Source organism: Streptomyces sp. NPDC001832 (assembly GCF_040297265.1).
Classification (GTDB): domain Bacteria; phylum Actinomycetota; class Actinomycetes; order Streptomycetales; family Streptomycetaceae; genus Streptomyces.
The window spans coordinates 55,966-111,679 of record NZ_JBEOYU010000002.1 but is presented as its reverse complement, the minus strand read 5'-3'; the positions used below and the strand labels follow the sequence as shown (position 1 = coordinate 111,679).

Sequence of the window (55,714 nt, the reverse complement as noted above, 5' to 3'; positions counted from 1 at the left end):
ACTGGTCCACGACCCGCAGCTGGTCCTGCTCGACGAGCCGACCAACGGCCTCGACCCGGTCGGCCGCGACGAGATGCTCGGGCTGATCCGCCGCGTATACACGGATTTCGGCATCTCGGTCCTGGTCACCTCGCACCTCCTGGGCGAGCTGGAACGCACCTGCGACCATGTCGTCGTCATCGACGGCGGCACACTTCTGCGCTCCAGCTCCACCAGCGACTTCACGCAGACCACCACGACCCTCGCGGTCGAGGTGACCGACAGCGATACCCACCCGGACGGAACCGACGCGCTGCGTCAGGTCCTTACCCGGGCCGGCGTCAAGCTCGTGGGTCACGACGGTCTCGACGGGCAGGGGCTGCCCGGCGCGGGCCACATCCTGCTGGTCGAGGCGACCGGCGAGGAGACGTACGACATCGTGCGCGACAGCGTTGCCGGGCTCGGGCTCGGTCTCGTACGGATGGAGCAACGTCGCCACCACATCGCCGAGGTCTTCCGTGCCCAAGAGGCACCGCAGCACGCGGACGTGGCGCAGACCGTGTCCGCGGTCGTCGGGGTCGTACAGCAGAAGGGGAACGGTCGTGATGAGCACTGAGACCGGGGCCGTGAGCGGGAGCGAGACCTCCCGGATCCACAACATCGGGTACCGCTCCTACGACGGCACGCGGCTGGGCCGCAGCTACGCGCGGCGCTCGCTCTACTCGCAGTCCCTGCGGGGTTCCTTCGGACTGGGGCGTTCCGCGAAGTCCAAGGTGCTGCCGATGCTGCTGTTCGGCGTGATGTGCATGATCGCGGCGATCATCGTCGCCGTCGCCATCGCCGCCCCCGGGGCCACGGCTCTGCCGATCAAGTACACGGCGTTCGCGATCTATCTGCAGGCCGTCATCGGCCTCTTCCTCGCCGCGCAGGCACCGCAGTCGGTCTCCCGTGACCTGCGCTTCAAGAGCATGCCGCTGTACTTCTCGCGGCCGATCGAGCGCGTCGACTATGTCGTCGCGAAACTCGCGGCCATGGCTTCCGCGCTCTTCATTCTCACCGGGGCGCCGCTCGTCATCCTCTATGCGGGCGCACTGCTCGGGAAGTTCGACTTCGCCGAGCAGACCAAGGGGTTCGGACAGGGGCTGGTGTCGGTGGCGCTGCTTTCCGTGCTCTTCGCCGGACTGGGCCTGGTGATGGCCGCGCTGACACCGCGCCGCGGTTTCGGTGTTGCCGCGGTGATCGCCGTACTGACCATCTCCTACGGCGCGGTCTCCACGGTCCAGGCCGTTGCCTGGCAGACGGGCTCGGCGGGGGCCATCGAGTGGCTGGGGCTGTTCTCCCCCATCACGCTGATCGGCGGTGTACAGACCGCGTTCCTCGGAGCCGATTCGGCTTTCCCTTCAGGGGAAGGCCCGGGGGCAGCGGCCGGCGTGGTCTATCTGATCTTTGTTCTCGCGCTCGTCGCCGGCTCGTACGCCGTGCTGATGCGCCGCTACCGGAGGGCCGGGCTGTGACCACCATCGAGATCGACCACACCTCGCGCTGGTTCGGCAATGTGGTCGCCGTCAACGACGTGAGCATGACGGTGGGCCCAGGGGTCACCGGGCTGCTCGGCCCCAATGGCGCGGGAAAGTCCACGCTGATCAACATGATGGCCGGCTTCCTCGCTCCGTCGACCGGCACGGTCACGCTCGACGGCCAGCCGATCTGGCGCAATGAAGCGGTGTACAAGGAGATCGGGATCGTGCCGGAACGGGAAGGGATGTACGACTTCCTGACCGGCCGCGAATTCGTCGTCGCCAATGCGGAACTGCAGGGACTCGGCGATGCGGCGGCGCAGAAGGCGCTGGCCACGGTCGAGATGGAGTACGCGCAGGACCGCAAGATCTCGACGTACAGCAAGGGCATGCGCCAGCGCGTGAAGATGGCGTCCGCCCTGGTTCACGAACCGTCGGTGCTGCTGCTCGACGAGCCGTTCAACGGGATGGACCCACGTCAGCGGATGCAGCTGATGGTGCTGCTGCGGCGGATGGGGACGGAGGGCCGGACCGTGCTCTTCTCCTCCCACATCCTCGAAGAGGTCGAACAACTCGCCTCGCACATCGAGGTGATCGTGGCGGGACGGCACGCGGCGTCCGGTGACTTCCGGAAGATCCGCCGGCTGATGACGGACCGTCCGCACCGCTATGTCGTGCGCTCCAGCGACGACCGCGCCCTCGCTGCAGCGCTCATCGCCGACCCGTCGACGGCCGGTATCGAGGTGGACCTGGGCGAAAAAGCCCTGCGCATCCAGGCGGTCGACTTCGGACGCTTCACCGAGTTGCTGCCCAAGGTCGCACATGACCACGGAATTCGCCTTCTGACCGTTTCGCCGTCCGACGAGTCGCTCGAATCGGTCTTTTCCTATCTCGTATCGGCCTGAGTAGTGGCCTGAAAGGAGCTGTGAAGCGTCATGTACGACCCCACAGTCGCCCGGCTCACCTACCGGGCCCTGCTCGGCCGGCGCCGGGCCGCCATCCTCTTTGTCCTGCCGGCGCTGCTGTTGATCATCGCCGTGGCGGTACGGGTGTTCGCCGGATCCGATGACCAGGTCGCCTCGGATCTGCTGGGCGGCTTCGCCATCACCACGATGGTGCCGCTGATCGGTGTAATCGCCGGCACCGGGGCCATCGGTCCCGAGATCGACGACGGATCGATCGTCTATCTGCTGGCCAAGCCGGTGAAGCGGCCGACGATCATCTCCACCAAGCTGATCGTGGCCATCGCCGTCACGATGGTCTTCTCCGCACTGCCCACGCTGGTCGCGGGGCTGATCCTCAACGGCAACGGCCAGCAGATCGCGGTGGCGTACACCGTCGCGGCGCTGGTCGCCTCGATCGCGTACAGCGCGCTGTTCCTGCTGCTGGGCACCGTCAGTCGGCACGCGGTCGTCTTCGGCCTCGTCTACGCGCTGGTGTGGGAGGCCCTGTTCGGCACCCTGGTGCCGGGGGCACGCACGCTCAGCGTTCAGCAGTGGTCTCTCGCGGTCGCCGAGAAGATCGGCGGGGCAGGCGCGATCACCTCCGATGTCGGGCTGCCGGTCGCAACGGTCCTGCTGGCGGCGGTCACGGTGGTGGCGACCTGGTATGCGGGTCAGAAGCTGCGCACACTGAAGCTGGCCGGCGAGGAGTGATCGGGGGGCTTCCCCCCCCCGGATACCTCCCGTGCTCCGTTTACGATCACTTCGATCTTCGTCAACCCTCGCTTCCTGGGCGGGGGTTGACATATTTCGGACAGTATTACGCGTAACTGTACGGCTATCGGTTCGTTGTGCAGGGTGCGTGGAGGCAGCTGGAATCTGTGGCGTCGTAGCTTTCGTGAAATCAGGGATTGTCGATGCCGGTGAGGGAGTACCCGCCGGGTCGGTCATTGAGTGAGTGGCAACCGTGAGCGTTCTCCGCCCCTCAAGCCCGGGACAGGGCTGTCCATCGTCGGTTTCACGATTGGAAGGCATGTCCATGCCCAAGGAAGTTGCTTTGCTCGAATCGCGTGCGCTGCGCGTCGAGCAGATGGGGCGCGTCGACGTCCTCGACAAGGTCAAGAGCCTTGTCATGCTCCCGGATGGAATTCACCTTCGCACAGAGGGTGTGGCCCGATACTTCGAAGTATCCACAGAGGTGATCAAAAAGGTCACCCAGCGGCATCGAGCCGAGGTCACGGAGAACGGGCTCAGGCTGCTGCGTGGCCCTGAGCTGCGGGAATTCCATAGGGACATGGTGTCCCTATGGGGCGGTGACGAGGACGGCAGTTATCCACAGGCCGCCACTCAGCTCACCCTCTACACCCGCAGGACCGTGCTCAACGTCGCGATGCTTCTTCGCGACAGCGACATCGCCCGATGCGTCCGTACGTATCTGCTCGACGCCGAGCAGGACCTGCCCGCGGGCTATGCCGCGCTCGAACACCGCGTCATCCGGGTCGAGAGCTGCCTCGCAGGAGTGGGCAGCGCGCTCCAGGAGCTCGGGCCCGTCCTCAACCGGATGTCGCACCGGCTCGACAGCCTCGACCGGAGGCTGGACGTCACACATCAGGTCGTCGGCGCCATGAGCGTGCGGCTGGGCCACCTGTCGGAGGACATCGTCCGTATCGACGGAAGGATGGACGATCTCGCCCGCCACCTGAAGGATCTGAGCCGCCGCAACAAGCAGCGCTGATCCGAAGGCCGTTCACGGCCTTTCGGTATGGCCCAGAAATTGGGTGGCGCCGAAAGGCCGTCCCAGCCAAAGTAGTTGGTGCAGCACACGCCGAAACCGGCACAGCACGCTCCCGACACCAACAGACGCACGCCGACATGCACGCCATGGGCCGGGAGAGGAGCGCGACGATGACCGCGAGTCCGAGTCCGTCGAGTTCCCAACAGGGCGGGCCCGAGCCGGCACCGGAGTAGTCACCGACGACTCCGCCGTGCCGATCGGAGCAGGACGCCCGGGGCGGTTTCTGCACATCGTGCGGCCGCCCTCCCGGAGGATTGGCCGAGTGGTAAGGCAGCGGCTTGCTAAGCCGTCGTCGGGGTGGTGGAGCAGTCGATCCAGCCGGCCCGCGCCCGTACCTCTGCCCGTACGACTAGAGCAGCCGCTCCAGCACCACAGCGATGCCGTCATCCTCGTTGGACGTGGTGATCTCCTGGGCCACGGCCTTCAGATCCGCATGCGCATTGGCCATTGCCACACCCCGTTGTGCCCAGGCGAACATCGGGATGTCGTTCGGCATGTCACCGAAGGCCAGGGTGTCCGCGGCCTTCAGCCCCAGCCGACGCGCGGCCAGTGAGAGTCCGGTCGCCTTGCTCAGCCCCAGCGGCAGGATCTCCACCACACCAGGACCGGCCATGACCACGTCCACCAGGTTGCCGACGGCAGATCGCGCGGCACTCGCCAGTGCGTCGTCGTCGAGATCGGGATGCTGGATGTAGACCTTGTTCAGGGGGGCCGACCACAACTCGGCCGGGTCCTTTGCGAAGACAGCCGGAAGCGGGGGCCCTTCCTGCACGCGGTAGCCGGGGCCGACCAGCACTTCGCCGTCGAGCCCGTCGCGGCTCACCGCGAGTGCCAGCGGACCGACCTCGGTCTCGACCTTGGACAGCGCGAGACCGGCGAGCTGCCGGTCCAGCGTCAGTGAGGTCAGCAGCTTGCGCTCGCCCGCGTGGTAGACCTGCGCGCCCTGGCCGCAGACCGCGAGCCCCTCGTAACCCAGGTCGTCCAGGATGTGCCGGGTCCACGGGACAGCGCGACCGGTGACGACGATGTGCGCGGCACCGGCTGCGGTGACCGCGGCCAGTGCCTCACGGGTGCGCTCGGAGACCGTGTCGTCGTTACGCAGTAGCGTGCCGTCAAGATCGGTTGCGACGAGCTTGTACGGAAAGGTCACTTGGCGACCGGCTCCAGAACCTCGCGCCCGCCCAGGTACGGCCGGAGTACCTCGGGCACCCGTACGGAGCCGTCGGCCAGCTGGTGGTTCTCCAGGATCGCCACGATCGCGCGCGGTACGGCGCACAGCGTGCCGTTCAGCGTGGCCAGTGGCTGGACCTTCTTACCGTCGCGCATCCGGACGGACAGGCGGCGAGCCTGGAAACCGTCGCAGTTCGAAGCGGACGTCAGCTCGCGGTACTTGCCCTGCGTCGGGATCCACGCCTCGCAGTCGAACTTCCGGGAGGCCGAGGCCCCCAGATCGCCGGTGGCGACATCGATCACCTGGAAGGGCAGCTCGAGGGCGGTGAGCCACTGCTTCTCCCAGTCCAGGAGCCTGCGGTGCTCGGCCTCGGCGTCCGCCGGGTCGACGTACGAGAACATCTCGACCTTGTCGAACTGGTGGACACGGAAGATTCCCCGGGTGTCCTTGCCGTACGTACCGGCCTCGCGGCGGAAGCACGGCGAGAAGCCTGCGTACCGCAGCGGCAGCTTGTCCGCCTCGATGATCTCGTCCATGTGGTACGCGGCGAGCGGGACCTCGGAGGTGCCGACCAGGTAGAAGTCGTCCTTCGCCAGGTGGTACACGTTCTCCGCGGCCTGGCCGAGGAAGCCGGTGCCCTCCATGGCGCGCGGGCGGACCAGCGCCGGCGTCAGCATCGGGACGAAGCCGGCCTCGGTGGCCTGCGCGATCGCCGCGTTGACGAGGGCGAGCTCCAGCAGCGCGCCGACACCCGTCAGGTAGTAGAACCGCGAACCGGAGACCTTGGCGCCACGCTCCATGTCGATGGCGCCGAGCTTCTCGCCGAGCTCCAAGTGGTCCTTGGGCTCGAAGCCCTCAGCCCCGAAGTCACGGATCGTGCCGTGCGTCTCCAGGACGACGAAGTCCTCCTCGCCACCGACCGGCACGTCCTCGTGGACGATGTTGCCGAGCTGAAGCATCAGGCGCTTGGCCTCGGCGTCGGCCTCGTCCTGTGCCGCGTCGGCCGCCTTGACGTCGGCCTTCAGCTGCTCGGCCTTCTTGAGGAGATCGGCTCGCTCCTCGGGCGAAGCCTTGGGGATGAGTTTGCCGAGCGATTTCTGCTCGGAGCGGAGTTCGTCGAAGCGGACGCCGGACGACCTGCGCCGCTCGTCGGCGGAGAGAAGGGCGTCGACGAGCGCGACGTCCTCTCCACGGGCACGCTGGGAGGCGCGAACACGGTCGGGGTCCTCACGGAGCAGGCGAAGGTCAATCACCCCTCCAGGCTACCGGTGTGCGCTTCTCCGGCTCGAACCGATATTGCCAAGCGTGTCACTTTGCCTGAATTGTCCAAATTGGTAATGCTGGAGGATATTGCGTGACTGGGGTTGACCTCGTCCGTCAATAAAAAGAGTTTATTCCCCTAAATGGGGTAGAAAGCATCGAGTATCTTGACGCATGCGCCTTACCTGGAGGGGGAGTTGACTGTCGCCTATCCACAGGTCTTGGCGTCCTTCAAAGTTATCCACAGGTTGCGAGGGGGGCTGTGGATACCGAAGGGACCATTCCGAAAGCTGCGTGGGGGGCTCGCGGATCCCCGTTCAAAACCACTTCAGGCGCTTGTTCGGGTGGGAATTCGCCGCCCTGAAGAGTTGATCAATGGAATTGAGGTGACACGGGGCAACCCAGGGTGATCCGCTGATCTGTGGATGCATCTGGGTCGACTGGGGTGATATGTCGACCATGTCGCATTGAGGTGTCGACTTGTCCCCAGGTCGAGAACCGCCCCTGTGGATAACTTTGTGGATGATGAAGAGCGGTAGATAACACCAGCGGTTCAGGCACGCCAACACCCAGGCGCACCGGCCCCCGGGACCGTCAGCCCCGGCGCCGTCAGTCCCGCACGGCCGTCAGCCCCGGCCGTCCAGATTCCGGGCCAGCCAGTCGGAGGCCTCCATGAACTCCGCGTCCGACGTCCCCGCCCGCAGCGGCCGTACGTCCTGCGTCGCCACCCCGGCCCGCGGGTACGAGCCGAGGAACCGTACCTTCGGGCAGATCCGCTTCAGCCCCATCAACGCCTCGCCGACGCGGCGGTCCGCGATGTGCCCCTCGGCATCCACCGCGAAGCAGTAGTTCCCGATGCCGGCCCCCGTCGGCCGCGACTGGATCAGCATCAGGTTCACCCCGCGCACCGCAAACTCCTGGAGCAGTTCGAGCAGCGCACCGGGGTGGTCCTCGCCCAGCCAGATGACCACCGACGTCTTGTCCGCACCCGTCGGCGCCGCCGGCCGGGCCGGGCGGCCCACCAGGACGAAGCGGGTCTGAGCGTTCACCGCGTCATGGATCTCGGTCACCAGCGGTTCGAGACCGTAGGTTGCCGCCGCGAACTCACCGGCGAAGGCAGCGTCGTACCGTCCCTCCTGCACCAGCCGGGCACCATCGGCGTTGGAGGCCGCCGACTCCCAAACAGCGTCCGGGAGATGGGCGGCCATCCAGTTGCGCACCTGCGGCTGCGCGGCCGGGTGCGCAGTGACCGACTTGATGTCGGACAGCTTGGTGCCGGGCCGCACCAGCAGCGCGAAGCTGATGGAAAGCAGCACCTCGCGGTAGATCATCAGCGGTTCACCAGTGGTCAGCTCGTCGAGCGTCGCGGTGATGCCGCCCTCGACGGAGTTCTCGATCGGTACGAGCGCTGCCGCGGCGGCCCCGCTGCGCACCGCGTCCAGAGCCACCGGTACGGAGACCATCGGGACGAGTTCGCGGGTGGCGGCTTCCGGGAGCGTACGGAGGGCGACCTCGGTGAAGGTGCCTTCAGGACCGAGATATGCGTAGCGCGTGGCGGACATACCGTTACCCTAATGTGCCCCGGTCGCTCAGGACTCCAGTAGCCGCTGCCCCACGTATTCGCCGTCCGCCGCACCGCCCGGCACCGCGTACACGCCGCTGGCCTCGTGCCGGATGAACGGCGACAGGGCATCGCCCCGGTCCAGCTTGCGCTGCACCGGAACGAACGCCCGCAGCGGATCCGCCTGCCAGCAGATGAACAGCATCCCGGCGTCCGGAGTGCCGTCCGCCGCGATGCCGTCGTGGTACGAGAGGGGGCGCCGCAGCATGGCTGCGCCGCTGTTCTTCTCGGGGGAGGAGATCCGGGCGTGGGCGTTCTCCGGGATCAGGAGCTCGCCGTCGGGGCCCGCCCTGTCGAGGTCCATCGCTGTGGTCTCGGTGCCACCGCTCAGCGGAGCGCCGTCCTTCTTGCGGCGCCCTATGACCTGCTCCTGCCGTTCCACCGGGAGCTTCTCCCAGTCGTCGAGCAGCATCCTGATCCGTCGTACGACGGCATACGAGCCGCCGGCCAGCCAGTTGTACTTTGTATCGGTGCCGGCCGGGACGAAGACGCGCCGGTCGAAGTCGCTCTCGGAGGGCTTCGGGTTAGCGGTGCCGTCGATCTGGCCCATCAGATTGCGGGCCGTCATCGGCTGTGCGGTGGCGCCGGGGCTGCGGTTGAAGCCGTTCATCTGCCAGCGGACCCTGGCGGCCGGGGCGGCCTCTTTCTGCACGGCACGCAGCGCGTGGAAGGCGACGAGTGGGTCGTTGGCGCCAATCTGTACCCAGAGGTCACCGTCGGAGCGCTTGGCGTCGATGTGGTCGGACGAGAACGGCGGCAGCGGGTCGAGCCCCGGTGGCCGGTGGCCGACCAGGCCCGTGCGTTCGAAGAAGGTGCGGCCGAAGCCGAAGGTGATGGTCAGCGAGGACGGTCCGGCATCCAGGGCGATACCGGTGTCATGGGAGGCGCCGTCCGCCGCGCCGCTGTCGGCGGCTTTGCCGGCCATCAACTGCCGGGCCAGGGCCGACCATCGGCGCATCAGGGCAGCCGCTTCCTTCCGTCCCGCACCGGGTGCCAGATCGAAGGCGATGAGATGGCCGCAGGCCTGAAGCGGAGTGGTGATCCCCGGTTGATGTTTCCCGTGAAACATCACCTGGGTGGAGCCGACCGTGGTCAGAGCGGTCGGCTCGTCGGGCCGGGTCGCTGCATAGCCGGTCGCACCGCCCGCTGTGCCCAGTACCAGCCCGGTCGCTCCGGCCGCGCCCGCGCTGCCGAGCAGCCGTCGCCGGGAGATGGCGCCGCTGCCACGGGCTTTGTCGTCCCCGCTGCTTGTGGAGGTCTTCTTGTTGCTGTTTGCGCTCACGATTCCGCTCAGCCGATCTTCACGTTCTTGTCGATGGTCGTCTGATCGATGTCCGACGTACGCACGGTCACCGCGACCTTCCAGTTGCCCGCCATTGGGATCTGGACGTTGCTCGCTGCCCAGTGGCCCTCGGCGAGCCGGTCAGGGACGACGGGGAGCGGGCCGATGTCCTTGGACTCCAGCGTGAAGGCGAGCTTCAGTTCGGGGATGTCCATGGCCTTGCCGTCGGGGTTGTCGATCCAGATATGGAGCTCATTGGCGCCGGTACGGGCGGGGGCGATGTCCATCCGCACCGTTCCCTTGCCGTTCTTGCCGCCTGTGTCGAAGGGCAGCGTCAGATTGACTGGGCCTTCGGCCGCGGGGGCGGCTGCCGCCGTCGAGGCGCGGGCCGCTTCCTCGGTACGTCCCGGCTCGGTCGAGGTCAGTACGGTCGTCACGGCCAGCAGCGCCACGGCGACTCCTACTTCCGCCAGCACCGAACGGCGGAGCCCGTACCGGTTGGGGTCGGCATCGCGGATCCGCTTCTTCTCGGCGGCGGCCATGGCGGCTCTCTGCCGGGCGAGCTGGGCCGCCCGCGCGGGGTCCTCGGCCACGGACGCCGGTGTGCTCGGGGCCCGGGACTCCGGAACCTCGACTTCGACCCTGGCCTCGGCCTCCTCTGTTTCGGCCCCGGCCTCCTCTCCCTCTGTGTCGGCTGCGCTCGTGACCAGCCGTGCGGTCCAGCGACGCGAGATCCAGGCGATCCCGACCAGGACGGCCACGAGCCCAACCTTCACGAGCAGCAGTTGCCCGTACTTGGTGCCGGTGAGCGCGGACCAGGTGCCGACCTGGCGCCAGGACTGATAGATCCCGGTGGCGGTGAGCACGAGCACGCTGCCGAACGCGATACGGGAGAAGCGCTGTACGGCCGCGGCTCCGATGTCCGGTGTCCGGTACAGCGCGACCAGCAGGGCTGCCAGCCCGCCCAGCCAGGCCGCGACGGCCAGCAGATGGAGGACGTCGACCGGCATGGCGATGCCCGGCTGGATCCCGGTCGAGGCGTGTTCTGCGAGCGCCCAGGTCCCGGCGATCCCGACTGCGATCACCGTGCCGCCGATGGCCAGTCCGAAGGTGAGCTCCTTCTTCTCGCGCTTGTCCTCGCGCTTCGTGTATGCCCCGAAGAGCACGGCGATGAAGAGTGCGGAGACGCCGAGCAGCAGCAGCCGGGATACGAGTGCCGCCCCCGGCTTGGTGTCGAGCACGGCCTTCAGACCGTTGAGGTCGAACGCGTCCGCGAGTTTCCCGGAGCCGGTGTATGGGTTGCGCAGGAACAGCATGGCCAGGGTGGACGCGGTGAGGGTCATCCAGCCGCCTACGATCAGGCGTTGCAGGGGGCGGGCACCCGCCCCGGGCTGCCAGCAGGCCAGTACGAAGGCGGAGCCGCCGACCAGCAGGATGAAACCGGCGTATGCGGCGTAGCGCGCGATGCTGTAGAGAGTGCCGACGAGGCCGCCGCCGGCCTGCTCCGCCGGGAGCGTGACGGTGGTCTTCGAAGGCGCTCCGATGGAGAAGGTGAACGCGCCCGAGACGGGGTGGCTGTCCGCGGAGAGGGCCTGCCAGGCGACGGTGTACGTGCCGTCGGGCAGCCCGCTGTGCAGCGGGACGCTGAACTTCACGGCGGAGCCGCACTGCAGATTGCGCGGTGCGGCGCCGGTGTCGGCGCGTTTGCCGCTGGGGTCCAGGACTCTGATGGAGTCGTCGGCGAGCGCGACCCCTTCGGAGAAGGTGAGCTGGATGTCCTGGGGAGCGGTGTCGACCACCGCCCCGTCCTGCGGATCGCTCCCGGTGAGCGCGGCGTGCGCGGACGCGGAGCCCGCGCCGCCCAGCAGCAGGCTGAACACCATGCCGACAAGGGCGGCGAGGAGTGCGGCTGCGGCGAGTGGCCGTCGTGGCGCGTGAGTGGAATGGGACGGTCCGAAGTGCGGGGCGGTGGCTGTCATGGCGAGTCAGTCCCTCATTGCTGCTTCGGGTTGTAGGTGGTCTCCTTCACGGGAAGGTCGACCTTGATCGGGTCGGCCTTCTCGAAGTGCAGTTCCACGGGTACCTTCTCGCCCTGCTTGGGCTGGTGCTCGATATCCATGAACATGATGTGGTTTCCGCCGCGTTCCAGAGTCAGCTGGCCGTTCGCGGGCACCGCGAACGACGTCACCATGTGCATCTTTCCGTTCTTGGTTTCGTGGATCGTTATGTCGTCCGAGAGCGGGCTGGTGATCGACGTGAGCCGGTCGGACGTGTCGCCGCTGTTCTTGACGACGAGGAAACCGGCCGCCATGTCGCTGACGGGCTGCGGCATGTACGCCCCGGTCACCTTCAGCTCGGGCTTGCTGTCCGAGGATGAGCAGCCCGACAGCGTCAGCGTGGCGGTGAGGGCGAGGCCACCGACGAGGGCGGTGCGGCGGTTCACGGGGTCTCTCCCTTGATGATCTTGGGCAGGTCTTTGGCGTAGTCGTCGGGCGAGGTGTCCTCGCTGTACACGAGGTACCCCTTGTCGGTCTTCGGGGAGAACGCGATGACCTGGGAGCCGTGCATCGAGTCGACCGTGCCGTCCTTCTGCTTCTTCGGGGGATCGATGCCGATGCCGATCTGGCGTGCGCCCGCCTGGATGGTCGAGAAGTCGCCGGTGAGGCCGATGAAGGAGGGGTCCTGGGCCTTGAGCCAGCTGCCCAGCGAGGCCGGGGTGTCCCGCTCGGGGTCGGTAGTCACGAAGATGACCTGGAGCTTGTCCTGGTCGGCCTTGGGGAGGGACTTCTTGGCGATGGCGATGTTGCTCATGATGAGCGGGCAGACGTCCGGGCAGTTGGTGTAGCCGAAGTAGATCAGCGTCGGCTTGCCCTTGGTCTCCTCACGGAGGTCGTACTTCTGGCCGTGGGTGTCGGTGAGGACGAGGTCGGGCTTGGTGAACGGCTGGTCGAGGACCGTCGCGGCCTTGGTGTCGGCCTGGGTCGACACATCGGCGACGGGCTTCTTGGCGCCGTCGTCGCTGCTGCCGCAGGCGGACAGGGTGAGCGCGGCCGCGGCGACGAACGCCGCGGCCAGCACCGTTTTCTTACGCATGGAGCACTGATTCCTGGTGGGTTGGTGGGACTGGTGGGGCTGTGAGTCAGGCGGCGCGGCGGCGGCCGGCGAGTACGCCGTAGACCACCCCAGCGGCGCCGATGACGATGCCGACGATGCCGAGGACGCGGGCCGTGGTGTCAGTGGAGGATTCGTCCGACGCGGCCGTCGTTTGCTTGTCCGCTTCCTTCGCCGTGGCGTCGGCGCTGTTCTTGTCGTCGGCGGCCGCGCCGTGCTCACCGGTGGTCGGGGCGGTCAGTTCGAGAACGGGTGCTGGGGTCTCGGGCTCGGCGGCACCGTCCTTCGGCTCCTCGATCCAGCGGACGACTTCCTTGTCGTCGTACGTCTGGATGGCCTTGAACACCAGTTGGTCGGCGTCCTCGGGGAGCTGGCCGATGGAGAGCGGGAACTGCTGGAAGCTGCCCGGGCGGATACCGCGTTCGTCCTTGTCGCCGGTGGCGGTCCAGGTGACCTTCGAGACGGCTTCGTTGATCTTCTGGCCGTGCATCTCGAGCGGCTTGGCCAGCTTGCTCTTGGTGACCTCGATGTCCCAGCCGGGTACGGCCTGCGGCATGACGGAGGCCAGCGGGTGGTCGGTCGGGAAGTTGACCTCGACCTTGGTCGTCGCGGCGTCGTCGCGCTCGTTGGGGACCTTGAAGTTGACGGTGGCGTAGCCGCCCTTGGCTGCCTCGCCCTGCGGCTGCACGCTGACGTGCGCGGAGGCGGGGCCGGCGAGGAGCAGCACGCTGGACGCGGCAATGCCGCCGGCGAGAGCGATGCGGGAAACGTTCATGACAGGGATCACTCCACAGAAACACGAAGGAAGGTGGTCCGGCGCGCGGGCGCGCGACGGCATCGCAACACCTCTTCCGCACGTGTGGCGTACGTATGCCGCCCGGCATGGCACCGAGTGGTCCGTGCGTCGAGTGGAGGGTGTCGCGTCAGGCTGCGAGTGCGTATACGGGGGGCGGCCCGCGCCTGATCACCATGTGCTGCAACGGATCCCCGGTGGCGGGGGCCTGGGCGTCGACCGCGGTACGCAGGGTGCGCGGCCCGGTTACCGGGCCCCCGGGGAGTCCGGCCCGTAGCGCGCTCACGAGCGCGAGCGCGGCGCGCAGCGCACGCAATCGGGCCTCGGCCGCGATCTGCTGGGCGCCGTGCGCGGAGAGCCGGGCCAGACGGAACAGGGCGATCTCGCCGCGCCGCAACAACCAGCCGGTGGCCACGGCGGCCAGCAGGTGGCCGAGCAGCATGGGCAGGCCGGGCAGCAGACCGGCGAGGGCGGCCGGGTCCGAACCGGATGCGGAGGCCATGTGCTGCTGTCCGCCGGCCGCCACCGACGCCGGGTCGATGCCCGCGGCGGTCACGATGCGGTGCGCCTCGGAGGCGTTCAACTGCGCGGGTCCCGCGCCGCACACGAGGCTGGCCGCGAACCGGATCAGTGCGTCGTCGCTCGCCGTGGAGTCCGTCGAGGCGGTGTGCGTACCCACGCTGAAGAGGGTGTGCAGGGCGATCTGTCCGCCGGCCAGTGCGGCGGCGATGGACGGCAGTGAGCGCTCGCGTCCTGCGAGCGGTGCCGTCACCGCGAAAATCCCCAGGAATCCGGCGAGCAGGGTCCACCAGGGGACGGACGCGCAGGATGCCAGGAAGTGACCTGCCGCGGACAGCGCGACACAGACCGCGGTGAACACCGCGGTCCTCAGGAGCCGCAGACCGGCCCCGGCGTGTGCGACGGGCATAGACATGGCGGGGCCATCATCGCACCGGGCCCCGGGCCTGAGTACGGCAGGTCCGGAAGGTCACCTTCCTTCCGATTGGATGCGGACCGAGGCAGCTGTGGCCGGATTTGGACACCGGTCGGGGCCATCGACCGGGTCTGGCATACACGGGTGTACGAAGAGCTGGTATCCGCCGAATGAGCGGTCCCATATCCGGTCTGTGCTTACGAACGGTCCTGCGCGGCAATACGTATCGGTATGTCGAGCCGCAGCCAGGAGGCTGGAGCATGAGCATCTGGTGGTCCCTCCATTTGCGGCGCGAGGCTGCGAGCGTTCCGCTCGCCCGCCGTTTCCTGCTGGGCGCGATGGAGACCGCGGGCGTGGATCCGGAGATCTCCTTCGACCTGTCGGTCGCGCTCAGCGAGGCCTGTGCCAACGCCGTTGAGCACGGCGGCGACCACAGGGTTCAGGGAGAACAGAGCGTCTGCCGGGATCGGTGGGACGTATGGGACGAGCTGCCGGGGACGGCCTGTGGGCAGTACCGGGTCACCGCTTATCTGTACGGCGAGAAGTGCCGCATCGAAGTCGCCGATTCGGGGCCCGGTTTCCCCGCCCGGCGCATGCGGCGCGCTTCCGCGCAGCAGCACGATCCCCAGCAGTTCCTGCCGCTCAGTGCGGAGAACGGCCGGGGTCTCTGTCTGATCGAACAGCTCGCCGATCACGTCCACTTCGGCAACCGTCCCGGCCGTGGCGCCGTGGTGAGCTTCGACAAGGTCCTGAAGTGGCGGAAGGGCGCCCTGCTCATGGTGTCCTGAGCGGGGCGCCCTTCGACGCGTGAAGGTCCATTGCCGGACCTTCCGGAGGTATCGGCTCAGCCCTTGAGCCGAGCCATCCACGCCTCGACCTCGTCGGCCCGGCGCGGCAGCTTGTCGGAGAGATTCCGGTTGCCGTCCTCGGTGACGAGGATGTCGTCCTCGATCCGGACGCCGATGCCCCGGTACTCCTCAGGGACGGTCAGGTCGTCGGTCTGGAAGTACAGACCGGGCTCGACCGTGAGGCATACGCCGGGCTCAAGCGTTCCGTTGACGTACGTCTCGGTGCGCGCGGCGGCGCAGTCGTGGACGTCCATGCCGAGCATGTGGCCGGTGCCGTGCAGCGTCCAGCGGCGCTGGAGGCCCAGCTCCAGGACCTTGTCCACGGACAGGTCGCCCAGCAGGCCCCACTCGACGAGCTTCTCGGCGAGCACGCGCTGTGCGGCGTCGTGGAAGTCGCGGTAGTCGGCACCGGGCTTGACTGCCGCGATGCCCGCTTCCTGGGCCTCGTACACGGCGTCGTAGATCTTCCGCTGCAGCGGCGTGAACGTGCCGTTGATCGGAAGGGTGCGCGTCACGTCGGCGGTGTAGAGGTCATTTGTCTCCACACCGGCGTCGAGCAGCAGCAGCTCGCCGGAGCGCACCGCGCCGTCGTTGCGCACCCAGTGCAGGGTGGTGGCGTGCGGGCCGGCCGCGCAGATCGAGCCGTAGCCGATGTCGTTGCCCTCGACGCGGGCGCGCAGGAAGAAGGTGCCCTCGATGTAGCGCTCGCTCGTCGCCTCGGCCTTGTCGAGGACCTTGACGACGTCCTCGAAGCCGCGTGCAGTGGCGTCGCAGGCCTTCTGCAGTTCGGCGATCTCGAAGGCGTCCTTGACCAGTCGGGCTTCGGAGAGGAAGACGCGCAGTTCCTCGTCGCGCTCCGCGGTGACCTTGTCGGTCAGCGCGGCCTCGATACCGGCGTCGTGGCCGCGGACGTTACGGACCGGGCCGGTGGCCTCGGCCAGCGCGGCAGGGAGCTCGCGCACGTCCTTCGCCGGGATGCCCAGCAGCTGTTCGGCCTCGGCGAGGGAGTGGCGGCGGCCTACCCACAGCTCGCCCTGGCCGTCGAGCCAGAACTCGCCGTTCTCGCGGTCGGACCGCGGCAGCAGGTGGATGGTCGCCTCGTGCCCGTCCTGGGTCGGCTCCAGTACGAGGACGCCGTCCTGGGTCTGGTTGCCGGTGAGGTACGCGTACTCGGTGGAGGCGCGGAAGGCGTACTCGGTGTCATTGGAGCGGGTCTTCAGATTGCCCGCGGGGATGACCAGACGCTCACCGGGGAAACGCGCGGAGAGCGCGGCGCGGCGGGCGGCGGTGTGCTCGGCCTGAGGGATGGGCTCGAGGCCGTGCAGCTCGGTATCGGCCCAACCGGACTTCATGTTCGCGGCGAGTTCATCGGAGACGCCCGGGTACAGGCCGTTCTTCCGCTGCTTGATCGTCTCTTCTTCTTCGGTCTCCGGGTTCTCCGGGGTGAGCTCCTCAGCCACGATCTGTTTCTCCTCGATACGACACTGGACCCCGTCCATCGTACGGGCGCACGGAAAAGGGCACAGGGCCGGAAGACCTGTTACAGCTTGGCCGGGGCGGGCTGCACAGCTCAGCCGGGGCGGGCCGGTCGGCTCAGACGAAGCGCGCGGCCAGAATGACGGCGTCCTCCGTGCTGTTGCCCGGGTCGGGCCCGTCCGGCAGCACGGTCCGCAGCACATGGTCGGCGACGGACCCGGCGTCTTCACGCAGCGCCTTCGGGACACACGCCGCCGCCGAGTGGAGCCGTGCGAACGCCTGGTCCATCGAGTCGCCGGTGCGTCGCAGCAGCCCGTCGGTGTAGAGGAGTACGGTCTCGCCGGGCGCGGGGGTGATCTCCACGCTGGGCGCCTCCCAGCAGGCGAGCATGCCCAGCGGTGCGGAGACCGAGGTCTCGATGAACTCGGTGCGCCAGTCGCCGATCACGAGCGGCGGGGTGTGGCCGGCGCCGGCCAGAAGGATCCTGCGGCGGGCGGGTTCGCAGTAGGCGAACAGGGCGGTCGCGGAACGGGCGGGTTCGGTCAGCCGCAGCAGCAGTTCCAGATCCGAGAGCACGGCGACCGGATCCTCGCCCTCCATCACCGCGTACGCCCGCAGACCGGCACGCAGCCTGCCCATGGCGGCCAGGGCGCTCGGGCCGGAGCCGTTCACCGAGCCCACGGCGAGACCGAGCGCACCTTCTGGCAGGACCAGCGCGTCGTACCAGTCGCCGCCGCCCTGCGGTGCCGCGCGATGGCGTGCGGCCAGTTGTACGCCGGTGACCCGGGGCAGTCGGCTGGGCAGCAGCTCCTCCGTGACGGTGGCGACATCGGCCCTGGCCCGCTCCAGCTCCAGCAGCCTGGCCAGATGCTCACCGGCGAATCCGGCGTAGCGGCTGACGAGATGGCGCTGGCGTTCCAGTGGTTCGGCAGGTTCGTCGTACAGCCAGACGGCGGCACCGAGCCTGCCGGTCGCCTCGGCGGTGAGCGGCAGGGCGTAGCTGGCGGCGTATCCGAGCAGGGCGGCGACCTCGCGGCAGCGGGGGTCCAGGCTGGTGTCGCCGAGCAGATCGGGGGTGGTCTGCGCTCCTTCGGTATACGGGAGTCCTTCCAGGATCCGGCCGTAGGAGGTTGCGCTGCGCGGCACCGTCTCGATGTGTCCGAGCTCGGCATGGGTGAGTCCGAGGCCGATGGTGCTTACGGGGCCGCGGTGGTCGGACGGTTCGAAGACGACCAGACCGCGGCGGGCACCGACCAGGGCGGCTCCCGCGTCCAGCAGTTCGCGCAGCGCATCGTCGAGTGTGCTGGTTCTGGCCAGTCGCTCGGTGAGCTCGTGCAGCGTGGTGAGGTCGGAGACCCAGTCGGCCGGCTGGCCCTGGATGAACGCTCCGGGGGCGGTCGGTACTTCTGACAGAGAACCGGCATTGTGCGCTGAAACAGGAACCATGGGATCGATTCCAGCCACTCTCGGCAGGTGCGGGGCGCTCATGGCAGTCGGCTTTCCCGCCGGTGCGTTTTGTCGAATGGCATCGCAAACCCCCATGTCATTCTGCGCCGCTATCAGTGCATCCACGTGCACACGTAGCGTCCACATGTACACGCACAAGTAAGGCCATGTCCAGCATTGTCCCTGCGGGATTCGTGGTGTCCAAGTGACTCATAAGTTGGCCAAAAAATGCACCCTATGGCGGCTATTTGCGGTCGACTGGGCGTGCTCGACAGGGGGTGTTCTCGGGGTGAAGTCCCAGAGAGAGCGTCATTTCGGGCACGCTGGGTACGTAATCGGTGATGAACCAGGGGCAGTTCTGATCGCCCCGGAACCTGGCAGTGGGCCCGGACGTCCTCATCTGTGACGGCCACGCCCCACCCCCGAGTGGCGGGGTTTGCACCTTGGGACGGCAGGCGCGATACGTGCGCTGCTCCTCGCCATGCTTGTGTCCTGGACACGTCTCGCCCCTGCTCGACCCGGCTCAGCGCATGCTCGGTACCGACGACCCACCCGTACCGCAGATTTGAAGAGCATGTACGCACAGTGAAGAGATGAACGCGTGTTGTGATGCGCGTGGTGTGATGTGGACCCTCGGCGTTCAACGGAAAGGAACGAGCGCTCATGCGCGAGATCCTCGGAAGGCGACGCAGGCTCCGGCGCAGGGCAAGGCCCGCTCAACTGGACGCGGTCCTGACCTGTGTCACCGCATGGCAGTGGCCCGTGCTCCCCGGAGTGGGGCTTGAGAAGCTGTTGTCCAAGCCCAGTGGGGGTTGGACAACAGCTTCTGAGGCGGCCGGTGCTCGCGGTGACCGTGGCCGTGGTTGTGCCTGTCCCGATCCCGAGTGCGCCGTACCCGGCGCACACCCCTTCGATCCCGGTCTCCTCGCGGCGACCACCGACGAGCGCATGGTGCGCTGGTGGTGGGCCAACCGGCCCACCGCCCCGATCGTGCTGGCCACCGGCGGCCGCGCCCCATGTGCGCTGAGCCTGCCGGCTGTGGCCGCCGCCCGGGCGCTGGCCGAGCTGGACCGGATGGGCACGCGGCTCGGCCCCGTGGTGGCGACGCCGACCCGGTGGTCGCTGCTGGTCGCCCCCTACACGCTCGAACAGCTCGGCGAGCTGCTGCACGCCAAGGACTGGGTGCCCAGCTCGCTGCGTTTCCATGGCGAGGGCGGCTATCTCGTCCTTCCGCCGTCCGAGGCGGGGACGGGGCAGGTGCGCTGGGAACGGGCTCCTTCCCCGAGTTCCCGGCTGCGCTCGGGCAGGGGAGAGCCCGTCCCCGGATCCGCCGCACCGTGGCTGCCGGATGTGGGGGCGGTGCTCGACGCACTGGTCGAGGCGAGCAACAGCGCACCGGACGGCGGTAGTCGGCTCGCCTACTGACGAGTGGCCGGGCCGATATATCCGGCGGACCATCGGGATTCGGGCGGAGCCGACAGAAAACGAGGGATGTCGGCAGGTGGGGCCGTGCGATTCTCCGCGTGATCGGTGTCGCGGAAGGCTTCGCTGCCGATGGCGACCTGTCGTCAATCCCCGCTCTGCCGCGCCGGGTTGACGGCGGTGCGCAGTGCTGAGCTGGCAGGGCCCGACGCTGGGGTAACGGCCTGATCCACTCTCTATCGCGCACCAGGCCGTAAGGGCCGGGCTGCACCAGCGAGGGGATCGTGCGCGGGCTCGTGCGCCGCATCGCGCGCTGTGCACCGTACCCGGACATGAGAATGCCCGGTCGCTGGCGACGGGGGATGCACCAGCGACCGGGCTTCTAGAACGGTAACAAGAGATCTGCCGTTCGCAAATTCGATCTCGCGTACTAGGACAGTGATTTACCTGCGAGTATGGTGAGTTGTGACACGCATCACTGAACGACCCGTGGGTTCGTCACTGTCAGCTGAGCGTCACTTGGCGATTAGTGAGCCCGCCACGGGCCCGCCGCTCCTCGGCGGTGAGCGGCGCGTCCGAGGCGAGCGCCGCCATCAGCCGCTCCGCGAACTCGGCCGCGGGCTTCTCGCACTCCGCGGCCCCCATCGCGCTCGGCAGATCCCAGACCGGGACCATCAGCCCGTGCGCCCGGAAGGAGCCGACCAGCCGCGTTCCCTCGCCCAGCGAGGAGGTGCCGGCGGCGTGCAGCCGGGCGAGCGCGTCGAGAAGCTGCTCCTCGGGGTGCGGCATGACCCAGCGCAGGTGGTTCTTCTCCGGGGTCTCGCACCAGTACGCGGCGTCCACGCCGGAGAGCCGCGTCGTCGGGATCGCCGCCTCGTTCGCGCGCTCCAGGGACGCGGACACCTCGGGCGTGTTGTTCTCCGCGTCCACAACCCAGAACTCGAAGCCGGAGTGGACAACGGGCTCGAACGCCGCATCGGGGTCGAGCACGTCCTGCAGGCGCGGACCGTCGGCCGGTGCACGCCGGGCGGCCACGGGCGAACCGGGCTTGGCGTCCAGCGCTCGCTGCAGCGTGTCCGCAAGGTCACGGCTCAGGTCACCGGAAGGGGTGTCGTTCTGCAGGGCGAGCAGCACCGAGCCGTCGTCGCGGCGGAGAGCCGGCCATGCCATCGGCAGGACGGTCGCGAGCGTCACGGAGGGCACGCCCTCGGACAGCCCGTCCTTCAGTGTCAGCTCGACCGTGGCCGCGGGCACCAGCTCGCGCAGAGCGACCCAGTCGCACTCGCCGACCAGGCCCTCGAAGGGGCGGTGGACGAGCTCGGTCACCGCCTGGGCAGCGGCGCGGCCGTGACACGCCTTGTAGCGGCGGCCAGAACCGCACGGGCAGGGCTCGCGAGCCCCGACCACCGGGATCTCGCTGTCCTTGAGCTGCTGTTTCCCGGCCTTGGTCTGAGGGCGCTTCTTGGCCATGGTGGGCTTTCTCCCGATTGCGACAGTGCGGTCTGGGCCGTGAGCCTAGCGGCCACTGTCGCGTCAGGGACGCATCTGCCTGCACGCCCAGCGGTACGGGAGTGCGGAGCGCCGTGCGTATGCCTGTCCATCGATACGTGTGCCGGTGCGGGCGCTCGTACCGCCGCCGCCTTCGCAGGCATCCGTACCCGTGCGGGAACGTCAGCCCACGTCGTCGAAGGTGTCGGCGAAGCCCAGCCCGTCGAGCCCGGACACACCCGGTACTCCGGACACCCGCCCGTGCCCCTCGCTGACGAGGACCCAGACGGTGACCTCGCCGGACGAGCTGTCGCGTACGCCCCACTCCTCGGCGAGCGCGCTGATGATGTTGAGCCCGCGGCCGCCGCGCGCCGTCACTGACGGTGTGGCCGGAATCGGTCGGGTCGGACCGCCTCCGTCCGTCACTTCGACGGTCAGGCCGCCTGCTCCGTCCACGCGCCATGCGGCGCGGATGTCGCCGTCACCCACATCTGTGTGCCGCCCCAGCGGCCTACCGTGCCGACAGGCATTGCTGAGTAGTTCGGAAAGGATCAATACAGCATCGTCGACGACCGAATCCGGCACCCCGTAGCTGCGCAATTGCTCGCGCATCCGGTGCCGCGCCTGACCCACGCCCGCAGGGCCATGGGGTACGGCCATGCTCGACGACGTGGGCACTTCCTGTGCCACCACCAACGCCACCCCCGAGACCTCCTTTGCCCCACGCCACGGAGTGGATGCCCTCCTGCACTGGACCGGAAACCGGCCAATCGCCTGCCAATGACGCACTCGTAACGATCGAATACGGTGCGAATGCGCCGGTGCACTCCGTGTAACTGATGTTAAAAGCGTCCCAGTTGTGACAGAACCTGTTTAGGGCGGTCTGTGATGATTGCCTCGACGCCGAGATCGATACAGAGCTCGACGTCCTCGGGTTCGTTGACCGTCCAGACATGCGCGCGATGGCCCGCACGGTGCAGCCGCTCGATGTAGCCGGGGTGACTGCGTACGATCCGCATCCCTGGACCGGCGATCCGCGCCCCGGCCGGCAGTCGCCCGTCACGCAGGCGGGGTGAGACGAACTGCATCAGATAGACGGTGGGCAGCGTGGGGGACGCGGCCTGGATGCGGTACAGGGAGCGCGCCGAGAAGCTCATGATCCGTACCGGTGAAGGTCCGGCGGCCGGCGCGACGTCGAGCTCGAAGCGCTTCAGCAGATACAGCAGCCGCTCCTCGACCTGGCCCGCCCAGCGTGTGGGGTGCTTGGTCTCGATGGCAAGCTGGAGTGGGCGCCCGGCTGCCCGGGTCTCGGCGACCAGTTCGAGCAGTCGCTCCAGAGTGAGCACGGAGGTGAGTTCCCCCGGCACCGGATCCCAGTCCGGGGACTCCGACTCCTCGCGGTCCTTCCAGGAGCCGAAGTCGAGGGTGGCGAGCTCGGAGAGCTCCAGCGTGGAGACGGCTCCGCGGCCGTTGGAGGTGCGATTCACCCGGCGGTCGTGTACGCAGACGAGATGGCCGTCGGCGGTGAGCCGTACATCGCACTCCAGCGCGTCGGCGCCGTCCTCGATCGCCTTCCGGTATGCGGCCAGGGTGTGTTCGGGGGCGTCACCGGACGCACCTCGGTGGGCAATGACCTGGATGGAATGGTGCATGGATTGCTGCCGTGCGTGGGTCACTGCGTCATGGTGTCACCGAGAGGCGACCGGTGCGTACAGCTGGGGCCACGGGTGTCCGCACCTCGCACCGGGAGACCGTTTTGCAGGGTGCAAAGAGGGGACCGTTTTGCCGGGTGTAAAGATTGGCGTCGGATGCACAGGTCCTGTTTACAGTGGCCTGACGTGCCTTGGGAAAAGCTGTCCAGGGACACACGTACACAGCGGATCTCTTGCCGAAAATAATGTGGAACCGAGGAGTAAAAAGCTGTGAGCACAGAGAACGAGGGCAACGAGGGCACTGCGGCCGAGGCCGTTCCGTCCGCACCTCCAGTGCCGGCCGATGCTCCACAGGGGGCGCCTGAGAGCACGCCCGCGTCCACACCCGACGCCTCGGCGTACCGGAAGACGCCGGACGCCGCAGCCGTGCAGCAGTCGCCCCAGACGCAGCAGCCGTTCTCCCCGACGCAGGAACCGGCCACCGCGACCGCCCCCATGGCTTCCGTGCCGGGTACGCCTCCCCCCGGCCGCCAGTCGGCAGCCGAAGCCAACTGGCCCCCGCCCCCTCCCGCCGTCCCCGTGTACGCGCACCACGGCGCGGACGGCGGCGGTGCCGGTCCGGTCTGGGGCGCCGCGGCCCAGCTCCACTCCCCCGAAGGCCCGCGCAAGCGGGGCATGGGCGCCCTGGTGGCCGCGGTGGTAGCGGCGGCGCTGGTCGCGGGCGGTATCGGCGGCGCCCTCGGCTACTGGGCAGCCGACCGGAACGGCTCGACCACGGTCGCGGCGTCGGACAACCCGCAGGACCTCAAGCGCGATCCCGACACGGTCGCCGGTGTGGCCTCCAAGGCGCTGCCGAGCGTGGTCACCATCGATGCGCAGGGCGGTGACGGTGAAGGCGGCACGGGCACCGGCTTCGTGTACGACAAGGAAGGCCACATCCTCACGAACAACCACGTGGTGGCCTCCGCTGCGAACAGCGGCCAGCTCACGACCACGTTCTCCAACGGCAAGAAGTACGACGCCGAGGTGGTCGGCCGGGCGGAGGGTTACGACGTCGCCGTGCTGAAACTGAAGAACCCGCCGTCGGGGCTCGCCCCACTGCCCCTCGGCAACTCGGATAAGGTCGCGGTCGGTGATTCGACGATCGCGATCGGCGCCCCGTTCGGTCTGTCCAACACGGTGACCACGGGCATCGTCAGCGCCAAGAACCGCCCGGTCGCCTCCGGCGACGGTTCCGGTGGCAGCAACTCGTACATGAGCGCCCTGCAGACCGATGCCTCGATCAACCCGGGGAACTCCGGTGGCCCGCTGCTTGATGCGCGCGGCGCGGTCATCGGCATCAACTCCGCCATCCAGTCGACCGGCAGCGGTGTCGGTCAGACACAGGCGGGCTCCATCGGCCTCGGCTTCGCAATCCCGATCAACCAGGCGACGAACGTCGCGCAGCAGCTGATCAAGACCGGCCAGCCGGTCTACCCGGTGATCGGCGCCACGGTCACCATGGACGAGAGGGCCGGTGGCGCTGCCATTGCCAACCAGGGCGCGGGCGGTACGGAAGCCGTGGCGAAGGGCGGCCCCGCGGACAAGGCCGGCCTCAAGCCGGGCGATGTCATCACAAAGTTCGGCGACACCGTGATCGACAGCGGCCCGACCCTGATCAGCGAGATCTGGACCCACGAGCCCGGCGACCAAGTGACAGTGACCTACAAGCGCGATGGCAAGACGGCAACGACCGAAGTCACGCTGGGGGAGCGCAAGGGCGACAGTTGACCGGCTAGGCTGTCCCCCGCGCCTTCGGTCCATGGGCCGAAGGCGCGGGGTGGGTTGCCCGAGCGGCCTAAGGGAACGGTCTTGAAAACCGTCGTGGCGCGAGTCACCGTGGGTTCAAATCCCACACCCACCGCACAGCTGAACGGCCCCTGACCAGGCAAGACGGTCGGGGGCCGTTGTGCTGCCCGGTGTCCGTCAGTCACCGTGTCTCCCCCTGGTTTCCCGCCCGATCGGGCACGGAAGGGGCACGCGAGGGGCACGAACTGACCCCGGTTCGAGGAGATCCACAGGGCGGAGATACCGCGGTTACCGGTTGATCGGGATCTCATAGACGATCTCGCAGTGAGCGACGGGCACCACGATGTCGGCCGTCTCCACGGGCTGCCCCTGATCGCTGTAGTACGTCCGCCGGATGTGGGTGACGAAGGCGGCCTTCTGGATGCCCAGAAGCGATGCCTCCTCGGCGGTCGCCTGCCGCGGCTCCGGCTGCTCCACGGCGTGGCTGACGGTGATGCCGATCGCAGCCATCCGGTTCACGACACCTGCCCCGGCATGCGGCCCTCCCTCGGGGAGAACGACGAGAGTGCCGGCGGTGAGGTCGTACGGCTCCCAACTCGTCGACAACTGCACCGGCCTGCCGTCGGCCAGGAACTCGTACGTCGTGCGGACGCACAGATCGCCCTCGGTGATACCCAGGCGGGCCGCGATCTCCGCAGGGGCGGGGACCTTGGCGTCGGTCGAACTCTCCCAGTCGCCCTGCTTGCCCATGGCCTTCATGTCCACGCGGAACGGAGAGCCGTCGGGCTGCTCGCGTGCCGTTGAACGGACGACCCGCACCCGCTGCCGTGGCTCCGCGACGTACGTGCCGGAACCGGCGCGACCCTCCAATACGCCCTGAGAGATCAGCAGCTCCTGTGCCCGGCGGACCACGTTCTCGCCCACGCCGTACTCCTGGCCGATCTGGGCGCGGGAGGGGAGGCGATCGCCCGGTTCCCATACGTGTTCCGCGATCCGCTGCCGGAGTTCGTCGGCGATGCGGAGATAGGGCGGCTGCTCAGGCATATGGAAAATCTAGTCCACTAGCTCTAACCTAGTTAACTAGCTTCACTGAAAGTGATCGCCGGTGACGGAGGCTGCCCTGTGCCCGCTTCAGGAGTAAGCGCGGCGGCCATCGCCGCCCGGCTGTCGTCCGTCGGGCTCCCCGCGCGCCTGGAGGAGCACGCCGGATACACGTCGGTCGAAACGGAGGTACCGGAATCGCTCCCAGCCGAGTCATGGCGGGAGGTTCTGGAAGCGGTGGCCGAAGCCGATCGGTTCGGGCTCCTGGCCACCAGCCTGAACGGCCGCACCCTATGGGCGGTCGTACACAAAGCGGTCCCCTCGACGGGCGATGTCGGGGGACCGAGCCATCAGCGATAGGAGCTGAGTAGCGTGTTCAACCGTATCCGCCGTGCCGTCTCGCTCGCCAGAGAGCGGTACTTCCACAAGGGCAGGCACCGCCGCCCCTTAACGCTCTCCCGGCCGATGGCTGCCTTCGTGCCCCCTGCGCCCATCGACAGGTCGACGGCCGGCCGGGGACGGGTCAAGGACTGCGTAGACCACGCGTACTCGCTCGCGGGTGAGGACATCGCGCTCGTCCGTCCGTACGTGTTGGCCTGGGAGAAGCACGTACGGCAACGCTCGACGGTCCTGGCTCCCCATCTGCCGACTGAGGCCTGGTCGGCTCTTGCGGGGGCCCGTTGATGCCTCCTCGCCAACAGCCCGGATACACGCCCGCTGCGGCAACCTCCTACCGATCGATCGCATGTCGGATCGGTACGCACCACGCCTGCACGGAATTCTTCCCGCCCTCGGTGCCGGCCGGCGTCCGGGTGGTCTACGAGGTGTGCGACTGCCCCTGTCACTCGACGTCGACCCAGCCCGCGCCCGGGGAGGTGCAGCGATGAGGGGACGGGCGCCCAGCGCTGCGCTGCCATCCACCGTCGAGATCACCTCGACCACCGTGCAGCGCGGCGACGTCATCCAAGTCGGCGGCCGGGCGTGCCGTGTGAGTGACCTGTGCCAACTGCCGCACGGTGCCAAGCAGCTGCTGTTCGAGACGGGCGAGCAGTTGACCATTCATGGGCGAACTCGGCTCACTGCCGTGCGAATGCTGAGAAGGCGGTGACTGAGTCCATGTCTTCTCGCCGTTACGACATTGCCGGTGACCTCCGGCACCGGATCACGACCGGTCGCATCGAGGCCGGCGAACGCCTCCCGTCCGAGGCCGACTTGGCACGTCAGTACATGGTCAGCACGCCGACGCTGCGGGGGGCTCTCGCAGTGCTTGAGCGGGAAGGGCTCGTTGAGAAGATCCACGGCAAGGGGAACTTCGTTCGTCGCCCCCTGCACAAGATCACGTATGTCGGCGGACGGGACACGCTGGGGCTGCCGACTGCTGCGGGCGCCGCTTTGCGCGTCACTGTCCGCAGGACTACAAGCCGGGCGCACGGGCACCTGACAACCCTGCTGGGAGTGCCGAGCGGTAGCCCGTTGACCGAGTACTTCTGCCTCAGCCACGAAGGGGAGTCGCCGCACAGCCTGGCCCGCATCTACGTCCCGGGCGACCTGGCGCCAGCCGCAGCATGCGGCGACCGGTCCTCATGTGAGCGGATGGTTATGGGCTTTGCCGTACTGAACCCTCCGCCAGCCGAGGTTCGGGAGACGGTGTGCGCCCGCCTCCCGACACCGGACGAAGCGTCGACGCTTCGGACCAGCCCCGCAGTGGCCGTTCTCGCCATCACTCGCGTCGCCGCCGACAGCGCCGGCCGCGTCATCGAGGCCGCGCATCTGGTGTTTCCGGGGGACCGCGTCGATGCGGTCTTCACTACTCACCACGTGATCAACGAGAGGCGAACGCAAGGATGACAATCCGAAACGAACTGCGGCTTCTCCCGTGGTCGGGGCCGGAAGACAAGCCCTGCTACCTCAGCACCGATGACAGAGACGGACACATGTCCCGCCTGGCGGACAACATCGAGGCGGTGCAACTCGGGATGGCGGCCGAACTGCTGGAACAGGCCTCGGAAGCTCTTGGCGACGAAGAAGCGGGCCTGGAGGATTTGCGGCTGCTGGTGAAGGAACTGTCCGGGGCTTTGCGAGACGTGCTCCGTGTAGCGACCAGCCGCGGTCACCTCTTGAGCGTGAGTGAACCTCACCGTTCCTGAAGGAGACGAGTAGAAGCCCACCGCGTAGGTGTGCGGCCCCTGACCAGGTGAAACGGTCAGGGGCCGTTGTGTTGCAGGTGCCTGCCAGTTACCGCTGACCCCTGGACGATGGGGCACTGGGTGGGGCATAGGCACCTTCCGATCCGTAGCTCTAGCCGGATCGGTCAGCGACGGCCATACCGGCTGCTGTAGTTGCGGTACCTCACTGCTGTACCGCTGGCTGCGAGACAGAGCGCGAGAAGGGCCGCCGCGTCCGCATAAGCACCAACAACCTTGGCCGACGTCGGCGAAACGAGCACGATCACGACGATGACCGTGATCACTACAAGTTGCTGACGCGGGTTTGACACGCAGCGCTCGGGAAGGGGCAAACTCATGTTGAACCTCCGGGTTCGTTGCCCACCTGCTGCTCGGCCTGCCAGCATGCGCGGTCAGGTGGGCCTCTTCGTGACCTGAGGAATGCTAGCCAGCACGCGGCGAGGGCTTGTGGCCCTGCAATCACTCTCGGATGTAAAGCCGCTTGACGCTGTCGCCCTGCGTAGTCGCCAAGTTGATCCCGAGGTCATCTTGGCGAGGCCGATTGCGCCATCACCGCGCAATGGAACCACCCAGATCTACAACGGGTAAACGGCTCGGATTGGCTGGAAGTGACAGGGCGGGTGTCTGACCTGTGGCCGCGTAATCGATCAACGCTGCGACCTGCGGCTTAGTCGTCGGTGGTTGTCAGCGTTGGTCGTCGTTGGGCACCCTCAGACGGCCCCGAGACGGCCCCAGCGCGTGAGTGGCGCTGTAGTCTGTCCGCGTCGTCGGTTGAGGCTAGGGGCGGGAGCTTGGGGTTCGATTCCCCTTGCAGCCCTCCTCGTGCTCGTCTCGGTCGCAGCAGTTGCCCGGTTCATGATTCTGGTCCTAGGAACTACAACGCCAGGAACGCAAGGGTCCGCTTCGAGTCGAGGGGAGAACAACCATGAGTAACGCGCGGAAGTCTGTTTTGGCCGTATTGCAAGTGGCCGCGACGGTCGCCGAGGAATCTGCAGCTGGGCTGCTGCTCCTCGCCTGAGCTGACGAATCAAGGCCCTGACGTCTTTTGAGGCGTGCAGGGCCTTCGTGCTGTCGGAGAACGACGTCAGGTCGACGGAGTCTCAATGGTCGAGTCAAGCTCGCGGGGCGCCACCCATCGATCGGGGGTGGCGCCGTGCCTGGGACAGGTTCGAGCCTCCTCCTTATCAGGTCGGTCACTGCTCAGCGCTGACGTCCGTCTGTCCCCCTAGACAACCGGTTGGACTGCCGTCCAGCGTTCGCAGCAGACCGGCTCAGATCGCCGCCGTTGGTGTCAGGGTTGATGTCAGACATCGCCCCGGCGCGGACCTCAGCCACTGAGGTGGCGGAGGAAGTCTGTCACGAACTTGTCTACTTCCTCCTTCGTGCTGGTGTCCCTGACGTCGATGCGATCGATGTACTTGACACCAGCGTTCCGTAGGAGCCGCTCGCGACTCTTGTCGTCCGAGCTGCGCCCCTTGTGGTGAGGCCCGTCGATCTCGATCACTCCTGCGTAGCCGCGATAGGTGATCAAGAGATCAGGCTCGAAGACGTGGTCCCGGACCTTCATCGCTCCGAGCGGCACGATGCCCAGCGTGTCGTTGTCGGGAAGCGTCTGCTGCCGAGATCGCAGCGTGTCATAGACCCGCCACTCCCACTCGTTGGTGAAGTGGAGGCCATCAGCCTGGGGGTGCGCCGGACCGACTCGGACCTTGCGGGCATGGTTCGAAGGCCGCGCGACCCCTGCCGCTGAAGCGAGTTGACGCCAGTTAGCGCTGACTTCGGGGAGGACGGAGCGGGCCCGGATGCTGTTGATCCCGTATGCCTCACGCTCAGCAACTTCTTGGGCAACGGCAAGAGTGCGCTCCGACACCTCTTCTGTGAAGCGATCCAGCAGCGGACCCTTAAAGTCCAAGATCATCCCATACCATGCCTTCCCCCAGTCCTCCTCTTGAAAGTCGAGAGTGAAGTCGTCCACCTGCGCTAGGAGCGCCGCGATGTCATGGTGGCCACGCTCGAACAAAAGAGTGGCGCTGATGGCGAGCACCTTCTCGGCGCGGGCTCGTAGGAACGCCTCCTGAGGGTGGTCCTTCGGATTCTCCAGGATCTCTTCGAACGATGCGTGGTCTGAGGTCATGCCTCAATTCTGGCAGGCACCACTGACAACTAGGCAGCTCACGAGGATGGTTGGGGTAGCCACCCCTTCCCACCACTCACCTCAGCTCCCATCCCGTCCGCCTTCGACCCACACACCGTGGAGCGGGCGTGGTTCAGGGCGTCAAGGTGGAGCGCGCCACTGTACGAACGACCTTGACGCCCTGGGCCGCGACTGCTCGGCTCTGCCTGGGTCGAAGGCGGTCGGGATGGGAGCCCACGACGCTCGCCACGATCCGGCCGGCACTCGCGAACGGCGCCCTGGTTTTCGACACTCCCAAGTCGCATCAGAAGCGACTGCTCCGCGTGGGCTCGTTCCTCGCCATGCGGCTCGGCCGGCATCTGGAGACTCTGCCCGGCGGAGAGGACGCGCTCCTCTTCACGACCCCCGGCGGCAAGCCCCTGCGCTACAACCAGTGGCGCAAGGCGTACTTCGACCCCGCCGTGGCTGCGGCCGGGCTGACCGACGTCACCCCGCACGACCTTCGGGCGTCGCACGGCACGTGGGTCGCGGACCGGTACGGCGTCATGACCGCCGCGCACCGGCTCGGCCACTCGAACGCGAGCGTCACTACCCGGCACTACGCCCGGCCGGTCGCCGGTCGCGATGACCAGGTGGCTGAGGCGGCGGACTCCTGGCTCAGCGGGTCCGACGATGACGACGACGGCTCCGCCGGGGCGCTCGTGCGAGCCTGAGCGTTGCGAAGCGTCACCGCGGGCCGAAACTCCCCTACCTCCGCAGTGATTGAAAGCCTCTGACCAGCAAGATCGGTCGGAGGCTTTCATCGTGCGCGTTTCCCCCTGCCACCGCTACGGCCAGGTCGCGGCGCATACTGCCGTCATGCTCTCGTCACAGCGGTTCCGGGACTCTCGGCATACGAAGTACGACTTCGTTGATCACGTGCTCGTGCGCTGCCCGAAGTGCACCGGCATCGCGCACGTAGCCCCGGCCGCGCTTGCGTCTGGAGAGGTTAGTCCCTCGCTGTTCGCGCCACGCCGTCTTGTCTGCCGGGCCTGTGGCCTGACCCGTCATGTATCTGACGGTCTGCGCCTCTTCCGGGGCACGGGGGTAGCCGTAGATCCGTACTTCGGATTGCCGCTGTGGTTGCAGACCGAGACGCGTCACGGCTGGGTGTGGGCTTACAACCCCGAGCATCTGGACCTGATAAGGCAGTTCGTTCAGGCGTCGCTGCGCGAACGTCCTCCTTGGGACTCGAACGGGCGGAAGATGACGCTCGTTGCCAGACTGCCGACGTGGATCAAGAGCGCCAAGAACCGAGTCGAGGTTCTGCGGGCCATCGAGCGCATCCGGGCCTCGCTGGTGAATTGATAGCTCTGCGGGGCGCCTGGCTCAGCGGGCACGATCCCGCCCCTGGGGCACGTAGCGGGCACGACGACGATGACGACGGCTCCGCCGGGGTGCTCGTGCCCGTCTGACCTGCGGCGGAGCGGCCTGCCCGCCGAACCCCCGAAAGGTCTTGAAACCGTCGTGGCAGCGATGTCACCGTGGGTTCAAATCCCACACCCACCGCAGCAGGTCAGAGAACGTACTGATCAGAAGGGGTGTCCCGACCGAGGGGCGCCCCTTCGGCGTCGGGGCTGTCTCACTCTGAACAGCCTGTGTGCCGCTTTGGATCATGGTGTGTGGACCAGGCGTGGACCACGGCCCGACGGGGCTGACCGCCACTTCGCTGGCTGGGTGCTCGCTGTCGTACTCGTCGAGCAGCACGATGCGGTGGCCTAGTTGGGGCCTGTTTCAGCCTCGGCGTCGAACGTCCTCAGGCATCCGAATAAAGTTGCCCCGCATCGAGTCGAGCATCGCTGCTCATAGGATCTTCCCGAGTTGCCGGGCCAGCGTACGGCCCCCTGAACATGCCCGACCCCAACCCGAACAGGAGACCGGCCAAAGCCGCTCCGGTCGGCCGCGTGGCAACCCGCGCCTGCATCAGTGAACGGCGAGAGCGTGGGCGGTGGTTGGCGCGTGAAGACCCCGACACCCAGGGCAGGCGCCGGGCGTACGGGGACGGGTGCGTGCGGTAGCCCGGAACTACCCGCAGGGACCGGAGGAGACAGGCTGCCTTTCGGACGCTTCCGCGACCCACGTTCGCCAAACGTGGCGCGTGTTCGGTACCTCGGGGCGATCGAGAAGCCAGAGGACGTAGCCGGCGTGAAGGCGTGCCCATGGGTTGTCCGAGGCGGTGGCCGTGCCGAGCCTGTGGCGGAGATCCTCACCGTCGACTGCTCGTGCGACGCGAACGTACTCGCGGTCCTTGCAGCGGTAGGCCCGCTGGACGACGATCTCGACGAGGTCGATGAGCTTCGCCCTCGTCTGCTGATCATGGTCGGCAACGGCCATGCGGCGGATGAGCGACTGTTTCGTGCCCCACGCCTTGGCGTGCTCTGTCCACTCGCGGGGGAACCGCGCCTCCCACTCCAGAAAGAGAAGCGTATAGGGCAGACCCGGCCCGCGGGCGCCCTCGCCCACCCACAGTCCTTCGGGCAGGGAATGGCTACACATGTCTGCGTACACCTCGCGCGCCCGCCTGAAGGCCGGCTCCTGATACTGCTTCTCCGGCCCCAGCGGCCTCGTGAGATGCCACAACTCGTTCCACCGGTCGAGAGCCGCCCAGGCATTCCTCCGGGCCCCATCCAGATGCGCGAGTGCCGCCTCCCGCTCAGCGGGATCGTCGCCTATGAGGCCGAACGCCCAGCCCAATCGTGCGCGCCAGGCGTCGGCCTCGTCGCTGCCCGAGCCTGCCCCCGCCGCCCCGTTCGTCATGCCGGAGATCATCTCTCAGGCCGCGACGACGTACATCACGCCCGCCTACAACGCAGGCATCGATGGTAGACGAGGCGTGGTGATGTGGCGGATCACCCGAGAGGCACTGGATAGGTTGTGACCTCGCGGTGTCCTAGAACCGGAGGCTAAGCCCGTGTGGTGTGGGTGAAGCCGAGGGAGGTGAGTCCTTCGGCCTGGCACAGCCGGTCGGATGGGCCGTCGACTTCGGTCTGGAGGAGTTGATAGGCGGCGCCGTGGGATTGACCCCAGTGCATCGCGGCCCGCCACAGGACGCGGCCGAGGCCCTGGCCTCGGGCCTCGGGCAGGACGGCGAAGTACTGGGGCATGAGCTGGGGGCGTCCAATGGCATCGGAGCGCACCTCCATCGGGCCGATCGCGCCCACGATGCGGTCCTCGATGGCGGCGGCGAGGACCGGGCCGCACTGGCCAGCCTGCATCTGCGTGTGGAGGAAGGCCAGGCCATCGCCCGCCATGGCCTCGGCAAACGGGGCGAAGGTGTCCTGCACAGCGGTCGGCCAGTCGGTGAGGGGGCGGACCGGACCGTCCGGGGCGGGGAAGGGGGCGGCAGTGAAGTCCTTCAGCTGGATGCGGGTGCCGCACGGGCGTGCGGTCTCGGGGCCGAGGGGGCGTACGACCCTGGCGTTGTTCACGTCGTGCGCGGCGGCGAGCTTGGCTGCCAGCTCGGCGGCCTCATCCACGACGCTGTCGCGGATCCTGTAGGCGAAAACCTTCACGATGCCGCGTCCGCGCCGGGTCAGGGTGGGGATGAGGGTGTGCTCGGGTTGGTGGACCATGTCGCTGCGTAGGACTTTCTCGTCCTTCTTGCCGCCCCAGCGCCGGTCCTTGTCGTAGGGAAGGAAGTCACCCGTGTCGGCCGCTCGCACGATGTCCTCGAAGATGCCGACGGTCAGGGCGTCGGGGTGGACGGGACCGATAGTCGGCACGATCGGCGCGGTCAGTACGGGCCGGAGCCAGTCCCAGCGGAAGAACATGAGCGGCACCCTAACGGTGAGCCGGTCAGGGTTCAGGCCCCGACGCGGGCACGCCGGGGCCTGAACGGAGTTGACCGGATCGTGTCGGTCAGTGGGGGTTGTCGTCCCCGGCGTCGCAGGAGCACTCCGCGCTCTCCACGATCACGTCGAGGTCCTGGACGGCGCTGATCGACACGGTCGCGACGGGCGGGGCCGCGCGGCGGGCCGAGGTCGGCGGGCCGGGGAGGATGGTCACCGGTACGGGCGGGGTCATGATCCGTTCTCCTTGTCTCCGTGCTGGCAGTAGCTGTGCAGCGGCGCCTTCGCCTCCTGGTAGTGCTTGGCCAGGGGGCGGCAGACCCGGCAGGTGCCGGACAGGGCGCAGCCTTCGCACCCACCGGTGCGAAGCATGAGGCGGTCGGCGATGGCGCCGAGCCGGGTGAGGCCGTTGATGCCTTCGGTCATCAGGTCGATCTGGTCGTCGCGGCCGACCTTGCAGATCGAGACCTGGGCGTGCGGGTCGGCGTGGAAGAAGGTGTGTCCCGCGTTGCAGCCGGCGAACGGCTTGCGCTGCCGCAGGTGGGCGGCGGACTGGGCGAGCAGCGGCTCACCGCCGCCGTAGATCGTGGGCGTCATGTTCGTGTACGCGTGGTTCTCGACGTTCCACTCCTCGGCGAGGGCGGCCATCTCGTCGGCCTCGGAGGCGTTGTCCTCGGTCACCACGACGTTGATGCGCAGCGGCAGACCCGCCTCGCGCGCGGCGTCCATGCCGCGCCGGAACGCCTTCCACGCCCCGCGGCGTTGGGTGAGCGTGTCGAAGGACTCCTCGCTCGCCCCGTACATGCTGACCACCAGGCGGTAGGGCGGGCAGTCCCGGAAGAGCTTGAGGAGATCGGGCCGCCAGAGCAGCGAGCCGTTGGTGGAGATGGTGAGCATCATCCCGGCCTGCCAGGCGTACCGGTAAGCACCCTGGAAGTCCGGGTCCATGGTGGGCTCGCCGCCGGTGATCTGGAGCCAGAGGACGCCGGCCTCGCGCATGATGTCCAGCAGTCGCACCTTGTCCTCCCAGCCGAGGCCGGAGAAGGGCCGCTCACCGAGGTAGCAGTGCTTGCAGCCGAAGTTGCAGCCGAGGTTGATCTCCCAGGACGCCCGGCAGTAGCCGTACGGGGACGGTTCACGTACCAGCACGGTGTCCTGCGTGGGTCGGCCGATCAGGTCGATGCCCCACACGTCGGCGGCAGTCTGCACCGCCCAGGCGGGAAGCGACTCACCGTCGGTGGCGGCCTGGCGCAGGCCCTCGTAGTGGTCGGCGGAGATTCGGGCGCCGGCTCGTGCTCCCGGCTTGAGGAGAAGATGTCCGTCGAGGAACGGGGAGGCGATCAGAGCGTGGGCCATCGGCGGCCCTCCTTTCGGATCACGGAGCGGGACAGCACACGGGACTCCTGGTGGCCAGCGCGGCAGTCGATCTCGCCCAGCCCGTTACAGGTGCCGCAGGTCTTGCCGGACGAGTTGGCGCCGCTGCCACCGCAGTCCTCGCACTTTTCGTTGCGAGCCGAGCGAGGGCGCCGGGGCTTGTGCGGGCTCGCGATCAGCTGGTGCACGAGACCTCCTCCAGGGCGTCTTCCCAGGTGTGCTGTTTGGCGTGGTCGGCGAACAGACAGCAGCCCTCGCCGTCGGGTCTCGGGGCGGCCACCGGACAGTCCGGCAGTACGACCAGTTCTGCCTCGTCCGTCCCGTGCCAGCGGAGCCACAGCGCGGTCCCGTACGCCCCGGCGTCGGTGAGGAAACCGAAGTGCTCACCCTCGTCGTGCGCGGACAGCTGGCACTGCACCGCCCCGTCGATGTACGTGGCGGCCGACTTCTCCCGCGCTTCCTGTGCCAGGTCGAGGGGCACCCAGCGCCAGTGCGCGCAACGCATCACGACACCATCCGGAAGGACGCGACGGCAATCCGGGCCTGCTTCGAGCACCGGAGGCAGACGCACGGCGGGTAGCGGCCCGGGTTCTCCGGGACCACCGGGTCCTCGCCCACGCGTACCTCCGTGAGAGGCCCCCATGTCTGGCCGGAGTCGCGGGAGACCCGCAACGTCATCCGTACGTCTTCATGTCCGTTCGCCATGGTCAGGAGCATCGCGATCCACGGACCCGGCCAGAAAGGCCAAGCGGATTACCCAACTTGGGTAACATCACCCTCGGTTGACCAAGTGCAGCGATCCGTAGTCCTCACGCCGGAGCGTGCCCGATGCCCGAGCCATCTCGCTCGAAGGAACTCCCGGTCAGCCTTCTCACGGACCCAGTCATGATCGAGGCATGCCAGACCAGAGACTTCGGCCGCATCTTTCAGCTGGTCAAGGCACGAGCAGGCATTTATCCGTCCATGATCGCGCGCCGCTGCGACCTGACCCCGAGCCGCGTGGGCGAGGTGATCGCCGGACGGCGGCAGTTGCTGCACATGGACGTGATTGAACGGATCTCTGACGGGCTACGCATCCCCGGACACATGCTCGGACTTGCCCGACGCTCCTGGGAGACGCCACCCAGCCTGACGGTCACACCCCGCCAACCGGCCGAGGTACCGGCCTCAGCCGTCGAACCGCTGGTCGCCGGACTACCGGGGGCGGACGTCGACAGCATCCTCGCCCTTGCTGCCGAGCGGGATCTCAGCGCCTCGACGCTGGACGCGTTGCACTCGTCGATCGCGGACTACTGGCGCCGGGACGACGAGCACGGCGGCGAGACCTTACGGCCGGCGGTCGTCGGCCAGCTCCGCTACGTCGTCGACCTCCTCAAAGAGCAGCGTCCGGCTTCTTTGCGGGACGGCCTGCACAGCATCGCGGCCGAGCTGGCCCGGCTCACCGGATGGACCTATTTCGACGCCCGCCAGTACAACCAGGCACGCGCCTACTTCACCGAATCCCTCGGCCTGGCCAAGGCCATCGACGACCGCCAGTTCATGGCCAACGTTCTCGCCTGCATGAGCCTCCAGGCCACCTACCAGGACAAGCCCGGCGACGCCCTCGCACTCGTCACGGCTGCCCAGGACCAGGCCAGAACGGACGCGGGGACGACACCGCGCGTGCTGGCCATGCTCGCGATGCGCGAAGCCTTCGCCCACGCCACCCTCGGCAACCACGGCGCGACTCACACCGCGATCTCGGAAGCTCACACCCAGTTCGGACGGATCAGCACCGTTGATCCGGACCCGGCCTGGGTCGCCTACTTCGACGAGCCGAAGCTGATCGTGGACACCGGTATCGCGCACGGTCGCCTGGGCGAAGCCGCCCTCGCCGAACCCCTCATCGCGGACGCGCTACGCCGCGAGCACGCATCGAACCACCGAGGCCGTGCCTTCCACGCCTTCTGGCTCGCCCGCACCCAGCTCCAGCGCGGAAAGCTCGACGAGGCGTGCCACACGGCCATGGATGCCCTGGCACCGGCGGCGGCCGTCAGCTCGCAACGAGTCACTGGCCACCTGCGGGAGTTCTACGAGCAGCTGGGGCCCTTCCGTCGGGAACCGGCCGCAGTGGCGTTCGAGTCCCGGCTCCGGGAAGTGCTGCCCCGTCAGATCAGCGGATGGCCTCGTCCATGAGCAGGTAGAGCAGCCCCACGAGAGAGCCGCTGCTGACGATCTCACGGCGGTCGATCATGCCCCGCACGTCGGCCAGCGGGATCCACTCGATCCGGTCCGACTCGTTCTTCTCGGTCGGCGGACCCTCGTACGTTGCCCCGTCGGCCCGGAAGACGTGGTGCTGGGAGTCGGTGATGCCGTTGGCCGGCTCGGCGTAGATCAGCGGCTTGATCGGGCCGGGCCGCCAGCCGGTCTCCTCCAGAACCTCGCGGGCCGCCGCCTCGGCCGGCGTCTCACCCTCCTCCACCAGACCCATGGGCAGCTCCCACGCCCACGCGTCCGTGATGAAGCGGTGCCGCCACATCATCAGCACCTCGCGCCGCTCGTTGACCACGGCAGCCACGGCCAGGTGGCGGAGCTTGACGACGTGGTGTTCCCAGCGGTTGCCGTCCGGCGTCTCGACGTCGGTGAGCCACAGGTTCACCCAGCTGTTCTCGTAGATCGGACGTTCCCCGTGGATCTTCCACTGCATCGCTGCGGCCCCTCTCGATCGGCCTCCAGCATCGCAGAGTATTCCGGGGCGAGCCCGAGCTTCAGGGTAGTTCACGTCAGGATGACGAGATGGTTTAAGAGGGGCATGAAGATGATCCTGCTCTCCAGGATGAGGAGCTGACGTTCCGTGCATCATGTGGATGCCAGAGCAGGCATTCGGTGGAGAGCGGGATTGGGGGCAAAGATGACAGTGTGGTTGGCTCCGGTACTGGGTTTGGTCGGAGCCTTCGTCGGTGCTTCGTTGGCGCCGTGGATGACATCACGGCTCGCGTGGCGAAACGGGCTCGTCGCGATGCCTTCAACGCGGCGATCGCCGCGCTGCGAGTTGCTCAAGTAACGCGGCACTTTGCCTCTGGAGTGCCGGCTCACTACGTCGGTGGTGATCAAGCGACTGTCGCAGCTTTCAACCAGCAGCTCCGGGAGCGTGGGATCGACCGATTCATCGATGCAATGCATGAAGCCAAGGTGGCGATTGCCGCGCTGGAGCCCTTCTATAAGGTCAGCGGCAACATCGACTGGTGGGAGATCAACGAGCAGGATGCAGAGCGGATCCTGGAGGAGATGAACCGAGCTCGCTGAGCTGCCAGTGGACCATGTGTGGACCGCCGAGGGCGGCGTAGGCCCGGAAGCGCGGGGAACGAGCAGGTCAGGCACGTACGGCAGACTTCCCGCAGCACTCTCTTGAAAACCGTCGTGGCAGCGATGTCACCGTGGGTTCAAATCCCACACCCACCGCCAGATGGAACGGCCCCTGACCAGGCATGACGGTCGGGGGCCGTCGTGCTGTTCGCTGCCCGCCGGCCACCGTGTCTCCCCGTGGTTTCCCGCCCGATCGGGCACGGATGGGGGCACGGGCACCAGCCACGAATATTCAGCCCTACTGCCGTCAGAGTCGCCGTATTGCCGTCAGCGCGCAGCGCCACCGGGATGCCCAGGAGCGCACGGCCCGCGTGCGGCGCGCACTGCACCGTCGCAGTCTGTACGCAGGACCAATCGGTGCGCGACGAAAGGTGACCCATGAAGTTCGCAGTCATCGGCGGTACCGGCCTGATCGGCTCGCAGGTCGTGAAGAAGCTGAACGCGGCCGGGCACGAGGCCGTGCCGCACTCGCTGTCCACAGGTGTCGACGTGATCACGGGCCAGGGCCTGGAGGAGGCGGTGGCCGGAGCCGACGTTGTCATCAACTTGACGAATTCGCCGACCTTCGACGACGCTTCCCCGGCATTCTTCCGGACCTCGATGGGCAACCTTCTGGCCGCCTGCCACAAGGGCGGGGTGCGACACGTCGTCATCCTCTCGATCGTCGGTGCCGACCAGGTGCCCGACCTGGCCTATTACCAGGCCAAGGTCCTTCAGGAAGACATCCTCAAGGCAGGGCCGATCCCCTACTCGATCGTCCGTGCCACCCAGTTCATGGAGTTCATCGACGCGGCCCTGTCCTGGACCACCGAGGGTGACATCGTCCGCCTGCCCACCACCCGGCTCCAGCCGATCGCCGCCCAGGACGTCTCCGACACCGTCGCCGAAGTCGCTGTCGGCACGCCTTTGAACGGCACCCTCGACGTCGCCGGGCCCGACGTCCTCGCGCTCGACGAACTCGGCCGGATCACCCTGAACGTCCACCCCGACGGCCGCACAGTCGTCACCGACGACACCGCCGGCATGTTCGCCGCCGCCCACGGCGATGCCCTCACCGCCAAGGGGGACGCCCGCATTGCTCCCACCCACTACAGCGACTGGCTCTCCTGAACCTGTGAGTTCCCCGTCCGGGGATACGGGATTGCGCGGCCTGGAGGGGCGAGAGGGAGCGTGGGAGCGTCGGAGGGGTGTGATCCGGGGCTTTGGGGGGCGCGAGAGGGTTTATCAGGTGATCCTCACGCTTGCGGGGGAATCGGATCGCGCGGGTGGTTCGGTGGAGATTCGGCGGGCAGCTCTGGTCTCGCGACGTCGTGACCAACACCGGGGCGGTCGGCCGGCTGCCCCGGGACAAGCCGCACTTTCGGTTCCTGGAGGAATTGCCATGGCAAGCATCCGTACCGCTCGTACTCTCGCCGCTGTTGCGGCTCTGCCCGTCGCCGCCGTGCTCTTCGGTGGCGTGGCCCAGGCTGACAGCGGCTCTTTCGCGAACGACGGATCGAACGCGGCCGTTGCGACGGTCGTCGGCAGCGGCGTCGGTGGTAACAACTCCGGCAATTCGTCAACGTCACAGCAGCAGGCCGTCGGCTCCGGAGCGTCCAATCGAAGCAACTCCGCCCAGGTGAACGGATCGGCGTTCACCATGATCGACCAGCACGACGAGAGCGTCGCGGTGAATTTCACCCGTCTCTGGTGAGGGGCTGCCGGGTGGCCTCCGATCAGAGGTCGCCCGACAGCCCCTGAGCCGGGCCGGCCATGGGTCGGTCGGGGGGTTGGGCCACGGCTGGTGGAACAGCGGCCTGCGCAAGGGGACTTCGGTGTTCTCACTTGCGCAGGCCGCTTCGCGTTGTCCGACGGTCGTGTCGGAGCGTCGTCGACCTTGACAGCGAGTACATATCTGACGGACAGTCAGAAACCCTGATCCGTACGCCCGTGTCCGGGAGGCCGCCGTCGTGCACCTCGCCCAGACGGAGCGTCAGCGACAGCTGCGCGCCGAACTCCGTACGTACTTCCGCAAGGTGATGCCCGGGAGGGGCGCGAGGACGGGGCCCGAGAGCGAGGACCCGGCCGAGCAGCGCCGGTTGCTGCGCCGCATCGGCGCGGACGGGATGCTCGGGCTCGGCTGGCCCGTCGAGTACGGCGGCCAGGGCCGCGGCTTTGACGAGCAGTTCGTCTTCTTCGACGAGGCCTACCGGGCAGGAGCGCCCGTTTCGATGGTCACCCTCAACACCGTCGGGCCGACGCTGATGAAATACGGGACCGAGGAGCAGAAGGCGTACTTCCTGCCCAGGATCCTCAGCGGCGACCTCGTCTTCGCCATCGGCTACAGCGAGCCGGAGGCCGGTACGGACCTCGCCGCGCTGCGCACCAGGGCCGTGCGGGACGGCGACTCCTGGGTGATCGACGGGCAGAAGATCTTCACCAGCAATGCGCAGAACGCCGACTGGATCTGGCTCGCCTGCCGCACGGACCCGGACGCACCCAAGCATCAGGGCATCTCGATCATTCTGGTCCCGACGGACGCTCCGGGGTTCGCCTGGACGCCGATCGAGACTGTGGGCGGGCTGACCACGACGTCCACCTACTACGACGCGATACGGGTGCCCGCCGGCCATCTGGTCGGTGCGGAGAACGGCGGCTGGGGGCTGATCACCAACCAGCTGAACCATGAACGGGTGGCTCTCGCCGCCATCGGAATGCAGGCCGAGGACTTCTACGAGGCGGCACTCACCTTCGCTCGCATTCCCGACCCGGTGACGGGCCGGCGTCCGGTGGACGAGCCATGGGTGCGGACCCGGCTGGCCGAGGCGTACGCCCGGCTGGCGGCGACGCGCCTGCTCAACTGGCGGCTGGTGGGGGATGTCGGCGCGGGTTCGCTGGCCCCGGGCGAGGCGAGCGGCGTGAAGTTCACCGGAACCGAGAGCGCTGTCGAGGTGTACCGGATCTGCCAGGAAATCACGGGCGAGGCCGCGACGATCCGGGGCGGTTCGCCCGGCTCCTTCGGGGGCGGGGAACTGGAGCGGATGAACAGGGCGGCGCAGATCAACACCTTTGGGGGCGGAGTGAGCGAGGTGCAGCGGGAGATCGTCGCGACGATGCGGCTCGGCATGAAGAGGGGCAAGCGGTGACGGGCGCGCGGGAAGAGCCGGAGAGGCGCGAAGAGCAGGACGAGTTGTACGGGCGGCTCAAGGAGTTCGAGGGGCGCGCCGCCGCGACCGCGGGCGTCGGCAAGGACCTCGTCAACGAGCCGATGATCAGGCACTGGTGCGAGGCGATAGGGGACACCAACCCCGCCTACGCGGGGCCGGAGGCGATCGCCCCGCCGACGATGCTGCAGGCGTGGACGATGGGCGGCTACTCGGGGCACACGGACCGCTCCCAGGCATACGAGGAACTGTTCGGCCTGCTCGACGGCGCGGGGTACACCTCGGTGGTCGCGACCGACTGCGAGCAGGAATATCTGCGGCCGCTGCGGCCCGGCGACCGGATCACGTTCGACGCGGTGATCGAGTCGGTCTCGGAGCGCAAGACGACCAAGCTGGGGACGGGCTACTTCGTGACGACGCGGATGGACGTCCGCGCGGAAGGGAAGCCCGCCGGGACGCACCGCTTCCGGATCCTCAAGTACACACCGGCATCGGTGAAACGTGCGTCGCCCCGCGGCGGCCGGGGCCTGCGCCCAAGGCCGGTGATCAACCGGGACAACGCCGGGTTCTGGCAGGGCGTCGCCGAGCACAGGCTGCTGATCCAGCGCTGCCGCGAGTGCGCGACGCTGCGCTTCCCCTGGCTGCCCGGCTGCAACCGGTGCGGCTGCCAGGAATGGGACACGGTCGAGGCGAGTGGCGAGGGCACCGTCTTCAGCCATGTCGTGATGCATCACCCGCCTTTCCCCGCCTTCAGCAGCTCCGAGGACGGCGGGCCTTACGCGGTGGCACTGATAGAGCTGGCGGAGGGGGTGCGGATGGTCAGCAATGTGGTCGGCGTGCCCTACGACAAGGTGCGGACGGGGATGCCGGTGCGGCTGGAATTCCTTCGCACGGACCCGGAGTTGGAGCTTCCGGTCTTCCGGGGAGAGGAGGGCTGACATGGACTTCGCACCTACCGAGGAGCAGACCGCGGCGCAGGAACTGGCGGCGCAGATCTTCGGGGATCTGTCGACGCACGAGCGCCTGGCCGGGGCCGGCACGGGGACGGACGCCGAGCTGTGGAAGGAGCTCTGCACGGCCGGACTGACCGCGGCCGTCGAGGAGCTCGGGCTGCTGGGCCTGGTGCTCCTGCTGGAGGAGCAGGGCCGGACGACGGCGCAGGTGCCGTTCGCGGCGAGCTGTGTGTACGGGCTGCTCGCCGTCGCCGGGCACGGCACGGACGAACAGCGGGAGCGGCTGCTGCCTTTGCTGCGGGACGGCACGGCTGTCGCCACCGGGGCGTTCCCTGCGCGCGGCGGGATACGGGCGGACGGTGAGGGGCGGCTGAGCGGCAGCGTGCCGTACGTGCCGTGGCTGCGTGACGCGGACCTCGTCCTCGTCGCGGAATCGGACCGGGGGCTGTGGATCGTACGGACCGCTGATCGGGGTGTGGTGACGGAGCCGGTGGAGACCACGGCGCCGTGGTCGGCGGCGCGGCTCGCCTTGGACCGGGCGCCCGGGGAGCGGCTCGGGGGCGCCGGGGCGTACGAGGCGGTGCTGGCCGCGAGCCGGACTGCGTTCGCCGGGTTGCAGGCCGGGGTGTGCGCCGGTTCACTGGCCCGGGCCGTCGCCCACACGAACACCCGGGAGCAGTTCGGGCGTCCGCTCTCCACCAAGCAGGCGGTGCTGCTGCGTGCCGCCGACGCCCATATGGACACCGAGGCGATACGGGTCACCGCGTACGAGGCTGCCTGGCGGTATGACACGGGACTGCCGTACGGACCGCAGGCGCTGACCGCCGCCTGGTGGGCGTCGGAGGCCGGAAAACGGGTGGTGCACGCCGGACAGCATCTGCACGGCGGAACAGGCGCGGACCTCGATCATCCCGTACACCGCCACTTCCTCTGGGGCCGTCAGATCGACGCCTATCTGGGATGCGGCAGCGAAGTACTGCAGGAGCTCGGCCAGTCGCTGGTGAAGGAGGGACCGGAGTGAAGGTCGGTGAGGAGCTGGCACCGCTGGAGATCGCGGTGACCCGAACCCTGATCGTGGCCGGCGCCATCGCCTCCCGCGACTACCAGGACGTGCACCATGACGCGGAACTCGCCCGGGGGAAGGGCTCCCCGGACATCTTCATGAACATCCTGACGACCAACGGTCTGGTCGGCAGGTACGTCACCGATCGCTTCGGTCCGTCGGCAGTGCTCCGCAAGGTCGCCATCAGGCTCGGCGTGCCCAACTATCCCGGGGACACCATGGTCCTGAGCGGCACGGTCACCGCCCTCGGGGACGACGGGACGGCCGAGGTGTCGGTCGTCGGAGCCAATGGTCTCGGCAGGCACGTCACCGGCACGGTGACCGTCAGCGTTCCGGAGGGGGCGGCATGAGCGTGCGCAGGGCCGATTCGCTCGGTGGCAAGGCGGCGGTCGTGGGGATCGGTGCGACCGAGTTCTCCAAGGATTCCGGGCGCAGCGAACTCAAACTGGCCGTCGAGGCGGTGCGGGCCGCCCTGGACGACGCCGGGCTGACCCCCGCCGATGTCGACGGTCTGGTCACGTTCACCATGGACACCAGCCCCGAGATCACCGTCGCCCACGCGGCCGGTATCGGTGAGCTGTCGTTCTTCTCCCGCATCCACTACGGAGGCGGGGCGGCCTGCGCCACCGTGCAGCAGGCGGCGCTGGCCGTGGCGAGCGGGGTGGCCGACGTCGTGGTCTGCTACCGCGCGTTCAACGAGCGCTCCGGACGCAGGTTCGGCTCCGGGGTGCAGCAGCGGGAGCCCACCGCGGAGGGCACCGCGCTCGGCTGGAACCTTCCCTTCGGGCTGCTCACGCCGGCCTCCTGGGTTGCCATGGCCGCCCAGCGCTATCTGCACACCTACGGGCTGACGCCGGACGTCTTCGGTCATGTCGCGGTCACCGACCGGCGCCATGCCGCCCGGAACCCCGCGGCGTACTTCTACGGGAAGCCGATCACCCTGGCCGACCACGCCGCATCGCGGTGGATCGTCGAACCCCTGCGGCTGCTCGACTGCTGTCAGGAGACCGATGGCGGCCAGGCGATCGTCGTCACCAGTGCGGAGCAGGCCCGGGATCTGCCGCAGCCGCCCGCCGTGATCGTCGCCGCCGCCCAGGGGGCCGGGCGGGCGCAGGAGCAGATGACCAGCTTCTACCGCGACGATCTGACCGGCCTGCCGGAGATGGGGGTGGTCGCCCGGCAGCTCTGGCGGAACTCCGGCCTCTCCCCCTCCGACATCGATGTGGGCATCCTCTATGACCACTTCACGCCGTTCGTCCTGATGCAGCTGGAGGAGTTCGGCTTCTGCGCACCGGGCGAGGGCGCCGACTTCGTCGCGGCCGACGCGCTGCCCCTGAACACGCACGGCGGCCAGCTGGGGGAGGCGTATCTGCACGGGATGAACGGCATCGCGGAGGCGGTCCGGCAGATCCGGGGCTCGTCGGTGAACCAGCTGTCCGGGGTGGCCAGGGCCCTGGTCACGGCGGGCACCGGCGTGCCCACCTCGGGACTGATCCTGGGCGCGGACGACTGAAAGGCTGTCGGGTGACCTCTGAGCGCGTGCAGTTGTTCGCATTCGCAGGCGGTCTACGCCCGGTCAGGGCACCGGGGGCGACCCTGAGCCCTGATGACGACGACTCCACCCACAGGAGGTGCGGCAGGCCCCACCCGTACGCCCTGAGGCGGACGCGGTTTCGGGACCTGGGGCCGATTCCCGGGACGGTGCCCGCTCCTAGCGTGGAGCCATGACCACCTCCGTCTGCACGGGCACCTCCGGGGGAGCTGCCACCATCGGGCACGTCCCGCACGGCTCGTACGCCGCGCGCACTCCGTACGCCGCGCGCGCTCCGCACGCTTCGTATCCGTCGTTCTCCTCGTACGTACGGGCACGGGGTCCCGTACTGCTGCGTGCCGCGCGCTCGCTCACCGCGAACCCGAGCGACGCCGAGGATCTGCTGCAGACCGCGCTCACCAAGACGTATGTCGCCTGGGAGCGGATCGAGGACCACCAGGCGCTCGACGGCTATGTCCGCCGGGCACTGCTGAACACCCGGACCTCGCAGTGGCGCAAGCGCAAGGTCGACGAGTTCGCCTGCGACGAACTGCCCGAACAGGAGGCTCCCGGGGCTCCCGACCCGGCCGAGCACCAGGCGCTGCACGACGCGATGTGGCGTGCCGTGCTGAAGCTGCCGGACCGGCAGCGGGCGATGGTGGTCCTGCGCTACTACGAGGACCTGAGCGAGGCCCGGACGGCCGAGGTGCTCGGGGTGTCCGTCGGCACCGTGAAGAGCGCGGTGTCGCGGGCGCTCGGCAAGCTCAGGGAGGACCCGGAGCTGGCTCCGGTGCGGTGATCATCTGTGGCTGTCCGCCCGTCAGTTCGTGCCGATCTTCGCGAGCAGCTCGACGATGCGCGACTGTACCTCGTCGCTGGTGGAGCGCTCGGCCAGGAAGAGGACGGTCTCGCCCGAGCTGAGCTTCGGCAGTTCCGACCCGGTCATGTCGGCGGCGGTGTAGACGACCAGCGGGGTCCGGTTCAACTGGCCGTTGGCGCGCAGCCAGTCGACGATCCCGGCTCGGCGGCGGCGTACCTGCATCAGGTCCATCACCACCAGATTGGGCCGCATCCGGGTGGCGAGTGCCACCGCCTCGTTGTCGGCGGAGGCCCGTGCGACCTGCATGCCGCGGCGTTCCAACGTCTCCTTCAGCGCCAGCGCGATCTCCTCGTGCTCCTCGATGAGCAGCACCCGCGGCGGATGCTGCTCGCTGTCGCGCGGGGCGAGCGCCTTGAGGAGCACGGCGGGGTCGGCACCGTACGCGGCCTCCCGCGTAGCCTGCCCCAGACCTGCCGTCACCAGCACCGGGACCTCGGCCGCCACCGCCGCCTCACGCAGCGACTGCAGCGCCTTGCGGGTGATGGGACCGGCGAGCGGGTCGACGAAGAGCGCGGCGGGGAACGCCGCGATCTGGGCATCGACCTCCTCGCGCGAGTGCACGATCACCGGCCGGTAGCCGCGGTCGCTCAGCGCCTGCTGGGTGGAGACATCGGGCGCGGGCCAGACGAGCAGCCGACGCGGGTTGTCCAGCGGCTCCGGGGGCAGCTCGTCGTCGACGGGCTGCGGCGACGGACGGTTGGCGACCTCCACCGCGCCACCCGGACCGTCCAGCGGCTCCGGCCCCTCGGCGCCCTCGTCGGGCGCCCCTATGGCGTATGCGCGTCCTTCGGCCTCCGGAGCGGAGAGCAGCTGCCCCGAACCCGGGCCCTGGCCTTGCGCGGCGCCGGACTGGGGCGGCGCGGACTGAGGGGTGCGCTCGGCCTCCGGCGGGGTGGCGAGCTTACGGCGCCGTCCGGGACCGCCGTGCGTCTGGTTCTGCTGGTGCGCGATGTGCTGGGCGAACGGCACACCCTGCCCGAGCGTCCGCACGCTGAACGCGCGTCCCTGCGTCGAGTCCGAGGAGCTGTCGGGCATCGGAACCTCCGCGGGCAGCGGCTGCCTGCGCGCGTCCGCGGTGGCGTCGGCGGCGCCTGCGACGGATGTGGTGCCGGTGGTGTGCGTGGTGTGGCCGGCCGCGGGCCATTCCGGATCTCCGCCGGACCGGCTGACGGGCTGATCGCCGGGGTGGTTGTCGACCTGTTCGCCGGTCTGATCGCAGGGCGTGGTCGGCGCGGCCGGGCCCTGCCCCGGCGTGACGTTCTCAGCCCGGCCGCCGGACCGCACGGGCTGCTGCTCCGCAGGCTGCCCGACGACCGGTCCGGCCTGCTGGGAAGCGTCGGCGTGACGCGCCCGGCGCCGCCCGGTCGGTACCGGGTGCGCCTGGGGCGGTGTGTGCTCGCCGTCGGACGCGATGCGTACGGCGTCGTGGCGTCCGGGCAGCGAGGCGTCCGCGTCGGAGGCCGTGGACGGGGCCCGGTCGGCATCCGCGGGCGGAAGCGCGAACGCGGTACGAGGCCCGGCCGGCTCGGCCTGAGCGGAACGCTCCTGCGTGGCCGCCAATGCCCGCCGCGCCCGCCGCCCGGTCGGCTGAGGCGCCGACGCCGGACCGTCACCGACCTGCGGGAGACCCTCGGAAACGGAAGCCGGCAGGGCCAGCTGGTTCTCGCCGCCCCGGTGCGCCCGGTGTCCACCCGCGGGCACCGGCACCGGTGCCTCGGCCGGAACGCCCTGCGGCGGCACGGTCTGCCCACGCTGCGGACGGCCACCGCCACCCTGCGCGCCCTCGGCAGCCGTCACCACCGCCCCCTCGGACGGTGCCGAGGCCGCAGGCAGTGCCAACGCCTGCCCCGGCCCCTGCTGCTCGACAGCAGGCTGCCCGGGCCTCTGCCTCTGACCCTGCTCGGGCAACTGGGACGGCTGAGCCGGAAATGAACCGGTCTCGGCCGGACTCGGCCGACCACGCCTGCGTCCCGACCCCTTGCCCTGCTGCGCCGGAATGATCTCGTGCGGGCTGTGCGCGCTCTGCACACCCTGCGTCTCCTGCGAGCCGTGCGTCGCGGACTCACGACGCGCCCGTCGCCGACCCGTCGGCTCTGCTGCCGCGGTGTCTCCGTCCCCGGCCCCTGCCTCGGAACCACCCACAGGGCTCTCCAGGAACGCATCCGTGGACGCCCGCCGAGCCCGCCGCCGCCCACCGCCCGGCGCGCCCTGAGCAGCCACCGGCTCCGGCTCGGGTCCGGGCTCGGACGCCGGTGGCACCACCGCTCCCGAGCCCGCGCCCAACGGCACTTCGAGCACGTACGCGCTGCCGCTCATTCCCGGCACCTCGTGCGTCTGGAGCACGCCGCCGTGCGCCCGTACGATCCCGCGCACGATCGGCTCGTGCACCGGGTCTCCCCCGGCGTACGGCCCGCGCACCTCGATCCGTACGACCTCACCGCGCTGCGCCGCTGCGACGACCACTGTCGAGTCGACGTAGCCACTGCCCGGCACCACGCGGGCCTTGCCGGTCGAGTCGACCCCGGCGACATCCGCGACTAGATGGGCGAGCGCGGTCACCAGCCGGGCCGCGTCCACCTCGGCCTCGATCGGCGGCGCGTGCACCGCGAACTGGGCGCGCCCGGGACCGATCAGCTCGACGGCCGCGTCGATACCGGCCGTCACGACCGAGTCGAGCAGCACATTCGCCTTGGCCAGCTCCTCCGAGCCGGCGTCCAGGCGCTGGTAGCCGAGCACATTGTCGACGAGCGTCGTCATCCGGGCGTAGCCGGCGGCCAGGTGGTGGAGGATCTGGTTGGCCTCCGGCCACAGCTGGCCGGCCGGGTCGGCGGCGAGCGTGGAGAGTTCGCCGCGCAGCTCCTCCAGTGGCCCGCGCAGCGACTCGCCGAGTACGGCGGTGAGCTGGGTGTGCCGGGCGGTCAGCGCCGCCAGCTGTTCGGCCTGCGCCTCCAGTTCGGCCGTGTACCGCTCGGCCCGGTCGGCCAGTTCCGCGGTGTGCTGTTCCGTCAGCCCGGTGACCTCGGAGGTGTGGCTCTCGGTCAGTTCGGCGACCTCGGCCTTGTGCTGCTCGCTGAGCTCCTCGTACGGCCTGCGGTCGGTGAACGTCATGACCGCACCGACCAGCTGGTCCCCGTCCCGGACCGGCGCGGTGGTCAGGTCGACCGGCACCTGCGCACCGCTCTTGGACCACAGGACCTGCCCGCGCACCCGGTGCTTGCGGCCGGACCTGAGCGTGTCGGCGAGCGGCGACTCCTCGTACGGGAAAGGTTCGCCCTCCGCCCGGGAATGCAGGATCAGCGGATGCAGCTCCTGGCCGCCCAGGTCGCTGGCGCGGAAGCCGAGGATCTGCGCGGCGGCGGGGTTGACCAGGACGACCCGGCCGTCCGTGTCCGTGCCGACGACACCCTCGGCCGCGGCCCGCAGGATCATCTCGGTCTGCCGCTGCGAACGGGCCAGTTCGGCCTCGGTGTCGACGGTGCCCGACAGATCCCGTACGACGAGCATCAGAAGCTCGTCACCTGTGTAGCTGCCGCCGTAACCGCTCTGGAAGTCGTTGTACGCGGCCTGCCCGTCCTCCAGGCCGGCGCTGGTGACCTCGACCGGGTACTCGTTGCCGTCGGTCCGCCGTGCGGTCATCCGCGTCGGCTTCGTACGGCCGCGGTCGTCGGTGGACTCGGGCCGACGCATCGACCCCGGAATCAGCTTGGAGTCGAACTCCGGCAGCAGGTCGAGGAGCCCGCGCCCGACGAGCGCGGTGCCCGGCGTCTCGAACATTTCCAGCGCAATGGTGTTGGCGTTGACGACCGTGCCGTTGCAATTGACGAGCAGCAGCCCGTCAGGGAGTGCATCGAGTATGGCTGCGAGGCGAGCAGCGCCTCGGGATGGCCTGCTGCTCACGACGACGCTTCCTCCCTGATTACCGCACCTTGCCGACAGCGGGCCCCATCCTGCCCCTCGGGCCGCAGGCTGTCACGGAAGGAGTCTAAAGGCAGGGCAGGGGCGGGGGACGGCGGATGGGGAGGAGCTCTCACCAAGGTTCTGTGCATACGGTGTACGACTCCAAGCCGTCGCGTGTTGCTCGATATGCCTTGAGCAGGGATGTGGACCCGTGCTCATCGGACATTGGGGAGTACCGGTCGCAGACCGTTCCAGCGCGAGATCCCGCAGCCGTTGGCCCGGTCGAAGGACGTATCGACGTGTCTCCCCTGCCAGGTCCCGGTGACCCGGGCGGTGGCCGGGCCCCCGGACTGCTGGGTGCACATCGCATCCCCGGGCACCGGAGCGAACGGGTCCGCGCCCTCGCTCGCCAGCTCCTCCAGCCGGTCACAGGCCTGCTGCGCCGCCGGATGGTTGCCGCCCGCCGGTCCGCACTCCAGCTCGAAGACGCCCTCGGCCGCGGGATCCCCCGTGCCCAAGACCGACACCGTCAGCCGGGTATCGGATTCGTCGCCGTGCAGCACGGACAGTGGCAGTGGCAGCGGCAGCGGAAGGGGGCCGGTGGCCGCGTTCGCGGCAGGCGTGGCGGCGGACAGCGCGGCGAAGGACGCGACGGCGGTGAGGGCGAGGCGACGCAACATGCGGACTCCTGTGCTCGTGAACTTCGGAGGGAGGGGCGGAACAGCGGGTGGAACGGATGGAAGAACAGGAAGGCGGCGCCTCCCCCATCACTAACGCTCCGCACGCCACGGCGTTGCGCAACCGCAGGCGCTTTGCCCTCGTGCCCGAATGCCTAGTAACGTAGTCAGCGATTGGTGACGCAGTGCTCAGCTGTGTCATCATCTGCACGCACCACTCGCGCTCGCGCGAGGTGTGCTGGAGGCGTCGCCTAGTCCGGTCTATGGCGCCGCACTGCTAATGCGGTTTGGGTCTTAAAGCCCATCGAGGGTTCAAATCCCTCCGCCTCCGCTTCATCACCGAAGCCCCGTGTCACTGACACGGGGCTTCGGTCGTATCCGGACTCGGGCGGCCCGGATGCGACCGCGCGGTGGCGTACGGCCCGCCCTGGCGTCCGGCCGGACAGCCGCCCACGGCGCCGCCAAACGGGGCGTTTTCGCAGGTCAGGGGTGGTGTGGCTAAAGGATTTCGCGCTACGGCGCAGGTCATGTAATGTTGTTCCCGCAACGCCGACCAGGCAGAAAAGCCCGGGAGGTAAAGCCAGCGGTTAACACCGCGGGCAAGCACTCGTAGCTTAACGGATAGAGCATCTGACTACGGATCAGAAGGTTGCAGGTTCGAATCCTGCCGAGTGCACACAGGCCAGAGGCCCCCAGGAGAAATCCCGGGGGTCTCTCGCGTTACTCGTACAGCAGCGAAGTACAGCAACCGTGTCAGCCGGTGTCGCCCATGGCGCCGGACAGCTTGCCGATTGCGTCGTGTACTTCTTCCTCGCTCGCCTCGGTGTAGACCTCCATCGTCATCGCGATCTGTGAATGACGGAGGATGCGCTGTGCCACCTTCGGGTGGACCTTGAGCGCGACCAGGAGCGAACTGCATAAGTGCCGCGTGTTTGGTCGTAGGCGTCGGCCCACCCAGTCATGCCGTAGCGGAACACCAAAGCGGCAATGACGATCGTGGACGGCAGACGTTGCACATGAGTACGGCTGCTCAGCCCGAGCCCCTGACCTCACCATCTGACACCAACAGGCGCGAACTTCAGCGATCAGTGCCGCACTGGCGCGGACTCCTTGCCCTACGACAGGACGAGTTGGTGTACGAGGAAGCGGCCCCCTGACCGACCTGGTAAGGATGAGGCCACAGATTCATATCCTGCGCTCCTCGCCATTGTGCGCCTGATGTGCGCCGGCATCTGGTGGAGGACGCAAGCGCCTGTAAGGATCAAGCTGTGAACGAGCCTTCGATTTCCGCGAGATTGAACAGGGCCCTCGACTGGGCAGGGCTGCCCCTGTCCGCCTTCCTTCTTGCGATCGGCATCAGGGACTACCGCGATGGAGGGTCCGTGGGCTGGCCAATCGGCGGAGCGGTGCTTGTTCTGGTCAGCCTCTGGGTGATCTACCGCGGGATGCCTCGCCGGAGCGACAAGACCACCGAGTCACCGTAGAAGTACAGCAGCGCTGTACCGCAACCCCAGCAACCGCCCCCGTCCGGTAGCGTCCTACCGGGGCCAAGAAGCGACCGTAATGACCATCGCTGACTGATCTGGCCAGAGCTACGGATCAGAAGGTTGCAGGTTCGAATCCTGTCGAGTGCACAGCAGGCGAGAAGCCCCCGGATGAATTCGGGGCCTCTTGGCATTCCCTCCGCCTGAATCGGAATCCGGGAGTTCGCGCATGGGGTGGCAGTGCACCGGGCTGCGATGGCCCAACGCGCAGGGGGCTCCCGTGCTGGGGTGGCGGCGGGGCCGGGCCGTTCGGGTGAGTGTGCCGGCCTACGGAACGGAACTCGGGTTCCGGGTCGTGGGAGAGCGATGCTGCGTCGGGGCGCGCGGGAATGTGTGTCCGGTGGGGGCCGTGGTGTCGGGGCGGAGCACGGGGGCGCGTTGTCCTGAGTGCGCGCGGCTGGACCGGGCGCACTCGGTTGCCGCCGACACGATCGCCGACGACCCTCGGACGTACCGCGTGTATCTCGCCTGGTTCGGGCCGGGAATGGTGAAGGCCGGGATCACTGCCGAGGAGCGGGAGGCGGCGCGGCTGCGGGAGCAGGGGGCCGTGGTGTTCAGCTGGCTGGGGAGGGGGCCGTTGATGGCGGCGCGGCGGACCGAGGAGCTGCTTCGGTCGGCGCTCGGGGTGCCGGACCGGATTCCGTACGCCAGGAAACGGGCCGTGCGCGCGGTGCTGCCGGGGGCGGCGGAGCGGCGTGCCGAGGTGGCGCAGCTCTACGGTCGGGCTGCGGCGCTGGAGGGGGCCGGGTGGCCCCAGTCGCTGGAGCGGTTGCCGTTCGAGGCGGTCGATCATGCCGGGCTGTTCGGGCTGGACGGCGCGGTCGAGGTGGCGTGGGCGGTCACCGAGTTGGTCGACGGGGGCGTGGTCGCGGGGCGGCTGGTGGCCGCGGCCGGGCCCGATCTGCATCTGGAGACGGTGACGCACGGAGTAGTGGTGCTGGACACCCGGCTGATGACCGGATGGGAGCTGATGGGCGCCGACGCGCAGGCAGGCGTGGGCGTGCCGGTGGCCGATATCGGGGCCGGTGGCGTGCAGGGCGGGCTGTTCTGAGATCGTCGGTCCCGCAGGGCCGAAGAGACCGGACGGGGAGAGGGGTACGGGATGAGTGGTGACGGCGACGACGTCGTGCGGTTCTGGCAGCGGCTGGGGCTGCCCGGGATCATCGACGTCCATACGCACTTCATGCCGGAGCCGGTGCTCCGCAAGGTCTGGGCGTACTTCGACTCCGCGGGGCCGCTGACCGGGATGGAGTGGCCGATCGAGTACCGCCACGACGAGGACGAACGCCTGGCGCTGCTGCGATCGTTCGGCGTGCTCCGGTTCACCTCGATGCTCTATCCGCACAAGGCCGGCATGGCGGCCTGGCTGAACGGCTGGGCGGCCGGCTTCGCGCGCCGGGTGCCGGACTGCCTGCACACCGCGACGTTCTTCCCGGAAGAGGGCGTGGAGGGGTACGTACGGGAGGCCGTGGAGGCGGGGGCGCGGGTCTTCAAGTCGCACCTTCAGGTCGGCGCGTACGACGCCAACGATCCGCTGCTGGAGCCGGTGTGGGGGCTGCTCGCGGAGGCTGGGGTTCCGGTGGTGATGCACTGCGGCTCCGGGCCGGCGCCCGGCAAGTACACGGGGCCCGAACCGGTCGGCCGACTGCTTGCCCGGCATCCGCGGCTGCGGCTGATCGTGGCGCACCTGGGGATGCCGGAGTACACGGAGTTCCTGGCACTGGCGGAGACGTACCCGCAGGTACGGCTCGATACGACGATGGCGTTCACGGACTTCACGGAGGACTTCACGCCGTTCCCAGCGGCCGAGCGAGGGCGCCTCGCGGCGCTCGGGGACCGGATTCTGCTGGGGACGGACTTCCCGAACATCCCGTATCCGTATGCGCATCAGCTGCACGCGCTGGAGCGGCTGGGGTTGGGGGACGACTGGCTGCGCGCGGTCTGTCACGGGAACGCGAGCGCGTTGTTCGCCGTGGACTGACGGTCCGATTAGACCGACCGCCCCCATGTGCGGGACAGCTTAAGGGCGGCTTTTCTCAGGGAATTCACAGAATCGGAAAAGGGCCCTCTCAGAGGAGCCTCACAGGGTTGAGGCATGACGACGACGACCTCGCCCCAGGGGCGTACCGAACTGCTGAGGGCGGACCGCAGCCCCGTCCGTGTGTTGGTGGTGGACGACGAGGCTCCGCTCGCCGAGCTGCTTTCCATGGCCCTGCGTTACGAGGGCTGGGAGGTGCGCAGCGCCGGGGACGGTGCCGGTGCCGTACAGATGGCGCGCGACTTCCGGCCCGACGCGGTGATCCTCGATGTGATGCTGCCCGACACGGACGGGTTCGCCGTACTCGGCAGACTGCGGCGGGAGCTCTCCGAGGTCCCGGTGCTGTTCCTGACTGCGCGCGACGCGGTGGAGGACCGGATCGCCGGGCTCACGGCGGGCGGCGACGACTACGTCACCAAGCCGTTCAGCCTGGAGGACGTCGTGGCGCGGCTGCGCGGGCTGATCCGGCGGTCGGGCAAGGCGGCCGTACGCAGCGAGTCGACGCTCGTCGTCGGCGATCTGATGCTCGACGAGGACAGCCATGAGGTGAGCCGGGGCGAAACGTCCATCCACCTCACGGCGACCGAGTTCGAGCTGCTGCGCTTCCTGATGCGCAATCCGCGGCGGGTGCTGAGCAAGGCGCAGATCCTGGACAGGGTGTGGAACTACGATTTCGGCGGGCAGGCGAACGTCGTCGAGCTGTACATCTCGTATCTGCGTAAGAAGATCGACGCCGGGCGGTCGCCGATGATCCACACCCGGCGCGGGGCGGGATATCTCATCAAGCCAGGTGAAGCAGGCGCGTGATCCGGCGGCGGGGGCCGTGGCCGCTGTGGACCACGGCCGGCCCAGCCGGGAGCACCGAACAGGGATCAGCGCCGCAGCAGCAGATCCGCGACAACCGGGCGGTGGTCCGAGGCAAGCGTCTCGGCCACCGCCGCGTCGCGTACCCGTACGGAATCCTTCGACACCGCCACGTAATCGATCCGCCGCACCGGATTCTGTGCCGGGTACGTCGGCCCGCCGGGATCGCTGTCCGTCAGCTCCTCCCACAGCGGGGCGAGTTCGGGAGCGGCCGGTGTCGCGTTGAAGTCGCCGAGCAGGATCTGCCGCACCTTCTGCCGCCCCGGTGCCGCGTCCTCGGCCATGATCCGGCGGGTGTCGGCGACCTGGGCGGTCCGTACGGACGGGTCGGCGCGGTAGTCGAGGTGCGTCACATACACATGCACGGGCAGCCCCTTCACCCGCAGGACCACCTCGCCGAAGCCGGGCGCGGGGGCCGGAACCGGGTTCGGGACCTGGGTGGAGAGCCGGGTGATCTCGTGGTTCTCGGCGCTCACGATCCGGTACCTTGACAGCACCGCGACCCCGAACTCGCGCCGGGGCGCGCCTGGAGTCTCAGGAGTGAGGCTGTAGACCGGGGCGAACGAGACCTGCATGTGCAGCCGCTCAGCCAGCTCAGCCGCCAGATCGCGCCACTCGCTGCGGGTACCCCAGTGGACGTCGACCTCCTGGAGCCCGATCACATCGGCGTCCAGTGAGCGGAGCTCGGCGGTC

The 55,714-nt window shown here is 68.5% G+C and carries 54 protein-coding genes, 3 tRNA genes and 2 pseudogenes (2 of these 59 running past the window's edge); 31 read left to right on the top strand and 28 right to left on the bottom strand.

All coding sequences use genetic code 11. The features are described 5' to 3' along the window. The 5 genes from ABT115_RS02770 to ABT115_RS02750 form a co-directional block, all read left to right on the top strand. Positions 1-595 carry the 3' portion of an ABC transporter ATP-binding protein gene (locus ABT115_RS02770; RefSeq protein WP_351783601.1) on the top strand. 434 nt of this gene lie to the left of the window's left edge, so the window shows 595 of its 1,029 coding nt (coding positions 435-1,029); the start codon falls outside the window, past its left edge; the stop codon is at positions 593-595. Further along, positions 585-1,493: an ABC transporter permease gene (locus ABT115_RS02765; protein WP_351783301.1), complete on the top strand. Its 909-nt coding sequence runs from the start codon at positions 585-587 to the stop codon at positions 1,491-1,493. Before ABT115_RS02770 ends, ABT115_RS02765 begins: the two co-directional genes overlap by 11 nt. After that, positions 1,490-2,401: an ABC transporter ATP-binding protein gene (locus ABT115_RS02760; protein WP_351783299.1), complete on the top strand. Its 912-nt coding sequence runs from the start codon at positions 1,490-1,492 to the stop codon at positions 2,399-2,401. The genes ABT115_RS02765 and ABT115_RS02760 overlap by 4 nt, the downstream gene beginning before the upstream one ends. A gap of 30 nt (positions 2,402-2,431) precedes the next feature. Then, complete coding sequence (locus ABT115_RS02755; RefSeq protein ID WP_351783297.1) at positions 2,432-3,151, top strand: ABC transporter permease; 720 nt, start codon at positions 2,432-2,434, stop codon at positions 3,149-3,151. Positions 3,152-3,476: 325 nt separating this feature from the next. Beyond that, positions 3,477-4,172 carry a hypothetical protein gene (locus ABT115_RS02750; RefSeq protein ID WP_351783599.1) on the top strand — a complete coding sequence of 232 codons (696 nt, stop codon included), beginning with the start codon at positions 3,477-3,479 and terminating at the stop codon, positions 4,170-4,172. Positions 4,173-4,581: 409 nt separating this feature from the next. On the opposite strand, the gene ABT115_RS02745 is transcribed toward ABT115_RS02750, so the two are convergent. The 9 genes from ABT115_RS02745 to ABT115_RS02705 form a co-directional block, all read right to left on the bottom strand. Then, complete coding sequence (locus ABT115_RS02745) at positions 4,582-5,382, bottom strand: HAD family hydrolase (RefSeq protein WP_351783295.1); 801 nt, start codon at positions 5,380-5,382, stop codon at positions 4,582-4,584. Beyond that, positions 5,379-6,656, bottom strand: coding sequence for a serine--tRNA ligase (gene serS / locus ABT115_RS02740; RefSeq protein ID WP_351783293.1), 1,278 nt, complete (start codon positions 6,654-6,656; stop codon positions 5,379-5,381). Before serS ends, ABT115_RS02745 begins: the two co-directional genes overlap by 4 nt. A gap of 633 nt (positions 6,657-7,289) precedes the next feature. Then, the gene (pheA, locus tag ABT115_RS02735) at positions 7,290-8,225 is read right to left on the bottom strand and encodes a prephenate dehydratase (RefSeq protein ID WP_351783292.1); all 936 of its coding nucleotides are present in this window, start codon (positions 8,223-8,225) and stop codon (positions 7,290-7,292) included. Positions 8,226-8,252: 27 nt separating this feature from the next. Further along, entirely contained in the window at positions 8,253-9,497 is a 1,245-nt protein-coding gene (gene efeB / locus ABT115_RS02730; protein ID WP_502969020.1) for an iron uptake transporter deferrochelatase/peroxidase subunit, read from the bottom strand. Positions 9,498-9,574: 77 nt separating this feature from the next. After that, positions 9,575-11,545 (bottom strand): copper resistance CopC/CopD family protein, encoded by a 1,971-nt coding sequence (locus ABT115_RS02725; RefSeq protein WP_351783288.1) that lies wholly within the window; start codon positions 11,543-11,545, stop codon positions 9,575-9,577. A 14-nt stretch (positions 11,546-11,559) separates the two neighbouring features. Further along, complete coding sequence (locus ABT115_RS02720) at positions 11,560-12,009, bottom strand: copper chaperone PCu(A)C (protein ID WP_351783286.1); 450 nt, start codon at positions 12,007-12,009, stop codon at positions 11,560-11,562. Continuing rightward, the gene (locus ABT115_RS02715) at positions 12,006-12,659 is read right to left on the bottom strand and encodes an SCO family protein (RefSeq protein ID WP_351783284.1); all 654 of its coding nucleotides are present in this window, start codon (positions 12,657-12,659) and stop codon (positions 12,006-12,008) included. The genes ABT115_RS02720 and ABT115_RS02715 overlap by 4 nt, the downstream gene beginning before the upstream one ends. A gap of 46 nt (positions 12,660-12,705) precedes the next feature. Then, the gene (locus ABT115_RS02710) at positions 12,706-13,452 is read right to left on the bottom strand and encodes a YcnI family copper-binding membrane protein (protein WP_351783282.1); all 747 of its coding nucleotides are present in this window, start codon (positions 13,450-13,452) and stop codon (positions 12,706-12,708) included. A 148-nt stretch (positions 13,453-13,600) separates the two neighbouring features. Beyond that, entirely contained in the window at positions 13,601-14,404 is an 804-nt protein-coding gene (locus ABT115_RS02705; RefSeq protein WP_351783280.1) for a hypothetical protein, read from the bottom strand. 260 nt (positions 14,405-14,664) lie between these two features. Here ABT115_RS02705 and ABT115_RS02700 point away from each other — a divergent pair, with 260 nt between their 5' ends. Next, a complete protein-coding gene (locus ABT115_RS02700) occupies positions 14,665-15,192 on the top strand; it encodes an ATP-binding protein (RefSeq protein WP_351783278.1) in 528 nt (175 codons plus the stop codon). Between the two features lie 56 nt (positions 15,193-15,248). Here the strand turns inward: ABT115_RS02700 and ABT115_RS02695 are convergent, their stop codons facing one another. Together ABT115_RS02695 and ABT115_RS02690 are read right to left on the bottom strand one after the other, a co-directional pair. Further along, complete coding sequence (locus ABT115_RS02695; RefSeq protein WP_351783276.1) at positions 15,249-16,712, bottom strand: aminopeptidase P family protein; 1,464 nt, start codon at positions 16,710-16,712, stop codon at positions 15,249-15,251. Positions 16,713-16,845: 133 nt separating this feature from the next. Then, on the bottom strand, positions 16,846-18,174 hold the full coding sequence (locus ABT115_RS02690; RefSeq protein ID WP_502969013.1) for a PP2C family protein-serine/threonine phosphatase: 1,329 nt from the start codon (positions 18,172-18,174) through the stop codon (positions 16,846-16,848). Positions 18,175-18,837: 663 nt separating this feature from the next. On the opposite strand from ABT115_RS02690, the gene ABT115_RS02685 reads away from it, so the two are divergent. Beyond that, positions 18,838-19,599, top strand: coding sequence for a bifunctional DNA primase/polymerase (locus tag ABT115_RS02685; protein ID WP_351783274.1), 762 nt, complete (start codon positions 18,838-18,840; stop codon positions 19,597-19,599). 501 nt (positions 19,600-20,100) lie between these two features. Here ABT115_RS02685 and ABT115_RS02680 read toward each other — a convergent pair. From ABT115_RS02680 to ABT115_RS02670, 3 genes are all read right to left on the bottom strand, one after another. Then, on the bottom strand, positions 20,101-21,066 hold the full coding sequence (locus ABT115_RS02680; protein WP_351783272.1) for a DUF5926 family protein: 966 nt from the start codon (positions 21,064-21,066) through the stop codon (positions 20,101-20,103). Between the two features lie 201 nt (positions 21,067-21,267). Then, complete coding sequence (locus ABT115_RS02675) at positions 21,268-21,873, bottom strand: ATP-binding protein (protein WP_351783270.1); 606 nt, start codon at positions 21,871-21,873, stop codon at positions 21,268-21,270. A gap of 53 nt (positions 21,874-21,926) precedes the next feature. Continuing rightward, positions 21,927-22,736 (bottom strand): glycerophosphodiester phosphodiesterase, encoded by an 810-nt coding sequence (locus ABT115_RS02670; RefSeq protein ID WP_351783596.1) that lies wholly within the window; start codon positions 22,734-22,736, stop codon positions 21,927-21,929. Between the two features lie 270 nt (positions 22,737-23,006). Between ABT115_RS02670 and ABT115_RS02665 the strand changes: the two genes are divergently transcribed. Both ABT115_RS02665 and ABT115_RS02660 read left to right on the top strand, forming a co-directional pair. Beyond that, the gene (locus ABT115_RS02665) at positions 23,007-24,506 is read left to right on the top strand and encodes a S1C family serine protease (protein ID WP_351783268.1); all 1,500 of its coding nucleotides are present in this window, start codon (positions 23,007-23,009) and stop codon (positions 24,504-24,506) included. A gap of 48 nt (positions 24,507-24,554) precedes the next feature. Beyond that, a tRNA-Ser gene (locus tag ABT115_RS02660) sits at positions 24,555-24,639 on the top strand. Between the two features lie 173 nt (positions 24,640-24,812). Here ABT115_RS02660 and ABT115_RS02655 read toward each other — a convergent pair. Then, the gene (locus ABT115_RS02655) at positions 24,813-25,568 is read right to left on the bottom strand and encodes a GntR family transcriptional regulator (protein ID WP_351783266.1); all 756 of its coding nucleotides are present in this window, start codon (positions 25,566-25,568) and stop codon (positions 24,813-24,815) included. Between the two features lie 78 nt (positions 25,569-25,646). Between ABT115_RS02655 and ABT115_RS02650 the strand changes: the two genes are divergently transcribed. From ABT115_RS02650 to ABT115_RS02630, 5 genes are all read left to right on the top strand, one after another. Further along, positions 25,647-25,925, top strand: a complete 279-nt coding sequence (locus tag ABT115_RS02650) for a hypothetical protein (RefSeq protein WP_351783264.1) — start codon at positions 25,647-25,649, stop codon at positions 25,923-25,925. Between the two features lie 12 nt (positions 25,926-25,937). Next, positions 25,938-26,249: a hypothetical protein gene (locus tag ABT115_RS02645; protein ID WP_351783262.1), complete on the top strand. Its 312-nt coding sequence runs from the start codon at positions 25,938-25,940 to the stop codon at positions 26,247-26,249. 199 nt (positions 26,250-26,448) lie between these two features. Continuing rightward, positions 26,449-26,673, top strand: coding sequence for a hypothetical protein (locus ABT115_RS02640; RefSeq protein ID WP_351783260.1), 225 nt, complete (start codon positions 26,449-26,451; stop codon positions 26,671-26,673). 8 nt (positions 26,674-26,681) lie between these two features. Next, the gene (locus ABT115_RS02635; protein WP_351783258.1) at positions 26,682-27,413 is read left to right on the top strand and encodes a GntR family transcriptional regulator; all 732 of its coding nucleotides are present in this window, start codon (positions 26,682-26,684) and stop codon (positions 27,411-27,413) included. Then, entirely contained in the window at positions 27,410-27,712 is a 303-nt protein-coding gene (locus ABT115_RS02630; protein WP_351783256.1) for a hypothetical protein, read from the top strand. Before ABT115_RS02635 ends, ABT115_RS02630 begins: the two co-directional genes overlap by 4 nt. Before the next feature lie 164 nt (positions 27,713-27,876). On the opposite strand, the gene ABT115_RS02625 is transcribed toward ABT115_RS02630, so the two are convergent. Together ABT115_RS02625 and ABT115_RS02620 are read right to left on the bottom strand one after the other, a co-directional pair. Then, positions 27,877-28,089, bottom strand: a complete 213-nt coding sequence (locus ABT115_RS02625) for a hypothetical protein (protein ID WP_351783254.1) — start codon at positions 28,087-28,089, stop codon at positions 27,877-27,879. 989 nt (positions 28,090-29,078) lie between these two features. Continuing rightward, positions 29,079-29,885, bottom strand: a complete 807-nt coding sequence (locus tag ABT115_RS02620) for a hypothetical protein (RefSeq protein ID WP_351783252.1) — start codon at positions 29,883-29,885, stop codon at positions 29,079-29,081. A gap of 260 nt (positions 29,886-30,145) precedes the next feature. Between ABT115_RS02620 and ABT115_RS02615 the strand changes: the two are divergent. Continuing rightward, positions 30,146-30,598: pseudogene (locus ABT115_RS02615) on the top strand (tyrosine-type recombinase/integrase); the annotation flags it as partial. 145 nt (positions 30,599-30,743) lie between these two features. After that, entirely contained in the window at positions 30,744-31,232 is a 489-nt protein-coding gene (locus ABT115_RS02610; protein ID WP_351783250.1) for a hypothetical protein, read from the top strand. A 717-nt stretch (positions 31,233-31,949) separates the two neighbouring features. On the opposite strand, the gene ABT115_RS02605 is transcribed toward ABT115_RS02610, so the two are convergent. From ABT115_RS02605 to ABT115_RS02580, 6 genes are all read right to left on the bottom strand, one after another. Next, positions 31,950-32,681 (bottom strand): hypothetical protein, encoded by a 732-nt coding sequence (locus tag ABT115_RS02605; RefSeq protein ID WP_351783248.1) that lies wholly within the window; start codon positions 32,679-32,681, stop codon positions 31,950-31,952. 146 nt (positions 32,682-32,827) lie between these two features. Then, complete coding sequence (locus ABT115_RS02600) at positions 32,828-33,694, bottom strand: GNAT family N-acetyltransferase (protein ID WP_351783246.1); 867 nt, start codon at positions 33,692-33,694, stop codon at positions 32,828-32,830. Positions 33,695-33,782: 88 nt separating this feature from the next. Next, on the bottom strand, positions 33,783-33,947 hold the full coding sequence (locus ABT115_RS02595; protein ID WP_351783244.1) for a hypothetical protein: 165 nt from the start codon (positions 33,945-33,947) through the stop codon (positions 33,783-33,785). Further along, positions 33,944-35,068, bottom strand: a complete 1,125-nt coding sequence (locus tag ABT115_RS02590) for a radical SAM protein (protein ID WP_351783242.1) — start codon at positions 35,066-35,068, stop codon at positions 33,944-33,946. The genes ABT115_RS02595 and ABT115_RS02590 overlap by 4 nt, the downstream gene beginning before the upstream one ends. Before the next feature lie 193 nt (positions 35,069-35,261). Further along, the gene (locus tag ABT115_RS02585; RefSeq protein ID WP_351783240.1) at positions 35,262-35,591 is read right to left on the bottom strand and encodes a hypothetical protein; all 330 of its coding nucleotides are present in this window, start codon (positions 35,589-35,591) and stop codon (positions 35,262-35,264) included. Continuing rightward, positions 35,591-35,791: a hypothetical protein gene (locus tag ABT115_RS02580; RefSeq protein ID WP_351783238.1), complete on the bottom strand. Its 201-nt coding sequence runs from the start codon at positions 35,789-35,791 to the stop codon at positions 35,591-35,593. The genes ABT115_RS02585 and ABT115_RS02580 overlap by 1 nt, the downstream gene beginning before the upstream one ends. 123 nt (positions 35,792-35,914) lie before the next feature. Here ABT115_RS02580 and ABT115_RS02575 point away from each other — a divergent pair, with 123 nt between their 5' ends. After that, positions 35,915-37,261 carry an NsdA family TPR-like regulatory protein gene (locus ABT115_RS02575; RefSeq protein WP_351783236.1) on the top strand — a complete coding sequence of 449 codons (1,347 nt, stop codon included), beginning with the start codon at positions 35,915-35,917 and terminating at the stop codon, positions 37,259-37,261. Here the strand turns inward: ABT115_RS02575 and ABT115_RS02570 are convergent. Then, positions 37,239-37,772, bottom strand: a complete 534-nt coding sequence (locus tag ABT115_RS02570) for an NUDIX hydrolase (RefSeq protein ID WP_351783234.1) — start codon at positions 37,770-37,772, stop codon at positions 37,239-37,241. The genes ABT115_RS02575 and ABT115_RS02570 overlap by 23 nt on opposite strands. Before the next feature lie 269 nt (positions 37,773-38,041). Between ABT115_RS02570 and ABT115_RS02565 the strand changes: the two genes are divergently transcribed. The 9 genes from ABT115_RS02565 to ABT115_RS02525 all read left to right on the top strand — a co-directional run bounded on the left by ABT115_RS02565 (position 38,042) and on the right by ABT115_RS02525 (position 45,920). Further along, positions 38,042-38,371 carry a hypothetical protein gene (locus tag ABT115_RS02565; RefSeq protein WP_351783232.1) on the top strand — a complete coding sequence of 110 codons (330 nt, stop codon included), beginning with the start codon at positions 38,042-38,044 and terminating at the stop codon, positions 38,369-38,371. A gap of 438 nt (positions 38,372-38,809) precedes the next feature. Then, positions 38,810-39,541: an SDR family oxidoreductase gene (locus tag ABT115_RS02560; protein WP_351783230.1), complete on the top strand. Its 732-nt coding sequence runs from the start codon at positions 38,810-38,812 to the stop codon at positions 39,539-39,541. Positions 39,542-39,812: 271 nt separating this feature from the next. Next, positions 39,813-40,124 carry a hypothetical protein gene (locus ABT115_RS02555; RefSeq protein ID WP_351783228.1) on the top strand — a complete coding sequence of 104 codons (312 nt, stop codon included), beginning with the start codon at positions 39,813-39,815 and terminating at the stop codon, positions 40,122-40,124. Positions 40,125-40,380: 256 nt separating this feature from the next. Then, positions 40,381-41,556 (top strand): acyl-CoA dehydrogenase family protein, encoded by a 1,176-nt coding sequence (locus tag ABT115_RS02550; protein WP_351783226.1) that lies wholly within the window; start codon positions 40,381-40,383, stop codon positions 41,554-41,556. After that, entirely contained in the window at positions 41,553-42,512 is a 960-nt protein-coding gene (locus tag ABT115_RS02545) for a bifunctional MaoC family dehydratase N-terminal/OB-fold nucleic acid binding domain-containing protein (RefSeq protein ID WP_351783224.1), read from the top strand. The genes ABT115_RS02550 and ABT115_RS02545 overlap by 4 nt, the downstream gene beginning before the upstream one ends. Before the next feature lies 1 nt (position 42,513). Then, positions 42,514-43,548, top strand: a complete 1,035-nt coding sequence (locus tag ABT115_RS02540) for an acyl-CoA dehydrogenase family protein (RefSeq protein WP_351783222.1) — start codon at positions 42,514-42,516, stop codon at positions 43,546-43,548. Further along, positions 43,545-43,940, top strand: a complete 396-nt coding sequence (locus tag ABT115_RS02535; protein ID WP_351783220.1) for a MaoC family dehydratase — start codon at positions 43,545-43,547, stop codon at positions 43,938-43,940. Before ABT115_RS02540 ends, ABT115_RS02535 begins: the two co-directional genes overlap by 4 nt. Continuing rightward, complete coding sequence (locus tag ABT115_RS02530) at positions 43,937-45,103, top strand: lipid-transfer protein (protein WP_351783218.1); 1,167 nt, start codon at positions 43,937-43,939, stop codon at positions 45,101-45,103. The genes ABT115_RS02535 and ABT115_RS02530 overlap by 4 nt, the downstream gene beginning before the upstream one ends. A 211-nt stretch (positions 45,104-45,314) precedes the next feature. Continuing rightward, positions 45,315-45,920, top strand: a complete 606-nt coding sequence (locus tag ABT115_RS02525; RefSeq protein ID WP_351783216.1) for a SigE family RNA polymerase sigma factor — start codon at positions 45,315-45,317, stop codon at positions 45,918-45,920. Between the two features lie 21 nt (positions 45,921-45,941). Here the strand turns inward: ABT115_RS02525 and ABT115_RS02520 are convergent, their stop codons facing one another. After that, a complete protein-coding gene (locus ABT115_RS02520) occupies positions 45,942-49,898 on the bottom strand; it encodes a PAS domain-containing protein (protein WP_351783214.1) in 3,957 nt (1,318 codons plus the stop codon). 215 nt (positions 49,899-50,113) lie between these two features. Continuing rightward, positions 50,114-50,578, bottom strand: a complete 465-nt coding sequence (locus tag ABT115_RS02515; RefSeq protein WP_351783212.1) for an SSI family serine proteinase inhibitor — start codon at positions 50,576-50,578, stop codon at positions 50,114-50,116. A gap of 237 nt (positions 50,579-50,815) precedes the next feature. Here ABT115_RS02515 and ABT115_RS02510 point away from each other — a divergent pair. Then, positions 50,816-50,906 (top strand) — tRNA-Ser (locus ABT115_RS02510). 272 nt (positions 50,907-51,178) lie between these two features. Beyond that, positions 51,179-51,251 (top strand) — tRNA-Arg (locus ABT115_RS02505). A 77-nt stretch (positions 51,252-51,328) separates the two neighbouring features. On the opposite strand, the pseudogene ABT115_RS02500 reads toward ABT115_RS02505, so the two are convergent. Continuing rightward, positions 51,329-51,508 (bottom strand): annotated as a pseudogene (locus tag ABT115_RS02500) (site-specific integrase); the annotation flags it as partial. Positions 51,509-52,288: 780 nt separating this feature from the next. On the opposite strand from ABT115_RS02500, the gene ABT115_RS02495 reads away from it, so the two are divergent. The 3 genes from ABT115_RS02495 (at position 52,289) to ABT115_RS02485 (ending at position 54,964) form a co-directional block, all read left to right on the top strand. Continuing rightward, entirely contained in the window at positions 52,289-53,170 is an 882-nt protein-coding gene (locus ABT115_RS02495) for a DUF2797 domain-containing protein (protein ID WP_351783210.1), read from the top strand. A 51-nt stretch (positions 53,171-53,221) separates the two neighbouring features. After that, complete coding sequence (locus ABT115_RS02490; RefSeq protein ID WP_351783208.1) at positions 53,222-54,100, top strand: amidohydrolase family protein; 879 nt, start codon at positions 53,222-53,224, stop codon at positions 54,098-54,100. A gap of 114 nt (positions 54,101-54,214) precedes the next feature. Next, a complete protein-coding gene (locus tag ABT115_RS02485; RefSeq protein ID WP_351783206.1) occupies positions 54,215-54,964 on the top strand; it encodes a response regulator transcription factor in 750 nt (249 codons plus the stop codon). Positions 54,965-55,029: 65 nt separating this feature from the next. Here the strand turns inward: ABT115_RS02485 and ABT115_RS02480 are convergent, their stop codons facing one another. After that, positions 55,030-55,714 carry the 3' portion of an endonuclease/exonuclease/phosphatase family protein gene (locus ABT115_RS02480; protein ID WP_351783204.1) on the bottom strand. It continues 173 nt past the right edge of the window, so 685 of the gene's 858 nt are visible here — the last part of the coding sequence; its start codon lies off the right edge, out of view — the gene reads right to left on this strand; its stop codon occupies positions 55,030-55,032.

What these genes read in the sequence shown, in the direction of transcription:
- ABT115_RS02560 (WP_351783230.1), top strand. Translation starts at nt 38,810, where the DNA reads ATGAAGTTCGCAGTCATCGGCGGTACCGGCCTGATCGGCTCGCAGGTC.
- ABT115_RS02670 (WP_351783596.1), bottom strand. Translation starts at nt 22,736, where the DNA reads ATGCACCATTCCATCCAGGTCATTGCCCACCGAGGTGCGTCCGGTGAC.
- ABT115_RS02690 (WP_502969013.1), bottom strand. Translation starts at nt 18,174, where the DNA reads ATGGTTCCTGTTTCAGCGCACAATGCCGGTTCTCTGTCAGAAGTACCG.
- ABT115_RS02750 (WP_351783599.1), top strand. Translation starts at nt 3,477, where the DNA reads ATGCCCAAGGAAGTTGCTTTGCTCGAATCGCGTGCGCTGCGCGTCGAG.
- ABT115_RS02710 (WP_351783282.1), bottom strand. Translation starts at nt 13,452, where the DNA reads ATGAACGTTTCCCGCATCGCTCTCGCCGGCGGCATTGCCGCGTCCAGC.
- ABT115_RS02575 (WP_351783236.1), top strand. Translation starts at nt 35,915, where the DNA reads ATGCCCGAGCCATCTCGCTCGAAGGAACTCCCGGTCAGCCTTCTCACG.
- ABT115_RS02515 (WP_351783212.1), bottom strand. Translation starts at nt 50,578, where the DNA reads ATGTTGCGTCGCCTCGCCCTCACCGCCGTCGCGTCCTTCGCCGCGCTG.
- ABT115_RS02715 (WP_351783284.1), bottom strand. Translation starts at nt 12,659, where the DNA reads ATGCGTAAGAAAACGGTGCTGGCCGCGGCGTTCGTCGCCGCGGCCGCG.
- ABT115_RS02570 (WP_351783234.1), bottom strand. Translation starts at nt 37,772, where the DNA reads ATGCAGTGGAAGATCCACGGGGAACGTCCGATCTACGAGAACAGCTGG.
- ABT115_RS02755 (WP_351783297.1), top strand. Translation starts at nt 2,432, where the DNA reads ATGTACGACCCCACAGTCGCCCGGCTCACCTACCGGGCCCTGCTCGGC.
- ABT115_RS02495 (WP_351783210.1), top strand. Translation starts at nt 52,289, where the DNA reads ATGGGGTGGCAGTGCACCGGGCTGCGATGGCCCAACGCGCAGGGGGCT.
- ABT115_RS02600 (WP_351783246.1), bottom strand. Translation starts at nt 33,694, where the DNA reads ATGTTCTTCCGCTGGGACTGGCTCCGGCCCGTACTGACCGCGCCGATC.
- ABT115_RS02585 (WP_351783240.1), bottom strand. Translation starts at nt 35,591, where the DNA reads ATGCGTTGCGCGCACTGGCGCTGGGTGCCCCTCGACCTGGCACAGGAA.
- ABT115_RS02605 (WP_351783248.1), bottom strand. Translation starts at nt 32,681, where the DNA reads ATGACGAACGGGGCGGCGGGGGCAGGCTCGGGCAGCGACGAGGCCGAC.
- ABT115_RS02490 (WP_351783208.1), top strand. Translation starts at nt 53,222, where the DNA reads ATGAGTGGTGACGGCGACGACGTCGTGCGGTTCTGGCAGCGGCTGGGG.
- ABT115_RS02655 (WP_351783266.1), bottom strand. Translation starts at nt 25,568, where the DNA reads ATGCCTGAGCAGCCGCCCTATCTCCGCATCGCCGACGAACTCCGGCAG.
- ABT115_RS02705 (WP_351783280.1), bottom strand. Translation starts at nt 14,404, where the DNA reads ATGTCTATGCCCGTCGCACACGCCGGGGCCGGTCTGCGGCTCCTGAGG.
- ABT115_RS02635 (WP_351783258.1), top strand. Translation starts at nt 26,682, where the DNA reads ATGTCTTCTCGCCGTTACGACATTGCCGGTGACCTCCGGCACCGGATC.
- ABT115_RS02640 (WP_351783260.1), top strand. Translation starts at nt 26,449, where the DNA reads ATGAGGGGACGGGCGCCCAGCGCTGCGCTGCCATCCACCGTCGAGATC.
- ABT115_RS02630 (WP_351783256.1), top strand. Translation starts at nt 27,410, where the DNA reads ATGACAATCCGAAACGAACTGCGGCTTCTCCCGTGGTCGGGGCCGGAA.
- ABT115_RS02765 (WP_351783301.1), top strand. Translation starts at nt 585, where the DNA reads ATGAGCACTGAGACCGGGGCCGTGAGCGGGAGCGAGACCTCCCGGATC.
- ABT115_RS02525 (WP_351783216.1), top strand. Translation starts at nt 45,315, where the DNA reads ATGACCACCTCCGTCTGCACGGGCACCTCCGGGGGAGCTGCCACCATC.
- ABT115_RS02540 (WP_351783222.1), top strand. Translation starts at nt 42,514, where the DNA reads ATGGACTTCGCACCTACCGAGGAGCAGACCGCGGCGCAGGAACTGGCG.
- ABT115_RS02725 (WP_351783288.1), bottom strand. Translation starts at nt 11,545, where the DNA reads ATGACAGCCACCGCCCCGCACTTCGGACCGTCCCATTCCACTCACGCG.
- ABT115_RS02595 (WP_351783244.1), bottom strand. Translation starts at nt 33,947, where the DNA reads ATGACCCCGCCCGTACCGGTGACCATCCTCCCCGGCCCGCCGACCTCG.
- ABT115_RS02610 (WP_351783250.1), top strand. Translation starts at nt 30,744, where the DNA reads ATGCTCTCGTCACAGCGGTTCCGGGACTCTCGGCATACGAAGTACGAC.
- ABT115_RS02590 (WP_351783242.1), bottom strand. Translation starts at nt 35,068, where the DNA reads ATGGCCCACGCTCTGATCGCCTCCCCGTTCCTCGACGGACATCTTCTC.
- ABT115_RS02530 (WP_351783218.1), top strand. Translation starts at nt 43,937, where the DNA reads ATGAGCGTGCGCAGGGCCGATTCGCTCGGTGGCAAGGCGGCGGTCGTG.
- ABT115_RS02680 (WP_351783272.1), bottom strand. Translation starts at nt 21,066, where the DNA reads ATGGCCAAGAAGCGCCCTCAGACCAAGGCCGGGAAACAGCAGCTCAAG.
- ABT115_RS02625 (WP_351783254.1), bottom strand. Translation starts at nt 28,089, where the DNA reads ATGAGTTTGCCCCTTCCCGAGCGCTGCGTGTCAAACCCGCGTCAGCAA.
- ABT115_RS02555 (WP_351783228.1), top strand. Translation starts at nt 39,813, where the DNA reads ATGGCAAGCATCCGTACCGCTCGTACTCTCGCCGCTGTTGCGGCTCTG.
- ABT115_RS02580 (WP_351783238.1), bottom strand. Translation starts at nt 35,791, where the DNA reads ATGGCGAACGGACATGAAGACGTACGGATGACGTTGCGGGTCTCCCGC.
- ABT115_RS02620 (WP_351783252.1), bottom strand. Translation starts at nt 29,885, where the DNA reads ATGACCTCAGACCACGCATCGTTCGAAGAGATCCTGGAGAATCCGAAG.
- pheA (WP_351783292.1), bottom strand. Translation starts at nt 8,225, where the DNA reads ATGTCCGCCACGCGCTACGCATATCTCGGTCCTGAAGGCACCTTCACC.
- ABT115_RS02700 (WP_351783278.1), top strand. Translation starts at nt 14,665, where the DNA reads ATGAGCATCTGGTGGTCCCTCCATTTGCGGCGCGAGGCTGCGAGCGTT.
- ABT115_RS02685 (WP_351783274.1), top strand. Translation starts at nt 18,838, where the DNA reads ATGCGCGAGATCCTCGGAAGGCGACGCAGGCTCCGGCGCAGGGCAAGG.
- ABT115_RS02485 (WP_351783206.1), top strand. Translation starts at nt 54,215, where the DNA reads ATGACGACGACGACCTCGCCCCAGGGGCGTACCGAACTGCTGAGGGCG.